51 protein-coding genes (1 of these 51 cut by a window edge) are annotated in these 57,671 nt (G+C 68.5%); 19 read left to right on the forward strand and 32 right to left on the reverse strand.

Features of this window, described 5'->3' with window-relative positions; genetic code table 11:
• Positions 1-380: 380 nt before the first annotated feature.
• From VG502_RS13620 to pseB, 5 genes are read right to left on the reverse strand one after another with little or no spacing between them, the layout of a single operon-like run.
• The gene (locus VG502_RS13620; RefSeq protein ID WP_325550606.1) at positions 381-1,439 is read right to left on the reverse strand and encodes a hypothetical protein; all 1,059 of its coding nucleotides are present in this window, start codon (positions 1,437-1,439) and stop codon (positions 381-383) included.
• Positions 1,436-3,196: a hypothetical protein gene (locus VG502_RS13625; RefSeq protein ID WP_325550607.1), complete on the reverse strand. Its 1,761-nt coding sequence runs from the start codon at positions 3,194-3,196 to the stop codon at positions 1,436-1,438. The genes VG502_RS13620 and VG502_RS13625 overlap by 4 nt, the downstream gene beginning before the upstream one ends.
• Entirely contained in the window at positions 3,126-4,139 is a 1,014-nt protein-coding gene (locus VG502_RS13630; RefSeq protein ID WP_325550608.1) for a hypothetical protein, read from the reverse strand. Before VG502_RS13630 ends, VG502_RS13625 begins: the two co-directional genes overlap by 71 nt.
• 6 nt (positions 4,140-4,145) lie before the next feature.
• Positions 4,146-5,276, reverse strand: a complete 1,131-nt coding sequence (locus tag VG502_RS13635) for a DegT/DnrJ/EryC1/StrS family aminotransferase (protein WP_325550609.1) — start codon at positions 5,274-5,276, stop codon at positions 4,146-4,148.
• A gap of 10 nt (positions 5,277-5,286) precedes the next feature.
• Positions 5,287-6,300 carry a UDP-N-acetylglucosamine 4,6-dehydratase (inverting) gene (gene pseB, locus VG502_RS13640; RefSeq protein WP_325550610.1) on the reverse strand — a complete coding sequence of 338 codons (1,014 nt, stop codon included), beginning with the start codon at positions 6,298-6,300 and terminating at the stop codon, positions 5,287-5,289.
• Positions 6,301-6,384: 84 nt separating this feature from the next.
• On the opposite strand from pseB, the gene VG502_RS13645 reads away from it, so the two are divergent.
• A complete protein-coding gene (locus tag VG502_RS13645) occupies positions 6,385-7,431 on the forward strand; it encodes a PseG/SpsG family protein (RefSeq protein WP_325550611.1) in 1,047 nt (348 codons plus the stop codon).
• On the opposite strand, the gene VG502_RS13650 is transcribed toward VG502_RS13645, so the two are convergent.
• Positions 7,367-8,677, reverse strand: coding sequence for a cytidylyltransferase domain-containing protein (locus VG502_RS13650; RefSeq protein WP_325550612.1), 1,311 nt, complete (start codon positions 8,675-8,677; stop codon positions 7,367-7,369). The genes VG502_RS13645 and VG502_RS13650 overlap by 65 nt on opposite strands.
• A gap of 45 nt (positions 8,678-8,722) precedes the next feature.
• Here VG502_RS13650 and VG502_RS13655 point away from each other — a divergent pair, with 45 nt between their 5' ends.
• Genes VG502_RS13655 through VG502_RS13665 form a run of 3 tightly spaced genes read left to right on the forward strand, consistent with a single transcriptional unit; the run spans position 8,723 to position 10,739 of the window.
• The gene (locus VG502_RS13655) at positions 8,723-9,316 is read left to right on the forward strand and encodes a TIGR03089 family protein (protein ID WP_325550613.1); all 594 of its coding nucleotides are present in this window, start codon (positions 8,723-8,725) and stop codon (positions 9,314-9,316) included.
• A gap of 23 nt (positions 9,317-9,339) precedes the next feature.
• Entirely contained in the window at positions 9,340-10,113 is a 774-nt protein-coding gene (locus tag VG502_RS13660) for a CoA transferase subunit A (RefSeq protein WP_325550614.1), read from the forward strand.
• Entirely contained in the window at positions 10,113-10,739 is a 627-nt protein-coding gene (locus tag VG502_RS13665; RefSeq protein WP_325550615.1) for a CoA transferase subunit B, read from the forward strand. Before VG502_RS13660 ends, VG502_RS13665 begins: the two co-directional genes overlap by 1 nt.
• A gap of 9 nt (positions 10,740-10,748) precedes the next feature.
• On the opposite strand, the gene VG502_RS13670 is transcribed toward VG502_RS13665, so the two are convergent.
• Complete coding sequence (locus VG502_RS13670) at positions 10,749-11,735, reverse strand: glycosyltransferase family 2 protein (protein WP_325550616.1); 987 nt, start codon at positions 11,733-11,735, stop codon at positions 10,749-10,751.
• A 49-nt stretch (positions 11,736-11,784) separates the two neighbouring features.
• Here VG502_RS13670 and VG502_RS13675 point away from each other — a divergent pair, with 49 nt between their 5' ends.
• Positions 11,785-13,131, forward strand: coding sequence for an LCP family protein (locus VG502_RS13675; protein WP_325550617.1), 1,347 nt, complete (start codon positions 11,785-11,787; stop codon positions 13,129-13,131).
• 113 nt (positions 13,132-13,244) lie between these two features.
• Here the strand turns inward: VG502_RS13675 and VG502_RS13680 are convergent, their stop codons facing one another.
• Positions 13,245-14,411, reverse strand: coding sequence for an acyl-CoA dehydrogenase family protein (locus tag VG502_RS13680; protein ID WP_325550618.1), 1,167 nt, complete (start codon positions 14,409-14,411; stop codon positions 13,245-13,247).
• A gap of 29 nt (positions 14,412-14,440) precedes the next feature.
• On the reverse strand, positions 14,441-15,451 hold the full coding sequence (locus VG502_RS13685; RefSeq protein ID WP_325550619.1) for an LLM class F420-dependent oxidoreductase: 1,011 nt from the start codon (positions 15,449-15,451) through the stop codon (positions 14,441-14,443).
• A 62-nt stretch (positions 15,452-15,513) separates the two neighbouring features.
• Here VG502_RS13685 and VG502_RS13690 point away from each other — a divergent pair, with 62 nt between their 5' ends.
• The gene (locus tag VG502_RS13690; protein ID WP_325550729.1) at positions 15,514-16,689 is read left to right on the forward strand and encodes a nucleotide sugar dehydrogenase; all 1,176 of its coding nucleotides are present in this window, start codon (positions 15,514-15,516) and stop codon (positions 16,687-16,689) included.
• Here VG502_RS13690 and purE read toward each other — a convergent pair.
• Entirely contained in the window at positions 16,686-17,228 is a 543-nt protein-coding gene (gene purE / locus VG502_RS13695) for a 5-(carboxyamino)imidazole ribonucleotide mutase (RefSeq protein ID WP_325550620.1), read from the reverse strand. The two genes, VG502_RS13690 and purE, sit on opposite strands and share 4 nt — an antisense overlap.
• Positions 17,225-18,406, reverse strand: coding sequence for a 5-(carboxyamino)imidazole ribonucleotide synthase (locus VG502_RS13700; RefSeq protein WP_325550621.1), 1,182 nt, complete (start codon positions 18,404-18,406; stop codon positions 17,225-17,227). The genes purE and VG502_RS13700 overlap by 4 nt, the downstream gene beginning before the upstream one ends.
• A 55-nt stretch (positions 18,407-18,461) precedes the next feature.
• Between VG502_RS13700 and VG502_RS13705 the strand changes: the two genes are divergently transcribed.
• On the forward strand, positions 18,462-18,974 hold the full coding sequence (locus VG502_RS13705) for a GtrA family protein (protein ID WP_325550622.1): 513 nt from the start codon (positions 18,462-18,464) through the stop codon (positions 18,972-18,974).
• Between the two features lie 8 nt (positions 18,975-18,982).
• Here VG502_RS13705 and VG502_RS13710 read toward each other — a convergent pair whose 3' ends face one another.
• The 3 genes from VG502_RS13710 to VG502_RS13720 are packed head-to-tail and all read right to left on the reverse strand — an operon-like array spanning position 18,983 to position 22,464.
• On the reverse strand, positions 18,983-19,969 hold the full coding sequence (locus VG502_RS13710) for a sensor histidine kinase (protein WP_325550623.1): 987 nt from the start codon (positions 19,967-19,969) through the stop codon (positions 18,983-18,985).
• Between the two features lie 6 nt (positions 19,970-19,975).
• Positions 19,976-20,653, reverse strand: coding sequence for a response regulator transcription factor (locus VG502_RS13715; protein WP_325550624.1), 678 nt, complete (start codon positions 20,651-20,653; stop codon positions 19,976-19,978).
• Positions 20,650-22,464, reverse strand: a complete 1,815-nt coding sequence (locus VG502_RS13720) for a biotin--[acetyl-CoA-carboxylase] ligase (protein WP_325550625.1) — start codon at positions 22,462-22,464, stop codon at positions 20,650-20,652. Before VG502_RS13720 ends, VG502_RS13715 begins: the two co-directional genes overlap by 4 nt.
• A 284-nt stretch (positions 22,465-22,748) precedes the next feature.
• On the opposite strand from VG502_RS13720, the gene VG502_RS13725 reads away from it, so the two are divergent.
• On the forward strand, positions 22,749-23,366 hold the full coding sequence (locus VG502_RS13725) for a TMEM165/GDT1 family protein (RefSeq protein WP_325550626.1): 618 nt from the start codon (positions 22,749-22,751) through the stop codon (positions 23,364-23,366).
• 7 nt (positions 23,367-23,373) lie between these two features.
• Here VG502_RS13725 and VG502_RS13730 read toward each other — a convergent pair whose 3' ends face one another.
• From VG502_RS13730 to VG502_RS13745, 4 genes are read right to left on the reverse strand one after another with little or no spacing between them, the layout of a single operon-like run.
• Positions 23,374-24,315, reverse strand: coding sequence for a glycosyl hydrolase (locus VG502_RS13730; RefSeq protein WP_325550627.1), 942 nt, complete (start codon positions 24,313-24,315; stop codon positions 23,374-23,376).
• Positions 24,299-25,357, reverse strand: coding sequence for a UDP-glucose 4-epimerase GalE (galE, locus tag VG502_RS13735; protein WP_325550628.1), 1,059 nt, complete (start codon positions 25,355-25,357; stop codon positions 24,299-24,301). Before galE ends, VG502_RS13730 begins: the two co-directional genes overlap by 17 nt.
• Positions 25,358-27,316 (reverse strand): glycosyltransferase family 2 protein, encoded by a 1,959-nt coding sequence (locus VG502_RS13740; RefSeq protein WP_325550629.1) that lies wholly within the window; start codon positions 27,314-27,316, stop codon positions 25,358-25,360.
• On the reverse strand, positions 27,300-28,262 hold the full coding sequence (locus VG502_RS13745; RefSeq protein ID WP_325550730.1) for an NAD-dependent epimerase/dehydratase family protein: 963 nt from the start codon (positions 28,260-28,262) through the stop codon (positions 27,300-27,302). Before VG502_RS13745 ends, VG502_RS13740 begins: the two co-directional genes overlap by 17 nt.
• A gap of 518 nt (positions 28,263-28,780) precedes the next feature.
• Between VG502_RS13745 and VG502_RS13750 the strand changes: the two genes are divergently transcribed.
• Positions 28,781-29,494, forward strand: a complete 714-nt coding sequence (locus VG502_RS13750) for a glycosyl hydrolase (RefSeq protein ID WP_325550630.1) — start codon at positions 28,781-28,783, stop codon at positions 29,492-29,494.
• Positions 29,495-29,508: 14 nt separating this feature from the next.
• Here the strand turns inward: VG502_RS13750 and VG502_RS13755 are convergent, their stop codons facing one another.
• From VG502_RS13755 to VG502_RS13780, 6 genes are all read right to left on the reverse strand, one after another.
• The gene (locus VG502_RS13755; protein WP_325550631.1) at positions 29,509-30,339 is read right to left on the reverse strand and encodes a phosphotransferase family protein; all 831 of its coding nucleotides are present in this window, start codon (positions 30,337-30,339) and stop codon (positions 29,509-29,511) included.
• Positions 30,340-30,748: 409 nt separating this feature from the next.
• Entirely contained in the window at positions 30,749-32,530 is a 1,782-nt protein-coding gene (locus VG502_RS13760; protein ID WP_325550632.1) for a hypothetical protein, read from the reverse strand.
• Positions 32,531-32,765: 235 nt separating this feature from the next.
• Positions 32,766-33,281 (reverse strand): DinB family protein, encoded by a 516-nt coding sequence (locus tag VG502_RS13765; protein ID WP_325550633.1) that lies wholly within the window; start codon positions 33,279-33,281, stop codon positions 32,766-32,768.
• A gap of 67 nt (positions 33,282-33,348) precedes the next feature.
• Positions 33,349-34,383, reverse strand: coding sequence for an MBL fold metallo-hydrolase (locus tag VG502_RS13770; protein ID WP_325550634.1), 1,035 nt, complete (start codon positions 34,381-34,383; stop codon positions 33,349-33,351).
• Positions 34,384-34,566: 183 nt separating this feature from the next.
• Entirely contained in the window at positions 34,567-35,259 is a 693-nt protein-coding gene (locus VG502_RS13775) for an HNH endonuclease family protein (RefSeq protein WP_325550635.1), read from the reverse strand.
• A 42-nt stretch (positions 35,260-35,301) separates the two neighbouring features.
• Positions 35,302-35,967, reverse strand: coding sequence for an MOSC domain-containing protein (locus VG502_RS13780; protein ID WP_325550636.1), 666 nt, complete (start codon positions 35,965-35,967; stop codon positions 35,302-35,304).
• A 68-nt stretch (positions 35,968-36,035) separates the two neighbouring features.
• Between VG502_RS13780 and VG502_RS13785 the strand changes: the two genes are divergently transcribed.
• Genes VG502_RS13785 through VG502_RS13795 form a run of 3 tightly spaced genes read left to right on the forward strand, consistent with a single transcriptional unit; the run spans position 36,036 to position 40,291 of the window.
• A complete protein-coding gene (locus VG502_RS13785; RefSeq protein ID WP_414655742.1) occupies positions 36,036-37,724 on the forward strand; it encodes a DUF885 domain-containing protein in 1,689 nt (562 codons plus the stop codon).
• Between the two features lie 27 nt (positions 37,725-37,751).
• The gene (locus tag VG502_RS13790; protein ID WP_325550638.1) at positions 37,752-39,638 is read left to right on the forward strand and encodes a Na+/H+ antiporter; all 1,887 of its coding nucleotides are present in this window, start codon (positions 37,752-37,754) and stop codon (positions 39,636-39,638) included.
• A 23-nt stretch (positions 39,639-39,661) separates the two neighbouring features.
• Positions 39,662-40,291, forward strand: coding sequence for a Maf family protein (locus VG502_RS13795; protein WP_325550639.1), 630 nt, complete (start codon positions 39,662-39,664; stop codon positions 40,289-40,291).
• Positions 40,292-40,310: 19 nt separating this feature from the next.
• On the opposite strand, the gene VG502_RS13800 is transcribed toward VG502_RS13795, so the two are convergent.
• Positions 40,311-41,585 (reverse strand): MFS transporter, encoded by a 1,275-nt coding sequence (locus VG502_RS13800; RefSeq protein ID WP_325550640.1) that lies wholly within the window; start codon positions 41,583-41,585, stop codon positions 40,311-40,313.
• Between the two features lie 160 nt (positions 41,586-41,745).
• Between VG502_RS13800 and VG502_RS13805 the strand changes: the two genes are divergently transcribed.
• A complete protein-coding gene (locus VG502_RS13805) occupies positions 41,746-43,020 on the forward strand; it encodes an MFS transporter (protein ID WP_325550641.1) in 1,275 nt (424 codons plus the stop codon).
• 33 nt (positions 43,021-43,053) lie between these two features.
• The gene (locus VG502_RS13810; protein WP_325550642.1) at positions 43,054-43,863 is read left to right on the forward strand and encodes an MBL fold metallo-hydrolase; all 810 of its coding nucleotides are present in this window, start codon (positions 43,054-43,056) and stop codon (positions 43,861-43,863) included.
• A gap of 6 nt (positions 43,864-43,869) precedes the next feature.
• Here VG502_RS13810 and VG502_RS13815 read toward each other — a convergent pair whose 3' ends face one another.
• The 3 genes from VG502_RS13815 to VG502_RS13825 form a co-directional block, all read right to left on the reverse strand.
• Entirely contained in the window at positions 43,870-45,174 is a 1,305-nt protein-coding gene (locus VG502_RS13815; RefSeq protein WP_325550643.1) for a YihY/virulence factor BrkB family protein, read from the reverse strand.
• A 102-nt stretch (positions 45,175-45,276) separates the two neighbouring features.
• Positions 45,277-46,881: an acyl-CoA carboxylase subunit beta gene (locus tag VG502_RS13820; protein ID WP_325550644.1), complete on the reverse strand. Its 1,605-nt coding sequence runs from the start codon at positions 46,879-46,881 to the stop codon at positions 45,277-45,279.
• Positions 46,878-48,059 (reverse strand): acyl-CoA dehydrogenase family protein, encoded by a 1,182-nt coding sequence (locus VG502_RS13825; RefSeq protein WP_325550731.1) that lies wholly within the window; start codon positions 48,057-48,059, stop codon positions 46,878-46,880. Before VG502_RS13825 ends, VG502_RS13820 begins: the two co-directional genes overlap by 4 nt.
• A 79-nt stretch (positions 48,060-48,138) precedes the next feature.
• On the opposite strand from VG502_RS13825, the gene VG502_RS13830 reads away from it, so the two are divergent.
• From VG502_RS13830 to VG502_RS13845, 4 genes are read left to right on the forward strand one after another with little or no spacing between them, the layout of a single operon-like run.
• The gene (locus VG502_RS13830; protein WP_325550645.1) at positions 48,139-48,537 is read left to right on the forward strand and encodes a MerR family transcriptional regulator; all 399 of its coding nucleotides are present in this window, start codon (positions 48,139-48,141) and stop codon (positions 48,535-48,537) included.
• Positions 48,538-48,567: 30 nt separating this feature from the next.
• Entirely contained in the window at positions 48,568-49,458 is an 891-nt protein-coding gene (locus VG502_RS13835) for an AAA family ATPase (RefSeq protein ID WP_325550646.1), read from the forward strand.
• Entirely contained in the window at positions 49,442-50,929 is a 1,488-nt protein-coding gene (locus tag VG502_RS13840) for a VWA domain-containing protein (protein WP_325550647.1), read from the forward strand. Before VG502_RS13835 ends, VG502_RS13840 begins: the two co-directional genes overlap by 17 nt.
• A 38-nt stretch (positions 50,930-50,967) precedes the next feature.
• Positions 50,968-52,221 carry a hypothetical protein gene (locus VG502_RS13845; protein WP_325550648.1) on the forward strand — a complete coding sequence of 418 codons (1,254 nt, stop codon included), beginning with the start codon at positions 50,968-50,970 and terminating at the stop codon, positions 52,219-52,221.
• Positions 52,222-52,531: 310 nt separating this feature from the next.
• Here the strand turns inward: VG502_RS13845 and VG502_RS13850 are convergent, their stop codons facing one another.
• From VG502_RS13850 to VG502_RS13860, 3 genes are all read right to left on the reverse strand, one after another.
• The gene (locus VG502_RS13850) at positions 52,532-53,143 is read right to left on the reverse strand and encodes a hypothetical protein (protein ID WP_325550649.1); all 612 of its coding nucleotides are present in this window, start codon (positions 53,141-53,143) and stop codon (positions 52,532-52,534) included.
• 175 nt (positions 53,144-53,318) lie between these two features.
• On the reverse strand, positions 53,319-54,485 hold the full coding sequence (locus VG502_RS13855) for a serine/threonine-protein kinase (RefSeq protein ID WP_325550650.1): 1,167 nt from the start codon (positions 54,483-54,485) through the stop codon (positions 53,319-53,321).
• A gap of 28 nt (positions 54,486-54,513) precedes the next feature.
• Entirely contained in the window at positions 54,514-55,362 is an 849-nt protein-coding gene (locus tag VG502_RS13860; RefSeq protein WP_325550651.1) for an aldo/keto reductase, read from the reverse strand.
• Between the two features lie 101 nt (positions 55,363-55,463).
• On the opposite strand from VG502_RS13860, the gene VG502_RS13865 reads away from it, so the two are divergent.
• Positions 55,464-57,239: an acetyl/propionyl/methylcrotonyl-CoA carboxylase subunit alpha gene (locus VG502_RS13865; RefSeq protein WP_325550652.1), complete on the forward strand. Its 1,776-nt coding sequence runs from the start codon at positions 55,464-55,466 to the stop codon at positions 57,237-57,239.
• A 7-nt stretch (positions 57,240-57,246) separates the two neighbouring features.
• Here VG502_RS13865 and VG502_RS13870 read toward each other — a convergent pair whose 3' ends face one another.
• Positions 57,247-57,671, reverse strand: partial view of a TetR/AcrR family transcriptional regulator gene (locus tag VG502_RS13870; protein ID WP_325550653.1) — the 3' portion only. Its footprint extends 217 nt past the window's final position; the window shows 425 of its 642 coding nt (coding positions 218-642); its start codon lies off the right edge, out of view; its stop codon occupies positions 57,247-57,249.

Raw genomic sequence — 57,671 nt, forward strand, 5'->3', positions numbered from 1 at the left:
CGTCGTCACTTGCGCCGAACGGCCGTGCAACCGCAACAAGGCCGCCACCAGCTCGTCCTCCTCGGCGGTGCCGAGCTGATGCAGTGCCCCTGGAATCTCGTCCAACAGCGCGGCCATCGTCTGAACCGCAGCGAGCAATTCGGGCCCGCGCCCCGGCTCGGCCATCGGGACACCGTCCACTACCGAGTGAATGATGCTCATGGCGCGAACCCCCTTCCCCTGTAAGCGTTTTCGCTTGCTTACAGGATACCTGGAGGTCCTGACGATGCCTAGCATTTTATCGAACACATTTCTGCATATCCGTATATGGACGAGCCATGAATCCTGGACCTGCAGGAGGCCGGCGACGCCCCCGGAACCGGGCACGCCCGGCCCGGCGATCAGTCGGCCGGGGTGTCCCAGATCAGCCGCATACGACCGAGCTCTGCCGGCACGTCGACGCCGGCGGCGTCGGTGACGACGCGGAGCAGCACCGGCTCGGCCGCCATACCCGGCTCGATGTGCAGGTCGGCGTGCGCGTGCGCGGCGTTGTCGGAGCCTGCCCGCAGCACCAGGCGGGCATGCACGGGGGCACCGCTCTCCAGCCCCACCCCGTCGAGGTGGATCAGGCCGTCGTCCAGCCAGCGCCGCAGTACGTCGTGCATGGCGACGGTCGGGCCGGTCGAGAGCAGCCGCCGGCGCGACTCCCGGATCGCCTTGTTGACGGCGCGCCGGCCGAGGGTGGCCGCTCGCGGGTACTGCCGCCGTACCCGCACGTGCACCGGCGCGATCGATCCGTCCAGTTGCGGCCAGGTCGTGATCAACTGCGCCGCGAATCCGTCGAGCTGCCGCCCGACGAACGGCGTCACCGCGGCTGCGGTGCCGTCCGGGACGAACAGCTCGATCTGGTCGATGCGCACACCGACCTGGCTGTAGGGCATGATCCGCGCCTCGGCCCACTCGGGCAGGCCGGTGGCGTCGACCGCCTCCAGGATCAGCAGCCCCTCCCTGGTGACCGAGCCTGGCAACAGGTCGAATTCGACCGTGCCGGTGGCCGGAGCACCATGCGTGTCCGTGGCCGGCGCCAGATAGCAGACCGCTCGTGTCTCCCCCTGACTGCGCAGCACCAGCAGCCGGCCGGTCGCGGTGTCCTCGCGGGTCACGTGCTCCGGCGGTCGCTTGTGCCACCAGTCCTCGGACGTCTTGTCGATCGACATCCGCACCCGGACCCGCAGCGGCCGGCTCGCATCGACATCGACCTTCGCGCCGATCAGCGACGGTGACAGGGCGAACCGTCCCACGATCGCCACACCCCGGGTGAACCGGTCGACGACCTGCAGCTCGGGTCGCTGTCCCGCCGTCAGCACGGTCGGCACCGGCAACAGCGGCACCGGCTGGTCGAAGATCGTGTCGAAGGACAGCGGCGACTCGGAGTGCGCGCGGATCACTTCCTGGGTCACTTGGTCCGCACCGCCCCGAGCTGCATCGCCAACCGCTCGGCGCCGTCGGTGAAATCGAACCTGGTCAAAATCGGTTCCTTCCGTGTCCACATCCGTTGTGCCGCTTGCAGGGCCGCCTCGCCGTCACTCTCCACGTGCCGCATCGCGACGGTCAGAGCGCGGATCAGGCTGTCGTTCTGGCCCATGTCCCAGTGCTGCACCAGCATCGAGGCGACGTCCCCGCCGCCGCGGTAGAACCACTGCCACAACCGCGCGCGCTCGACCTGCTCCTGGGTGATCGGTGACGAACCGGCCACCAACTTCTCGATGGAGTCGTCCAGCAGCCGCCAGTAGTCCTCACGGTCCCGCGCCACCATGCTGAAACCGCACTGGCTCCACTCCGACCAGCCGGCCTGCAGTGCGGGCACGCCATACACCGGCAGCTCGGCGCTCACGCTGCCGCGGACCGTCACGCCGAGGTCGACCAGGCTCCAGATGATGTTCTTGGACAGGTCGAAGCTGCGGCGGAACTGCAGGTGCGGGTGGTCCGTATGACGCTCCTTGACCGTGTCGAAGAAGCCCGTCACGTCATACAGGAACTGCGCCGGGTGGTCCTGGAAGAGCCAGTTGACGCGGGTGTCCTGCGCCGCGTGCTCGGCCATCTTCTCGAACCAGTCGGCGAGGTCGTCGAAGATCTCCCGGTTGGTGCCGAGGGCGTCGGAGACGGCGTGGTTGAAGACCACCACGACGGGTTTGCTCTCGTCGAATCCCAGACGCCGCATTGCGTGCTTTCGCAAGTCTTTTCGCTCGACCGGGTTGGTGAGCTCCAGGGAGCTGACCACACCTCCGCCGCGCCACCACGACGGTCGGCCCAGGTTGCTCTTCGCCCGCCACGCCGTCAGCTCGGCACTGCGGCGCAGCAACTCCCGGTTGGACCACAGGTTCTCCTCGAAGAACTGCCCGATCTCACGGGTCAGGTGCTCGCGGAACGTTCCCTCGGTCCGGCGTTCGGGACCGAGCATGTAGGCCTTCAGCCCACCGGTGGTCTGCACGTGGATGACGGGAACCTCGAAGCGCATCGCCGACTCCACCGCTAGGCCCCAGTGGTTGTAGTCGACGTGGCTGGTGACCACGGCCACCGTGTTCAGGTGCTGCAACAGCCCGTCGTAGACGTCGGAGAACTCGACGCTGCGGCGGCGCACCTCGTCGGCCTTCTCGGCCTCGTCCTCCGTCACACGAGGCACCCGCGCGACCCGCGCGGTTGTGGCTTCGACCACGGACTCGAGCGTCTCCGGGTCGATGCCGGACCGCACGTCGCCGGGTATGACGGTGCCGCCGACCTCGAAGTCGCGGCGCACGCCGCGGACCCGCTCGTCAACGATCTCGTGTATGTCGATGACGTCGTCGGCGCCATACGCGTGGGCGAGCCGGGTCAGCAATTCCTTGTCGTAGTAAGTCCATTGGAAGCTCAGCCAGTCCGAGTCCGCACCCAGCACGATCACCACCCGCGCGGGGGTGACCCGGCGGATCGCATTGGCGATGGTCAGGCTGCGGATGCCAACTCGAATGTCCTCGGTCATCAACTCGACCAGGATGGTCCCGTCTCCGGAGGGCAGCGTGTTGGTCAGCCAGAACTGCTGTGCCACCTCGCAGAAGCGGTCGAAGGACGCACCGAGCTTCTGCGGGTTGGGCGCCTGCCGCCGCTTGTCAAAGCGCGTGTCGGTCGGTTTGGCCGGCGCGGTCTTGCTCCTGACCGCTGCGTTGACCGCCGGCTTCACCGGCGCCGGAATCCTGTTCCGGACCTTCGTCGTCCGTCGGAATCCGATCGAGTTGCTCACTGTCGTCCTCACCACTTTCACTCATCGATGTCCCGTCGGTGACGGGCGCTGCCGCGTCGGTCGCCGGGTCGGCATCGCGCCAACCCAGCGCCTCGCGAAGTTCGTACCGGCTGAGCAGTTCCTGCTCGCCGAGCTGCTCCGATGCCAGTTGTCGCGCGTAGTCGTCCGGCACGAACGGCTGATGCAGCTCCGGGAACAGGCGCAGCTGCTTGGCCCGGCCGCCGAGCACGGCGCGCTCGTTCTCCAGGATCATCGGATCTCCGTAGACACCGATCTGAGCGCCGACGCTCGCGCCATACAGCAGGGCGCTGCCGAGCCGGTTGCTCACCACCCGCCGGTGCCGGCGCAACTCGGCCAGTTGCTTGTCGAGGAAGTGCACGTCGGTCCCGCGCCACATGTGTCCCCGGTAGCCGTGCGAGATGACCCGAAATCCGGCGCGTTCGTAGATGCGGCGAACTGCCTTGTCCTGGAACTCGTTCCAGTAGAGGCAGACGGTGATCGGCACATCGCCCTCGACCTCACGCAGCTGGCGCACGTACCGGTCGTGGCTGCCGACGATCAGTTGCTGCTCCCAACCGTGGAACGGGTAGACAATGGTCCCGGTCCGCTCGGTCGGAGCCGAATCACGTTCCAACCGAAGGAGATACGACCAGGGAGAGCCGACCACGACATACCGCCGCAGGCCGAGCGACCACCCACGGCGTGCCACGTCGTGCGACCAGACGAACCGTGGGAACCCGGGTGCGAACTGGGTGCCGACCGCGAACCCGTCGTGGGTGTTCCAGCCGTGCTGCAGGTAGCCCCAGATCCTGGGCACCTCGGCGAGCCCGGCATACCGCGCGAGCACGTGGGCATGCCCGTAGAAATGGTTGGCGTGATGCATCGGGTGTCAGGCCCCGACGAAGTCGCGCACGAGCTCGATCACCCGGTCGACGTCGGCGTCGGTCAGCGTCGGGAACATCGGCAGGCTGATCTCCTGCGCCGAGTAGGTCTCCGCGACGGGGAACTGTCCCTGCCGCCAGCCGAGGTCCGCGAAGAGCGGCTGACGGTGCACCGGGATGTAGTTGACCTGCACGCCGATGCCGTGCGAGCGCAGGTGCTCGAAGAGCTCGCGGCGCCGGCCGTCGACGATGCGCAACGGGTAGAGGTGCCACATCGGGTCCGCCCCCGCGCGGGTCGCGGGCAGCCGCAACGCGTCGATGCCCCGCAGGCCCGCGTTGTAGCGATGATGGATCGCCCGGCGCCGCGCCTTGAAGAGCGCCAGCCGCCGCAACTGGTTGGACCCCAGGGCGGCCAGCACGTCCGGCAGGCGGTAGTTGAGCCCGAGCGAGTGCACCTCGTAGTGCCACGGCCCGTCGTCCGCCGTCCGCAGCTTCGCGGGATCCCGGGTGTAGCCGATCCCCTTGAAATCCCTTGCCCTGTCGAGGATCTCGTCGCGCGTGGAGACGACCGCGCCGCCCTCGGCGGTGGTGAGGTTCTTGGTCGGGAAGAAACTGAACGTCGTGACGTCGGCGAGCGACCCGACCGGTTGCCCGTCGAGCGTGCCCGCTATCGAATGCGCCGCGTCCTCCAGGAGTATGGCGCCGCCGGCGTGCGCGACCTCGGCCAGCGCGGTGGCGTCGATCGGGTGCCCCGCGAAGTCGACACCGGCCACGACAGCCGTCTGCGCGGTCATGGCGTCCTTCACCGCGAGGGGGTCCAGGTTGCCGGTGTCCTCGCTGACGTCGGCGAAGACGATCCGGGCTCCCTGCCACATCGCCGTCGTCGCGGTGGCGAAGAACGTCAGCGGGGTGGTGATCACCTCGTCACCGGGCCCGATGCCGAGCCCGGCATACGCCGTGTGCAGCGCAGCGGTGCCCGACGTGACGCTGACCGCCGGCGTTTCGAGCCCGGCGATCGCGGCGATGTCGCGTTCGAAGGCCTGCACGGCGGGTCCGGTCGTCAGCCAGTCGCCACGCATGACATTGGCGACGGCCTCGATGTCGGACTCGTCGATCGACTGTCGGCCGTAGGGAAGCATCGGCCGGCGCCTAGCGCGCGACGGAGGTCAGGCCCAGGTGACCGAGCTCGAGCACCCGGGCGATGTCGGCGGCGTCATACCAGAGGTCGTTCTTGTCCGAGGAGCAGTGGAAGCCTGCGGGCACCGGCTTCGCGTCCTCGATCTTGCGGTAACCCCAGCTGGCGAGCTCGGGCTCGAGCACGAAGTACTTGCCGTCCTGCACGATGACCGCACGACGGCCCTCCTCGGGACTGATCATCTCCTCGTGCAGCTTCTCGCCCGGCCGCAGGCCGATGTCGTGCATCCGTGCCCCGGGAGCGATCGCCTGGGCGAGGTCGGTCACCTTGTGCGACGCGATGTGCGGCACGACCAGTTCACCGCCCTGCATCATCGCGAAGGTGTCCAGCACCATCTGGACGGCCTCGGGCAGGGTGATCAGGAACCGGGTGCAGCGCATGTCCGTGATCGGCAGCGACTCCCCCGCCTCGTGCAGCGCCCGGAACTTCGGCACGATCGAGCCGCGGGAGCCGGTGACATTGCCATAGCGAACCACCGAGAAGCGTGTCGGGTATGCCGCTGCGTAATGGTTGCCGAGGATGAAGAGTTTGTCTGCCGTTAACTTGGTGGACCCGTAAAGATTGATCGGGCTGGAGGCTTTGTCCGTCGACAGCGCGACGACTTTCTTGACCCCGGCATCGATGGCCGCCTCGACGACATTCTGCGAACCCAGCACATTCGTCTTCACGAACTCGAACGGGTTGTATTCGCCGGTGTCGACCTGCTTCAGCGCGGCCGCGTGCACCACGTGGTCGACGCCGTGCATCGCCCGCCGCAGGCGCTCCAGATCCCTGACGTCGCCGATGAACCAGCGCAACCGCGGGTCGTCGTTGAACATCTGGCGAACTTCCCATTGCTTCAGCTCATCGCGTGAGTAGACGATGACACGATGGGGATTCTGATCCTCCAGCAGTCGGGTGATGAAGGCCTTTCCGAAAGACCCTGTGCCACCCGTTACCAGGACCGAAGAACCCTGCAAATCAGTCACGTACTAACTCCCAATCAGCGAAATGATCGACACTTGCAGCCAGGGACGATACCGAGTGAAAACAATGCAGCTACCATCATTGCGATGACATTTGAGGAAACCTTTCACGAACGGATCGCGCTGCGGTGCGACGCCACCGCGGCGATCGGCGTCGGGCACGTGGTGCGCTGTGTCGCGCTCGGTCAGGAGCTGCGGGCGCGCGGCTTCGACGTGGTGCTCTGGGGACGCATCGACGGCATCGACTGGCTGTCCGAGCTGGTCGCCGATAGCGGCCTGGGCCGACTGCCCGCCGCCGACCGAGTGAGTGAGCAGGTGCACGAGGCCGACGCGGCGGGCTTCGCCGGCGTCGTCCTCGACGGCTATCACCTGCCCGTCCCGCTGGGTGACGCACTCCGCGACGCCGGGCACGTCGTGCTGGCGCTGGTCGACGGCGACTTCGGCGCCGCCCAGGCCGCCGACGTGTATGTCGACCAGAACCTCGGAGCCGAGCCGCACCGCGGCGGACCGGCCGGCTCGCAATGCCTCACCGGGCCGGAGTTCACACTGCTGCGCGACTCGGTCCGGATGCACCGCCGGACGCCCGGGCCCACGAGCGCCACCGGTGAGATCCGTTCTGTGCTGGCCGTATTCGGCGGGACCGACCCGGCCGGTGTCGCGCCGCGCGTCATACCTGCGCTGCTCGCAACGGGCGCCGAGCTCGACGTGTCGGTGGTCGCATCGAACCCCGTCGTCGCCGACCGGCTCGCCGCGCTCCACCTGTCCTCACGGCAGCGGCTGCGCGTCATACCGCCGCAGCGGGAGCTGGCGGCGCTGGCCGCGACGAGCGACCTGACGATCAGCGCGTCCGGCACGACCGTCTGGGAGCTGCTCGCGATCGGGGTGCCGACCGCGGTCGTGTGTGCCGTCGACAACCAGCGGCTCGGCTATCGCGCCCTACTGGCCGCCGATGTCGCCACCGGACTCGGCGAGCTGCCAGACCTGGATCCCATGCAGGTGACCTCCGTCCTGCGCGAACTCCTCGAAAACCCGCAGCGCGCAACCGATCTCGCCGCCCGTGGGCAGCTTCTCATTGATGGCGAGGGCCGCTGTCGGGTCGCTGATGCGCTCGCAGCGCTGCTGCCTGATCGGTGATCTGCTCCGGCGACTCCGCCGGGAGGACGACACTCCTGACGCCCGGCCGGCGCAGCGCCTCCTGCGCCGACGGCAGGTCAGCGCAGCGTATGGCGACCAGTCGATCCCCGACCTCCGGAGGGATCGACTCGCGCAACCCCCAGGGCAACTCCAGGTACCCGACGCTCCGATCGCTCATCGCCTCGTCGAGTTCGGATTCGTCCAGCACGCCACAGCCGAGCAGTCGGACCCGTCCGTCCTTCTGATGCCGCAGGAGCGTGTCGCGCGACTCGGCCAGGTCCACGGGTGAGTGGGCGACCACCACGTCGACCGCCGAACTTCCAAGTCTGGCAAGGGTTTCCCAGACCGCGGCATCCGCGCCGTCCGGGAGCCCGGCGGTCAGCTCCGCGACGACGCCCACGCGTTCACTCAAGCCGTGCCGCAGCGCCCGGCCGAGCCGGGTCGCGCTCTCCGGATCGGTCACCCGGATGTAGGTCGCGCCGGACAACGCCGCCTGCTCCAGCACCTGCGACGCTGACGCCGCATCCAGGACACCGACCCGCCCGGCGCTGATCCAGGGCAGCGGCTCCGGCACCGCCCCGCCGGCGGCCACCCAGGCATCGAGCAACTGACGCCAGGTGGCGGTCAGCACGTCCGGCACGGTCGCCAGCGCGCGGGCCGCGATCGTGAAGTCCAGCAGGGTGTCGACGGTGCACCGCACCCGTCCCGCGGCGCCCGAAACCGGTGGCACCCAGGTGAAGTCGTCGGTGTGCCGCCTGATCCAGGGCGTCACGTGCTCCCTGTCGTATGCCGTCTCGGCCGACCTATCGGCTTCCCGCAGCAGCCCCGCGGTGAACACCTCGGCACCCATGCCATAGATGGTCTCGGTCGTCACGCGCACGTAGTCCTGACCGGCTTCGCGCATGCGGGCGATGAGCTCCTCGACATACGTGCCGTCCGGCCCGACGTTGTCACCGGTCAGCCGGACGACCAGATCGTCGTCGGCCAGCCCGTCGGTCGCGCCGACGAAGCGCCCCAGTGTGTCGTGCAGGTCGCCGCGGAACACTGCGACGCCGGCGCTCTCGAGCGCGACTGCCAGCGCATCGTCGTCGCGCTCGACACTGGTCGCAACGACGACGTCCAGCCCGGTGTTCGCTGCACGTTGAGCCGCGAGGACCACCAGCGGCCGGCCGGCGAGGGTGAGGAGCGCCTTGCCCGGCAACCGGGACGACGACAGGCGCGACTGGAGCACGACACGGACTCTCATACGCGGAGGGTAAGCGCCGAAAGTGACGCGTCTAGGCTCCATCAGGTGAATTCTGATGATCTGCGCGCCGCACTGCTGGCCGGCGACCTCTCCCGCCCGCGGCTCACCTGGTATGACGAGGGCAGTGGCGAGCGGATCGACCTGTCCGGCAAGACCCTCGTGAATTGGGTTGCCAAGGCTGCGAATTGGCTCGAATCGGAGATGAGTCTCGAGCCCGGCGACATCGTGCGACTGGACCTGCCGGCCGATCACTGGCGCGCGATCTACTGGTCGCTCGCGGCATGGACCCGTGGGCTGACCGTCACGACCGGCGACGATGCCGACGCATCCGTCGGTATCGACTCCGAACCGGCGTCCGCCGGCGCCGACCTGGTCGAGCCGGCCGCCGCGCTCGCCGCCAGTCCGCTGCAGGCCATGTCGGACGCCATGCCGGCTCCGGTGGGCGACGTCCCGTGCGCCGTGCCGGCCGTTGATGACGTCACGGCCGGCAGCAGGGTGTTCGTCACGGACAACAGGGCGGCGCCCGCGCTGACTGCCGCGCTGATCGTCCGCGGTTGTTCGGTGCTGGTGGTGCGCGGCGGCGATGAGCGCAGCCGCGCCGCACGGAGCGCGTCGGAGGCCGTGGACACCACCCTGTAACACGGTCTTGTAATGTCCGTCACATGGACAAAGTGGTCTCCTCGGCAGCCGAAGCCGTGGCCGACATCCCCTCCGGGGCATCTCTTGCCGTGGGCGGTTTCGGCCTGTGTGGCATTCCCAGCGTGCTGATCCAAGCTCTGCATCAGACGACGACGACGGACTTGGAGGTCATCTCCAACAACTGTGGCGTCGACGACTGGGGCCTCGGAATTCTCTTGCGGGACAAGCGGATCCGCCGGATCATCGCGTCATACGTCGGCGAGAACAAGGAATTCGCGCGACAGTACCTCGAGGGTGAGCTGGAGGTCGAGCTGACCCCGCAGGGCACCCTCGCGGAGAAGCTGCGCGCCGGCGGCGCCGGCATCGCGGCGTTCTACACGGCCACCGGAGTCGGCACCCAGATCGCCGACGGAGGTATGCCGTGGCGGTATGCCGAGGACGGCTCCGTCGCACTCGCCTCCCCCACCAAGGAGACCCGGGAGTTCGACTTCGGCGGCACCACCAAGCCCTACGTGCTGGAGGAGGCCATCGTCGCCGACTACGGCCTGGTGCGAGCTGCCAAGGGCGACCGGCACGGCAACCTGGTCTTCAACCAGAGCGCCCGTAACTTCAACCCGCTGTGCGCTATGTCCGGCAGGATCACCATCGCCGAGGTCGAGGAGCTCGTCGAGCCCGGCGAGATCGACCCGGACGCGATCCACCTGCCCGGCATCTACGTGCACCGCGTCGTGCAACTCACCCCGGAGCAGGCGACCGACAAGCGCATCGAGAAGACCACCACGAAAGGCGGCAAGTGATGGCGCTGTCACGCAATGACATGGCGGCCCGCGCGGCCCGGGAGCTCTCCGACGGCGACTACGTCAACCTCGGCATCGGCCTGCCGACGCTGGTTCCCAACTACGTCCCCGACGACGTCGAGCTGGTGCTGCAGTCCGAGAACGGCCTGCTCGGCGTCGGTGCCTATCCCGACGCGGACAAGGTCGACCCGGATCTGATCAACGCCGGCAAGGAGACCGTCACGCTGCGCAGGGGCGCCTCGATCTTCGACTCGGCCACCAGCTTCGGCATGATCCGTGGCGGCAAGATCGATGCCGCGATCCTCGGCGCCATGCAGGTGTCGGTCGCCGGCGACATCGCCAACTGGACGATCCCGGGCAAGATGATCAAGGGCATGGGCGGCGCGATGGACCTGGTCCACGGCGCCCGCAAGGTCATCGTGCTGATGGAGCACGTCGCCAAGGACGGATCGCCGAAGATCGTGCCCGAGTGCACGTTGCCGTTGACCGGCCGGAAGGTCGTCCAGCGCATCATCACCGACCTGGCGGTCATCGACGTCACGCCGGCCGGCCTCAAGCTCGTCGAGACCGCACCGGACGTGACCGAGGACGAGGTCCGCGAGGCGACGGGCGCGCCGCTCGCCTGAGTCGGCGCGTCAGTCTTCCGACAGCCGAATGCGACTGGTCAGGAACCCGTAGCCCCACGCCAGGTGCATGGTCGCCAGCACCGGGGGCACCAGACGGCGGACCGGCTGCGGTGAACCGGCCGAGATCGCGATGCCTCCGAGAGTCACCGCACCGACATACCCCGCCGGAACGAGCCACAGCGGCCGCCAGAGGAATCCGCCGACGGCTCCGGCCGCGATCGCGGCGAGCGCGGTCGGCGGCGCGAGATAGCGGGCGTTGATCGAGCCCTTGTGGCGGTGCGCGACGACGCGGCGCCACTCGCCGTACTGCTTGTACTGCCGCGCCAGCGTGCGGAACGACCCGCGCGGACGATAGGTCACCTTCAGCTCCGGGGTGAACCACACGATGCCGCCGTCGGCGCGCAGCCGGAAGTTCATCTCCCAGTCCTGGGCGCGGGTGAACCGGGCGTCATACCCACCGACCCGCTGCAGCCAGGAACGCCGGAAGACGCCGAGGTAGACCGTCTCGGCCGGGCCGGGGCGTCCGCCGAGCTTGAACTTCACCCCGCCGACGCCGATCTTCGACTTCATCGCCACCGCGACGGCACGCTCGAAGTCCGTCGTGCCCTCGGCGTCCATGATCCCGCCGACGTTGGCCGCGCCGGTCTCCTCGAGCACACGCACCGCCGTCGCGAGGTAGCCGTCGGACAGGATGCCGTGACCGTCCACCCGCGCGATCACGTCGTATGACGCCGCGGCGATCGCCGCGTTCAGCGCGTCCGGGGTCCGGCCGGTGGGATTCGTGACAAGTTTCACACGGTCATCGGCGGTGTGCAGGCGGGCCGCGACCTCGTCGGTGCCGTCGGTGGAGGGGCCGAGCGCGAGGATCACCTCGACCGGTCCGGCGAGCTCCTGCCGCAGAATGGCGGTCACAGACTCGGCCAGGTGCCGTTCCTCGTTGAGGATCGGCATGATCACCGAAACGCCATCGGTCACTTGCGATTCGGGTGTTGGCACGCGTCGCAGATTACACGGGCGCCCCATGTTGCCGCGTTACCCTCGTGCGGTGCCAGACGACGAAGACCCGATAACCATCGACACCCGCAAGGGCGCCGGTGCGCCTCGTCGCCCGCGTCGCCGCCCCGCGCAGGAGCCCCAGGAGATCCCGCTCCGCCCGGACCGTGGGCGCCCCGCGCAGCAACCCGGCGGCCGCGGCACGGCGCCACGCAGCCCAGGACCGCGCAGCACGGCCCCGCGCAGTGCGCCGGCGGCTGCTCAGTCCGGCGGCGACTCGACCCGGATGATGCCGACCGGTCCCCGGAGCCATCCGCAGGACCACGGCGGCGCGCCGCGTGGGCCGCACCGCCCCGGCGGCCCCGGACCCGGCGGCCCGCGGGGTCCGGGGCCGCGACCGGCCGCTCCCGTCGGTGTGCCGCGCGGCCGCAAGCGCAAGTGGCCGCGGGTGCTGCTGGTCGTCGTGCTGATCATCGCCCTGTGGGTCGGCCTGCTCGTGTGGGCCGGACTGTCGGCGTGGGGCAAGGTCCACAAGGTGGACGCGTTCCCCAGTGGTAACCGTCCGGCGGGCGGCAAGGGCACCAACGTCCTGCTCGTCGGGTCCGACTCGCGCGCCGGCATGACCGCGGAGCAGGGCCGCGCGCTCGGCACCGGCGGCAGCAGCGTCGGCGGCGGCACCGCCCGCACCGACTCGATCATGGTGTTGCACATGCCCGACAGCGGGAAGCCGACGCTGGTCAGCTTCCAGCGCGACTCCTGGGTCGGCATCCCCGGCCACGGCGAGGGCAAGATCAACTCGGCCTTCACGATCGGCGGCCCGAAGCTGATGGTGCAGACGATCGAGCAGGCCTCGGGCCTGCACATCGACCGGTACATGGAGATCGGCTTCGGCGGTTTCGCCGGCGTCGTCGACTCGGTCGGCGGCGTCCGGATGTGCCTGAAGCAGGACGTCAACGACAAGGACGCCCACATCAACCTGAAGAAGGGTTGCCAGAACCTCAACGGCAAGAACGCTCTGGGTTACGTGCGCTCGCGGCACGCCTTCGCGACCGGCGACCTCGCCCGCGCGGAGCACCAGCGCGAGTTCCTGGCTGCGCTGATGAAGAAGATCGCCAGCCCGACCAACCTGCTGCTGCCCTGGAAGCTGAAGAGCGTGGGTTCCGCCGGCGCCAAGGGCGTCGCGGTCAACAAGGGCATGTCACCGATCCAGGCGCTGAAGATCATGTGGACGCTCAAGGGCATCAGCAACGGCGGCATTTCCGTGCAGGTGCCGGTTGCCAACCCCAACTACTTCGTCGCCGGGCAGTCGGCCGTCCTGTGGGACAAGGCACGCGCCACGAAGCTCTTCAACGACCTCAACAACGACCGTCCGGTGACCGCGCCGACCACCGGTTCCTGACCGGCCGTCATGCGCCGGCCTCTCAGCGATTGAGCGGCATACCAACGCATTGAGCGGCGTACGGAAACCAGTCGTTTCCGTACGCCGCTCAATGCTGATGTATGCCGGTCGATCTACTTCTTCAGCAGCTGGCGCGCGGCCACCATCCGCTGGATCTGGTTGGTGCCCTCGTAGATCTGGGTGATCTTGGCGTCGCGCATCATCCGCTCGACCGGGTGGTCCACGACGTAACCGGCACCGCCGAGCAGCTGCACGGCGTCGGTGGTGACCTCCATCGCGACGTCGGAGGCGAAGCACTTCGCCGCGGCGCCGAAGAACGGCAGGTCGTCGTCGCCACGCTCGGACTTGGCGGCCGCGACGTAGACCATCTGCCGGGCGGCCTCGAGCTTGATCGCCATGTCGGCGAGCATGAACTGCAGACCCTGGAACTCCGCGATGGCCTTGCCGAACTGCTTGCGTTCCTTGACGTAGCCCAGGGCGTAGTCGAGCGCGCCCTGCGCGATGCCGACCGCCTGCGCGCCGATGGTGACGCGCGTGTGGTCCAGGGTGCGCAGCGCGATCTTCAGGCCCTCGCCCCGGCCGCCGATCATCCGGTCGCCCGGGATGCGGCAGTTGTCGAAGTGCAGCTCACGGGTCGGCGAGCCCTTGATGCCGAGCTTGCGCTCCTTCTCACCGAAACCGAAGCCCTCGTCGGACTTCTCGACCACGAACGCGCTGATGTTGCGGCCGCGCTCGCCGTCGGGGTCGGTCACCGCGAGAACCGTGTAGAACTCGGACTCACCGGCGTTGGTGATCCACGACTTCTGCCCGTTGAGCACGTAGTCGTCGCCGTCCGGCGTCGCCTTGCACCGCATCGATGCAGTGTCGGAGCCGGCTTCACGCTCGGACAGGCCGTAGGAGAACATCGCCTCGCCACGGGCGACCGGCGGGAGGTACTTGCTCTTGATGTCGTCGTTCGCGGCGAGGATCACCGGCATCGAGCCCAGCTTGTTGACGGCCGGGATCAGCGACGAGGAGGCGCACACCCGGGCCACCTCCTCGATCACGATGCAGGTCGCCAGCGCGTCGGCGCCCACGCCGTCATACTGCTCGGCGATGTGCGGCGCATGGAAGTCCGACGCGACGAGCGCCTCCAGCGCCGCACGCGGGAACTCGCTCTTCGCATCCACCTCCGCAGCATGCGGGGCGATCTTGTCCTCGGCCACGGCACGCACGGCTTCGCGCAGGGCATCGTGGTCCTCGGACGTCTTGAACAGGTCGAAGTCGTTGTCTGCGGTCACGTCACAATCCTACTCGTCAGTAACCAGCTTCAGTCAGCCAGTTCGGGGATGATCTCACGCTCGAACCGCTCGACCGTCGCGAGATCGTATGCCGCCTCCGGGAAGTACGCGATCGCGTAGCCGAGGCCGGCATCGCGCATCGAGTGCAACCCCTCGGCCACCTGCTCGACCGTCCCGACCGTCGCCTGCTCGCGCAGCGAGCGATCGACGTGCGCGGTGGCGTCGTCCTGCGACATACCGCCCTGGACCATCCGCGCCGCCAGGGCCGCGAGCTTCTCGTCCAGCTCCGCCGCGTTGTCGGCGATGATGACGTTGGTGTTGCCGGTCAGCGTGATCTCGTCGAAGTCCCGCCCGACATCCTTGCAATGCCGCTTGAGGATCTCGGTCTTGGCGGCGAACTGCTCCGGGTCACCGAAGTAGTTCGTGTAGTCGGCATACTTTGCCGCGATCTTCAGCGTGACCTTCTCACCACCGCCGGCCACCCAGATCGGGATGCGGTTGGCCGGGCTCGTGGTCTGCAGCGGCTGCGGGAAGCACAGCGCGCCGTCCACCTGGTAGTACTTGCCGTCCAGCGTCGCGGAGCCCGTCGTCCAGAGCTGCCGGAAGATCTCGACGCCCTCGCGCAGCCGGCCGAGGCGCTCCCCCACGGCCGGGAAGCCGTAACCGTAGGCGCGCCACTCGTGCTCGTACCAACCGCCGCCGATGCCCATCTCGATCCGGCCACCGCTGATGTGGTCGATGGTGGCGGCGACCTTCGCGAGGTATGCCGGCTGCCGGTAACTCATGCAGGTGCACATCTGCCCGAGCCGCACTCGCGAGGTGATGCCCGCGAACCCGGCCATCAGCGACCACGCTTCGTGCGTCGCCTCGTGCGACGGCTGCGGGGTCGTGTGGAAGTGGTCGTAGACCCATACCGATTCCCAGGACGGTATGGCGTCCGCGCGCCGCACCAGGGAGCTCATGACGTCCCAGTGCTTCGCCGGGTCGATGCCGACCAGGTCGTAGCGCCAGCCCTGTGGGATGAACATTCCGAACTTCATCTGCCGTTTGCCCTCTCGCGTTGGGGATGGACCGGCGGCCCGGTACCGTGAGCGCCATGTCAATGCGCACGAGGATCACCGTAGTCGGCACCGGTTATGTGGGGCTCTCCATGGCGGTCCTGCTCGCCGGCGTCGCCGATGTCGTCGCATTCGACATCGACGCCGACCGCATCGCGATGCTGCAGGAGCGACGCAGCCCGATCAGCGATGCCGAGATCGAGCAGCAGCTCGCGAACGCCGACCTGTCCCTGCGCTTCACCCTCGACAAGCAGCAGGCGTATGACGAGGCGGACTTCGTCATCATCGCCACTCCGACCGACTACGACCCGGAGACCAACTACTTCAACACCTCCACCGTCGAAGGGGTCATCGCCGACGTCGCCGCGCTCAACCCCGCAGCGACGATGGTCATCAAGTCGACCATCCCGGTCGGCTTCACCAATGACGTCCGCAAGCGCCTCGGCACCGAGAACGTCGTGTTCTCACCGGAATTCCTGCGTGAGGGCAGGGCGCTCTTCGACAATCTGCACCCCTCCCGCATCGTCGTCGGCGAGGTCAGCGACCGGGCGCAGCGCTTCGCCGACCTGCTGGTCGCAGCCGCGGAGGACACCGACATACCGGTGCTGCTCACCGAGTCGACCGAGGCCGAGGCGATCAAGCTGTTCGCCAACACCTACCTCGCGATGCGCGTGGCCTACTTCAACGAGCTGGACACCTTCGCCTCGCGGCACGGGCTCAACACCAAGCAGATCATCGAGGGCGTCAGTCTCGACCCACGCATCGGAAAGCATTACAACAACCCGTCATTCGGGTACGGCGGCTACTGCCTGCCCAAGGACACCAAGCAACTGCTGGCCAACTACCAGGAAGTCCCGCAGACCCTGATCAGCGCGATCGTCTCGGCCAACACCACCCGCAAGGACTTCGTCGCGGACGACATCCTGGCGCGCGAACCGAAGGTCGTGGGCATCCACCGGCTGATCATGAAGTCCGGCTCGGACAACTTCCGGGCCAGCAGCGTGCAGGGCATCATGAAGCGCATCAAGGCCAAGGGTGTCGAGGTGCTGGTCTACGAGCCCGAGCTGGACGCCGAGGAATTCTTCGGCTCCCGGGTCACTCACGACCTCGACGAACTCAAGCGGGATGCCGACCTGATCGTCGCCAACCGGCGCACCGACGAGCTGGCAGACGTCGCCGAAAAGGTTTATACCCGAGACCTTTTCGGCTCCGACAGCTAGTTCCCCGCCACCTCCGCGCGCAGCGCCGCTCCCTTCGCGTGTGCCTCATCGCGCAGCTCGACCTGGAAGTCGGCCATCGCTGCGCGCAGGCGCTCGCCCTCCTCGTCCGGCGCGGATGCCAGGATGCGCGTCGCCAGCAGGCCGGCGTTGCGGGCGCCCCCGATTGAGACCGTCGCGACCGGGACACCGGCCGGCATCTGCACGATCGACATCAGCGAGTCCATGCCGTCGAGGTATTTCAGCGGCACCGGCACACCGATGACCGGCAGCGTCGTGACCGACGCGAGCATGCCCGGCAGGTGGGCCGCTCCCCCGGCACCGGCGATGATGACCCGGATGCCGCGGGTCGCGGCCTGTTCGCCATACGCGATCATCTCGGTGGGCATCCGGTGCGCGGAGACCACGTCGGCCTCGTAACCGATGCCGAACTCGTCGAGCGCCTCGGCGGCGGCACGCATCACCGGCCAGTCGGAGTTGCTGCCCATCACGATGCCGACAACCGGTGCGGCAGAAGCGGATTCGCTGATGTCGGAGGTCATTCTGTGACGGTCCCTTCGAGGTAGTCGGCAGCGTGCCTCGCGCGCTCGCGCAGCGCGTCGAGGTCGTCGCCGTAGACGTTGACGTGCCCGATCTTGCGACCGGGACGCACACCCTTGCCGTAGAGGTGCACCTTCAGGCCGGGGTCGCGCGCGAGCAGGTGCTTGTAGGTCGGGTAGAGCTCGTCGTAGTCGCCGCCGAGCACATTGCCCATCACCGTCCACGGCGCACGCGGGGCGACATCGCCGAGCGGCAGGTCGAGCACCGCGCGCAGGTGCTGCTCGAACTGCGAGGTGACCGAGCCGTCCATGGTCCAGTGGCCGCTGTTGTGCGGGCGCATGGCCAGCTCATTGACGACGTATGACGGGGAGCCGCCACCCGTACCCGGGATCTCGAAGATCTCCACGGCGAACACCCCGGTGATGTCCAGCTCACCGGCGAGCCGCAATGCGGCCTCGGACGCGCCCGCCGCGAGCGAGGCGTCGAGTTCGGGGGCCGGAGCCAGGACCTCGGTGCAGATGCCGTCGACCTGCACGGTCTGCACGATCGGCCACACCGCGGCCTGCCCCGAGGGACTGCGCGCCACCAGCACCGCGAGCTCACGGCTGAACGGCACGCACTCCTCGGCCAGCAGCGCCTCGCCGTGCGCGAACCAGTCGGCCGCCTCGGCCGCGGCTCCGATCACCCGCACGCCCTTGCCGTCATACCCACCACGGGGTGTCTTGAGCACGACGGGCCAGCCGTGCAGATCGCCGAACGCGGCCAGCTCCGCCTCGTCCTGCACCGGCGCCCACGCCGGGCACGGGACGCGCAACTCGGTCAGCCGCTCCCGCATCGCCAGCTTGTCCTGGGCGAAGACGAGCGCCTCCGGCTTGGGATGCACCGGCACTCCGGCATCGACCAGTGCCCGCAGCACGTGATCGGGGACGTGCTCGTGATCGAAGGTGACGACGTCGCATTCACGGGCGAACGCAAGAACCTCGTCGACGTCCAGGTGCGACCCGACCGGAGCAGACGGCACGACCAGTGCCGCAGCGGCATCGGGAGCTTCGGACAGGACACTGAGAGTGAGCGAGAGGTTGATCGCCGGCGGCTGGCACATGCGGGCGAGTTGGCCGCCGCCGATGATGCCGACGACGGGGAAGCCGCCCGGCGCACGCTGAGGGGAAGTCACCCGCATACCCTAGCGAGGCCTCTCAGCCGACCCTCAGGGCACAACCCGTAGGCTGAAAAGCGTGATCGGGGCCCGGATTGTCGACTTCGTACGCTCGCTGTGGCGTGAGCTGGCGAAGTTCGGCGTGATCGGGGTCATCAACATCATCATCGACCTCGGCCTCTACAACCTGCTGATCGACGGCCCGATGCCCACCAAGGTCACCGCCGCGAAGATCGTCAGCGGCAGCGTCGCGACGCTCTTCGCCTGGGTCGGCAACCGCTACTGGACCTTCCGGCACCGCCACAATCGTCCGGTCCACCACGAGGTCGTGCTCTTCTTCGGCGTCAACGGGCTGGCCCTGGCCGTCTCGGTGCTCTGGGTCGCCTTCGCGCACTACGTCCTGGGGCTGGAGGGCAAGTTCTGGCTGAACTTCAACGCGATGTTCGGCATCGGCCTGGGCACCATCATCCGCTTCTGGGCCTACAAGCAGTTGGTCTTCCGCAACGAGCCCATCGCCGACGAGTCTGCGGGGCAAGCACTGGCCGAGCCGCTGCAGGCCCAGGAACCGCACAACCGCGAGAGCGCACGCTGACCCACCACTCAGCCGTGATGCCGGTGCAGTGCCGAGGGCGCGGCCTCACCTTCGGACAGGAACAACGCGAAGACCGCCGGCTGCACGCTGCGCAACTCCAGCCGCCCACCGTTGGCGCCGGCGAGGTCACGGGCCAGCGCGAGCCCCAGCCCGGTGCCACCGGTGCTCACGCGGCGCTTGAAGATGTGCGGCGCGATCGCCGGGTCGACTCCCGGCCCCTGGTCGCTGACCTCGACGACGACCGACGGACCGTTGCGCCGCGCCATGACCTCCACGGTGCCGGTGCCGTGCTGCAGGGTGTTCTCCAGCAGGGTGGCCAGGATCTGGGAGAGGCCGCTGCGGCTGGCCACGACCTGTAGCCCACGCTCTCCGCTGACCTTGACGCTGCGCCGGGCGTCGGCGAACGCCGGCTGCCATTCGCGCTGCAGCTCGGCGATCACCGAATCCAGCGAGATCGTCGGCAGCGGCCCGGACGGCGACTCCCGGGCTCGCTGCAACAGCTTGTCGACCACAGTGGTGAGGCGCTCGACCTGTGCGATGCCGACGGTGGCCTCCTCGTGGATCTGCTCGATGTCGTCGCTGATCGAGATCTCGTCCAGCCGCATGAGCAGCGCGGTCAGCGGGGTGCGCAGCTGATGGCTCGCATCCGATGCGAACTCGCGCTCAGCGGCGAGGGTCGCTGTCAGCTCGGAGGCACGACCCTCGAAAACCTGTGAGATGCGGTCGATCTCGTCGATCCCGCTGCGCAGGGGCTCGAAGATGACCGGACCGTCCTCGGCACGCTCGGCGCGCCGGGTGAGCTCCTCGACCGGGCCCGCGATCTCCTCGGCCATGTGCCGGGTCCGCCACCAGACGAACGCCACACCGACGCCAGCAAGCACCAGGAGCAGCCCGCGATGCCACCACGCCGGCGTCAGCACCAGCGAAGGAATCAGGACCAGCGCCAACGGCGGCGCGGCGATCCGCGGACCAGCACGGAGCAGCCTGTTGCGCACGTGCGGCTAGCTTCCGCCGGCCGGCTCGAAGCGGAACCCGACACCGCGCACCGTGGTGATGAACCGGGGGCGGGTGGCGTCGTCGCCGAGCTTGCGGCGCAACACGGACACGTGCATGTCGAGGGTCTTGGTGGAGCCGAGCCAGGCGGTCTCCCAGATCTCGTGCATCAGCTGCTCACGGGAGACGACCTTGCCCTGCTCGCGCACCAGCACCCGCAGGAGCTCGAACTCCTTTGCGGTGAGCTGCAATTCGTTGTCGCCGACGAACGCTCGGCGGGCTTCGGCGTCCAGGCGCACCAACGGCGCCACCTCAGCCTCGTCGGGCGGGGTACGGCGCAGCAACGCCCGGGCACGGGCCAGTAGCTCGGCCAGCCGGAAGGGTTTGGTGACGTAGTCGTCGGCGCCGGCGTCGAGGCCGACGACCGTGTCGACCTCGTCGGCGCGTGCCGTCAGGATGAGCACCGGCACGGAGCTGCCGGAGTTGCGCAGCCGGCGGCACACCTCAAGGCCGTCGATGGAGGGAAGCCCGAGGTCGAGGATGACCAGGTCGGGACCGCTCTGGGCGCCGTCCAGGGCGGCGAGCCCGTCTTCCCGGACGTCAACGGTGTAGCCCTCGCGCCGCAACGCACGAGCTAGCGGCTCGGAAATCGCGGGATCGTCCTCGGCCAATAAGACACGGGTCATGGTGGCGATAGTAGTTCGCCATGACGCCTGGATAGGACCCACGACGTGATTTGTCCGATTCCCGGCAGGTGAATCGCCTCTCTCGCGACCGCCCGCACATCTGCGTGTCCGGTGAGCGCGGCCGCCACATCGGAGTCGGCGAGCACCGTACCCGGATCGGCCGCACTCGACAGCCGGCTCGCGCGGTTGACCGTGTTGCCGTAGACGTCCCCGAGCCGGGCCAGCACCCGGCCGGTCGCGACGCCGACCCGCATCCGCGGGATCAGGTCGTCGGCAGCCGCCTGATCGATCAGATCGAAGGCGATCGCGACGCCGCCTTCGACGGTCGTGTGCGAGAAGAGCACCTCGTCGCCGACGGTCTTGACCACTGCTCCACCGTGCGCGGCGACGATGTCGGAGGCCAGGGACTCGAAACGTTGCACCAGCGTGGCGAGTTCGCGCTCGCCCAGTTGCCGCGTCAGTTGGGTGAAGTTGACCAGGTCCGCGAAGCCGATCGTCCGTCGTACGCCGATGTGCGACTCCGGCTCGGAGTCGGCGATCATCCGCGAGATCGCGACGGCGAGATTGCGCCGCCATACATAGGTGATCAGCGGGGTGAGGTCCTCGGCCATATCCACTGCGCGCTGTGCTGCGAGGCGGGCGACCCTGCTGTCCACGCCGATGCCGTCGTCACCGGTGACCATGTCGGTGATGACCTGCAGCGACCACATCGCCAGCCGGTCGGTGGACCGCCCGATGGCCCGAGCCAGGCCGAGCACCGTCGCCTCATCCAGCTTCCCGTCGCGGACGGTCCGCGTGACGGCCTGCACCGCCTCACGGTCGGTCTCGGTGAAGACCACATCCTCGTCGCGTGCGCTGGCGAACCCGAGGGCACGCCACAGCTTGCTGGTGTCCTCCGCCGTGACGCCCGCACCCTTGGCGATGTCCGCCCGACGAAGCACCCGCGGCGCACCCAGCAGGCGCTCCTCGAGTGCGTCCACGAACGCCGCGCGGTCGTGCGGGTCGGGCTCCGGCAGCAGACTGCGCTCGCCCGGTCGGATGTGTATGACGTCACCCACTGCGTGCGGCACCGGACCGTCCGGCGTGTCGATGAGCAGGCGGCCCATCTCGTCGATGTCCAGGGCGGGTCCGGTGACCGACTCGTCGCCGGATAGTTCGACCCGCACCTGCCGGCCGATGGTGACGCAGGCGGCGCGGTAGGCGTCGTCCTCGCCGGCACCATCCCATTCGCGCTGGACCTGGGCCAGTGCTCTCAGCACGGCCACGATCAGGTCCTCGCAGCGGACGTCATACCCGGCCAGATGCAGGGAGGTGGCGGTGTCGACCGGCAGTTCGTCCCTGGTCTGGTGCACGTTGAGACCGATGCCGACCACCACACTCGGGTCGGCGCCGCCGCTCGCCTGGCAGAGTATGCCGGCGACCTTGGCCCATGGGGCCCGTGCATTCGGCCGGACCAGCACGTCGTTGGGCCATTTCAGCCCGATCGATGCTCCGGTGAGGTCGCGGACCGCCCGGCGTACGGCGAGACCGACGAGCAACGGCACCCATCCCCAGCGAGTGGCGTCCTGCGGCAGCGGCATCGTCGCCGAGAGCGCGATCGAGGTTCCGGCGGGTGCCTCCCACGAGCGGTCGAGGCGACCGCGCCCGGCGACCTGGTTGTCGGTGACCAGTGCGCGCCAAGGCTGCGGGTCGCGCAGCAGCTCGTCGTTGGTCGAGGCCACTTCGGGGCTCACGTCCACGTCGTGCCAGGGGTTCTCCGGCGTGTCTCGGAGCCGGTCATTGATCTCGGACCGATCCAGGAAGTGGCTCACGTCACCAAGGTTAGTGGTCGCGATCGGCCGGCTCGTGGCGCCATCCGGCTCGAGGCGTTCGCCGGATGTGCATCTCGGGAGCAGTCCCGTTAGCCTGTGTCGCGAACGGGAGTAGTCCCTCGACCGGATGTCGACATACTGGCGGTCCGCCGCCCGGTGTTCGGGGTCACCGCACAGGTGACTGGACGAGACGTTCGAACCATGACAGCAACCCGCTGCCGGTTCGACGTGCTCGTCTTTTTTGTTGCCCGGCACGGCGTTCCGGCCCGAAGCCAAGGACCCTCGTGCTCGACCTCGGAATCATCGTCACCGTCTTCGCGCTCGCCTTCGTGGCGGAGCTCCCGGACAAGAGCGCCGTCGCCGGCCTCGTGCTGGGCACCCGCTTCCCGTGGCCGTGGGTGTTCACGGGCGTCGCGGCGGCGTTCCTCACGCACGTCGTGATCGCGGTCAGTGCGGGTCAGTTGCTGTCGCTGCTGCCCGGGCGGCTCGTCGAGGGCGTGGTCGCACTGCTCTTCGTGTTCGGCGCCTGGCTCATCTGGCGGGAGGGCGCCCACCACGACGAGGTCGAGGCCGAGGGCGAGGCGGAGAGCGCCGACGCGGTGTCGGGGCGTTTCGACGGCGCCGGTTTCCTGAAGGTCGCGTCGCTCGGGTATGGCGTCATCTTCGTCGCCGAGTGGGGCGACCTCACCCAGATCCTCACGGCGAATCTCGCTGCGAAGTATCACGATCCGTTGTCGGTGGGCATCGGCGCGACGCTCGGCCTGTGGTTGGTCGCGCTGCTCGCCATACTCGGCGGCAAGACGTTGCTGAAGTTCATGCCGATCGTGTGGATCACGCGTGTCGCGGCCGTCGTGATGGTGGTGCTCGGTGTGCTGAGTGCAGTGTCGGCGGTCCGCGGCTGAGTCGCGGTCAGCTGATCCGACGGAACTGTCGCCCGACGCTGCGAGTGCGTCCGTCGTCGTCGTACAGCGCGACCGTCGGCGCGTAGGGCTTGGGCGTCAGCGAGAACCATGCCCAGCGGTGCACATACGGCAGCGTCGTCATCATGGCGGCGCTCGCGTCGAGGAACTCGGCTTGCAGACTCGAGCTCCTGGAGCGCGCGCCGGCGCCGTGCCAGGAGATGAGGCTGAACTCCGTGAGCCAGATCGGCAGGTTGTAGCGGTCGTACGAAGCCTTCAGGTAATCGTGCAGGTCATCGACGGCGCGGCTGATCGAGAAGTCGGTCTCCACCCGCGGGCGGATGTACCAGTGCAAGGGCAGGAAATCGACGCGATACTTCCGGCCCCGGACGCCGCTCATGAACCGGTCGAGCCACCCACCGGGCCGGTCGGCTCCGGCCGCAACCGCCGGTGCACCCAGGTGCAGGCCGGTCTCCTGCAGCCGCGGCCAGGCGGTCAGGGCCTCCTGAACCGACATGTGTGCCTGCGTCCGAACGAGGGGTTCGTTGAACGCGAGCAACGACGTCCCGAGCGAGGCGGCTTGTGCGAGGGCAGCGTCGGTCAGGTCCGGCCTTCCCCAGATCATCGGCACGAATTCGCAGCCGGGCGGACTCTCGATGCCGTGGTGATGTGGCGCGAAGGTGTAGTACCAACGGGCACCCGAGTCGGCGAGGTCCTGACTGACATGATCCACCCCGGTCCATGTCGCCACCCCGGGCAGCGGGCCCGGGGGCGGCGGACGCTCCGTCTGTCGGGCGCTGGGGGTGGGAGCCGCCGACGGTCCCTGCGTGGTCGCGGGTGGCCCGGCGGGCGTCGTCGAGGAGACCGCAAGTGGGTTGCCGCACCCTGCGACCGCCGCAGCCAGCCCACCGAGCCCGCCGCTGATCGCCAGTCGTCTAGGGACGGCCTGCATCGGCATATCCTCGTGGGTTGGCGACCTGGAAATTCCAGCTGTCACGGCACATGGCGGCCAGGTCGAGTTGCGGTTTCCAGCCCCACGCCTCGCGCACCGAGCCGGCGTCGGCGACCAGCCGCGGCACGTCTCCGGGGCGGCGGGGCAGGACCGTGTAGGGGATGTCGCGGCCGCACGCCTCGATGAAGGCGGCCCGCAGCTCGAGGACCGAGGTCCCCTCCCCCGTCCCGAGGTTGAACACCTGCATGCCGGGGTGATCATCGATGTGGTCGAGCGCGTCGACGTGACCGCGGGCGATGTCGACGACGTGGACGTAGTCGCGGACCGCCGACCCGTCTGCCGTCGGATAGTCCGCACCGAAGACGTTCAGGCGCTCGCGCTGACCGCCTGCGACTTGTGCCAGATACGGGATGACGTTGCGCGGCGTGCCCACCGGGACCTCGCCCAACAACCCACTGGGGTGCGCGCCGATGGGGTTGAAATACCGGAGGCTGATGGCGCGCATGTCGGAGTGATAGCGGCAGCCGTCGTCGATCATCCGCTCGGCCGCGTGCTTGGACCAGGCGTACGGGTTGGTGGGCGCGATCGGGGCAGTCTCGTCGAGCAACTGCGCGCGCGTCTCGCCGTAGACCGAGCACGACGAGGAGAAGACGATCCGCGTGACGCCCGCCTCCTTGGCGACTGCCAGAAGAGTGGCTGTCCCCGCCACGTTGGTGTGGAAGTAGCTGAGCGGGATCTCGGTCGACTCCCCGACTGCCTTGCGTGCGGCGAAATGGATGATCGCATCGACGGAGTGCCGCTCGAAGACAGTCGCGAGCGCATGCCTGTCGGTGACATCGACGCGCTCGAGGATCGGCAGCACACCCGTGATCGCGTGGACCCGGTCCAGGGCCTCAGCGCTTCCGGCCGACAGATCGTCGACGGCGATCACGTCGTACCCGGACTGGATGAGCTCGACGCAGGTATGGCTGCCGATGAAGCCGGCGCCACCGGTCACCAGCACACGTGGGCGTGCCCCTTGCGGGCGGGAGACCGCGGACATCTACAAGACCTCCATGAGTTCCGGAATGTATGCCGCCGTGACCAACCCGACGAATGCCGTCGTCGCCAGGGAGATGAGCAGCGGCCCCCAGACGGAGCGGACCGCCGCCAGGCGGGTATTCGCTGCGTGCCGAGCGACGTCACCGGCATGCAGCACACAGATGACGACCGCGAAGACGGACTGCGAGGCGGCCGCGAGCAGGGAGAGCCCGACGTAGCCGACCACCTCCCTGCTGCCGATACCGACGCGGGCACATGCCGCCATCGTGAAGCTCATCAGGCAGAAGGGCAGGATCAACTTCACCGGAAGGGGTTGCGGTCCGAGGCCGCCCTTGGCGGTGACCTTGAAATCGAGAGTGCGTGGCAGGAACCGGTCGATGGTGGCGGAGACAACACCCATCACGGTGAACGGCCAGCGGCTGCCGACATACAGCATCCGCTCCCAGCTGATGGTCGGGGCATCGAGTGGTCGGGTGACACCCGTTTGTCGTAACAACACCGTCACCGCCAGCAGCCAGCTCGTCATCGCACCCCAGAGCGCGAAGAACCACACGATGTCGACCGACACCCATCGGCTGCGAGTCACGTCGGCGATGGCGAAGCTGGCGGGACCGAGCACGGCCATGAAGGTCAGCAGCACGTAGACGCCGGACTGGAGCAGGAAGCGGGCCGCCAGGGTGAAGGGCAGCGCCCGGCAGGTGCGTGGCACCAGCGTGAAGAACACCGTCGTCAGGCTGCGCGCCCACTGGAACTCCTGGGTGACCATGGCGGCGAAGTCGGTCGGACCGTCCCCGTGCGCGCTGGCGTAGATCGCAAACGCACCACGCCACCCGGCGACATTGAGCAGGTACGACGTGGTGAAGTCTTCGGCCAGCTCCGGGCCCAGCCCGCCGATCTGGCGCAATGCCGCCGTGCGGACGGCGTAGTGCGATCCGATGCAGACAGGGGTGCCGTCCGCGTTGAGTCCGATCTGTTGGGCTCCGTGGAAGGCCGCCTCCTCGTGGGGTCTGCCGCGGACGGTCCAGGACTGCTCGGCATTCGCGTCGCAGATGCTGGGGGCGGCGACGTAGCCGACGGCCGGGTCGATGAAGGGCCGCACGATCTCCCGCAGGTAACTCCGTCCCGGGACATGGTCGGCGTCCAGCTGCGACACGATGTCGTACGACTGATAGCCGTAATGGTCGTAGAAGTAGGCCAGGTTCCCCTCTTTGCACCGGCGTCGCCGTGGCCAGGTCACCCGCTGGTAGCGGTCATCCCCACGTCGGCTGGAGACGTACACGCGGTGCTCCCGACACCACGTCAACGTCTCCACGGAGGGGTCCTCGTCGGCCAGCCACACATCGTAGGGAGCGGGGAAATTCTGGTCGAGCATCGCGCGCAGCGTCGTACGAACCAGTGGCCACGGTTCGGAGGGTGCCTTCGTGACGACCATCGCGATCCGCCCGCTCGGAAGAGGCAGGTCCGCGCCGACGAAACGCATGCGGTTGACGATGCGGAGGAAGTAGACGGACAGCAGCAGCACCGCGAGCAGGAGTCCGGAGTTGATCAGGAAGCCGAACCACGTCAGGCGGTGCGACGGCAGGACCCACCACGCCACGAACACGCAGAAGGTCAGGAGCCATCCCGCCGACAGGAACGCGAGGATTCGCCGGGCTCGTGGTGACAGCGCCGGGGCCAGCAGCGCCTGGTCGGCAGCGCGGCGGGACGGCAAGGACCCGAACACCGGCCCCGACGGACGCACATCGATCACGATCCCGCCGGACAGGGCGAACAGGTAGTCGCGCACGTCGTCGACCGCGGTCCCACCGCGTTGTGCGGGCGATGCAGCGAGCGCCCGCCCGCCGGTCGACGAGGTGACTCGCCGCGAACTCTTCGGGTGGACCCGGTGCCGACCCGCCGGGCGGGCTTGCGGTCGGATCCTGGCCCGGTGCCGGCCGGCCCGCTTAAATGGAGACAGCATCGACGAAGGATGGATTTTCTGCATACTTCATGCAGTTCCACGACACTGTCTTCTCGAGCCCTTCCGCTACGTCGACCAGCGGTGACCAGTCGAGTTCGGCGCGGGCCACACTGATGTCCGGTCGCCTGCGGGTCGGGTCGTCCTCGGGAAGCGGATGGTAGTCGATGACGGACGTCGACCCGGCGATATCGCGGATCCGCTCGGCAATCTCCCTGACCGTCAGTTCCTGCGGATTTCCAAGATTGACAGGCCCTTTCACGCGACTGTCGATCATCGCGAGGAAGCCTCGGACCATGTCGGAGACGTAACACAGGCTCCGCGTCTGGCTCCCGTCCCCGTAGACCGACAGCGGCTCACCCGCCAATGCCTGCGCGATGAAATTGGTCACCACGCGCCCGTCGTCACGCCGCATGCGTGGCCCGTACGTGTTGAAGATCCGCACGATCCCGGCGTTGATCCCGCTGCGCGTGTAGGCCGCCACGAGAGCCTCGGCATAGCGCTTCGCCTCGTCATACACGCTGCGTGGCCCGATCGGGTTCACGTTGCCCCAGTAGTCCTCGGTCTGCGGGTGTATGGCGGGATCGCCGTACACCTCGCTCGTCGACGCCTGCACGAACCGCGCGTCGTGGGCGGCTGCGAGATCCAGCGCCCGGTGGGTACCGATGGATCCTGTGGTCAGGGTGAATACGGGCCGATCCAGATACGCCGGCGGGGAGGCCAGGCTGGCGAGGTTCACCACTGCATCGACCGGTCCACTCACCTCGATCGCTTCGCGGATGTCGTGCACGTCGAGGTGGAATCTGGGTGACTCCAGCAGGTGGGCGACGTTGTCGACGAGACCCGAGGAGAGGTTGTCGATACAGATCACATCGTCGCCACGCGCGTGCAATGCTTCGCACAGGTGGGAGCCGATGAACCCTGCGCCGCCGGTGACGACCACACGCATCGGTGTCTGGTTCATCACCGCCATGGGTCCCACGTCCCGTGTGCCGCGCCGAGACTCCTCGTTCCGTCGACACCGAACCACATGTCACTTCCTCCTTGTGCAATGCCCGTCGAGGCGTCGTCGCTGAGGTGTCTAGTCCCTGATGGCGAGGAGCGTACATGGATCTGTTACCGGTCCGTAGGTTCGAAACTTCGGGTCTCGATAGGTGATACAGCGGCAAGAAGAGACGACCGCGAGCGCTCTCGACACCACATGGCGACGGCTTCAGGAAGTAGCCTTGTCCGCAGACATCAACCGCTGCCGACGGCCGATATCAGCCGATATCGACAGCTGATGCGACAGCCGATATCGAGCCGCGATCAACCGGATGGGAAGAGATGAGCATCAGTAGGCGGAGCGCACTCGCCGGGTCGCTCGGAACGACCGCAGCAGCGCTCAGTACAGCGTGGTCGACACCATCCGCAGACGCCTCCACGACACCCATTCCCGGTGTCGGCGCTTGGGCCGGGGTCGATCAAGTGAGCAATGATCTGGCGAATTCACAAGCGCACTGGTATTACACGTGGGCGCCCAATCATGAGTGGATCACCACCCCGACCGGCTGCGAATTCGTGCCCATGATCTGGGGTCAACGTGACCTGACCAGCAGTGCGCTCTCACAAGCGAAGTCGAACGGCCGAATACTGCTCGGGTTCAATGAGCCGGACGTGCCGACCCAGGCCAACATGTCGGTTCAAGTGGCGCTGGACGCCTGGCCGAAGCTGCAAGGGACCGGCATGACGCTGGGCGCGCCCGCCGTCTCCTCGAACGCCGCCACCCCGGGGGGATGGCTCGATAAATTCATGAGTGGTGTGAGGTCACGGGGTTACCGAGTCAACTTCATTCCGTTGCACTGGTACATGAGTGCCGATCTCTGGAGCAATTACTCCACTCAACGAGCCGTCAGCATCCTCCAGCAATATCTTCAGGCGACCTACAACAGGTACAAGCTTCCGATCTGGCTCACTGAATTCAGCCTCATCTGGTTCGACGGGTCGACTCCGCGAGCAGAAAGCTCCTCGGTGCAATCCGCATTCATGAGCGCAGCAAACAGCATGATGGCCACATTGCCCTACGTACAGCGCTGGGCGTGGTTCTCGCTGACACCGTTCAATAACGCGACCCCCGCCGCGCTTTACGACAATCATGGAAACATCACTGCCACCGGGACCAAATTCCAATCCATCGCCTGATGTACTTTCTTGACTTAGCCGAGTAGTTCGTCGATCCATGCGTCGAGGCGTTTCCGCAGGATGGCCGCGGTGATGTCCGCCCTGCCGATGCCGGCATAGTTGACGTCCCAGGACTCGACGTGCGGGTCGGCGTGCTCGGCAGCCAGGACGTCCCAGGCGCGTATGTCGGGGACGTGGTGCCCGGAGCGTTCCTCGTAGCTGCGCAGGAAGTGGTCCGCTGCCGCCACCGAACCGAGCAGTACCAGGTCCTGCCGGCACCACGCCACGTCGACGCCGCGCGGAGCCCAGCGGGCGCCGTTCCAGTCGACCACCCCCACCAGCCGGTCGTTATTCCAGAGGGCGTTGCCACACCAGAAGTCGAAGTGCGTGAGGACGCGACCGCTCAGGTCCAGCCGCTCCCATTGCGCGTGCGCACGCACGGACAGCCTGCTGGTCCTCGTCGGCGGTTCCTGCGGTTCGGGACGTAGTCCCGTGCCGTCGAGCTGGTGGATCCTCGCCAGTGCACTCGCCATCTGCTCGGCGATCACGTCCGGTGGCAGGTCAGGGTCCGGGTGGTTGCCGTCGAGAGCGGTGGTCACGATCACGGGGTGGCCCGACTCCTCGCCATACGCGATGAGCCGGGGCGCCATCGCGCCGAGCGGGTCCAGCCTCTCGAGCACGCCGATCTCGTGGCCCACCGCGGGTGACTCTTGCGAAAACGCCCGCACGACATACGATTCCGTGCCGTCCGTCGCCAGGATCGTGACCGCGTCCTGGCCGCCGCTGAGCTCGCGGACGAGCCGTAGCGGACGAGACAGGAGCCTTTCCCCCGTCGCGATCACCTCGGTCGTGCTCAGCGCTGTCATGCCATCACCCTGTCACCTGGTCTACTCGCGCATCGAGTAGCGGTGAGGAACGAGCCGCGTCCATTCGCCGGTCGAGTAGCGGTGAGGAACGAGCCGCGTATCGAGACCGAGACCCCGCGCCGGCGTTGCGTTTTCGTTCCACTGCGGTCGCCTGTTGGTCGGGCGACGACCCCGCCGGCGTGCCGACCCGCCTCCCTTCCGCCGTGTCGCTCCGTGCGGACCCGCCCGGCCGGCGTTGCGGATCGCTACACTCCCGCCGCCAGCCCGGACTCGCCGCAGGATTGCCCGCCAAGGCAGCTGCCGGGCGCGCCGGTCAGCGTGGTGCGTGAATAGTTCAATGCGGATGTCGCGACGCGGCCACCGAGTGAATCGGCAGTGTTCGCAACCGAGCACACCCACATCTCAATTCCTAGAACGGTGGTGCCTTCGGTAGCTCGATACGGATGTCGCGCCTTGGCCGGTAGAAGGTGATCTTGCATCGGAGCCTCCGCCGTGGCCCCCGGCCACGATCGTTGTGATCGTGATCGCCGCCGTCGTCGTCCTGGCCATCCAGGTCCGGGACGGCGTGTGATTCCGGGGCGCGGGCGTGCTCGTCGTCGTGGCCGGTGAGGAGGTGCAGGTCCTCCAGATCGGTGAACACGTTGGGTGTGACGTCGTGCTCGCGGCACAGCGCCAACCTGATCCCGAACTCCTGCTCGATGCGGCTGACGAACGGCGGGCACTGATCATCGGGCCGGTCATGGTCGTACGCGATCGTGCGGAGCCGACGCGTCAGCGTCTGCCAACTGATCGACGCGTCCTCGTGCTGCCGGCTCGCCCAGAACCTGCCGGTCTTCGGATTGTGATGCCCCCGGTGCAACGCGTGCAGGTTGTCCGGGTGCGTCGCCCCCTTCCCCGGTTCCGTTGCACCGGGCTGGTACTCGACGTCGTGATCCACATCCGCATCCGCCGCAGCCACACCACAATCGCCCGGCGCCCGGCAGGCGCGGTCCCTGCCCTTGACCAGCCGGGCCATCGCCGCCGGCACGCGATACGTGCGCGCCGCATCCATCACCTCGCCGCTGATCGGATCGGTCACCAGACGCGCCCACGTCGAGCCTGCCTGCAACGCGACCTCCCGCACCTGCTCCGCCGACAGGAACCCGAGCCCGGGCACCTCGCCGACGCCGAACGCCGCACCAGCACCGGTGCTCGAACCAGCCGCGCCGCCGTCGGCCCACCCGGCGAGGACGTCCTCGGGCAGGATGCTTGCCAGGTTGACGATCACGTGCAATCGGCCTGCCGGTGCGTTGCCGAGACAGTCATCCCCGGCGACCGTGCCACGCAGCAACAGGTCGATCGCGATATCCGCCCGTAACTGCGCCAGGGTGCGCGGGTCACCCGCAGCCCGTGCTGCCTTCGCCATTGTCGTGATGCGCTGCTGCGCCGCGAAGACCCGAGCCGCGTCCCCGGTCGCCTGAAACATCGCAGTGCCGTCCTTGCCGGGGAACGTGCACGCATCCCGCCCCTGCACGGCGTCCGCATGACGGCGTTTGCGGTCCGCCGCAGCCGAATCCACCAACGCCAACTGTCGGCGGATCCTCGCTCGGAACCCACTGTGCGACAACGGCACCGGACACGCACCATCGCCGTCGCCGTTGTTGTCGGCGCGTGTCCTGTCCGGTGGCGCCAGCAGCCGATCGATCACCTGACCGGCCAACACCGGATCCAGATGCGCCGTCTCCGTGTATGCGATCCGGGCCCGCTCCCAGGAACACCCACCCCCGGCCAGTAACTCGTGTGCGGCCCCGACCCGCTGGGTCATCGCGGTCGCGAACCGCACGCGGTCCCGTGCGGCGCTCAACGTCGACCCCGTCAACAACTGCACCTCGTGCACCACCGCCCGGCACGCATGCTTACGGTGCGCCGCAACCTTCGCGACATACCGCGGATCATCCACCGGCACACCGTGATCGACGGCCACGTCCTGGACCAACGCCGCCGTGGCGTCCAACGACGCCGCATCCGCGAAACCCTTCACCGCCTCCGCCGCCTGCACCACGTCCCCCAAGTGCTCCCGCGACACGCGCTCCGCACGCGTCACTGCCCCGTCCCCGCGGCCGGCCTCTGTGACCAACGCGACCAACGCATTCGCAACCGTCTCGGGCAGACCCGACAGATCCAGCACCCGGCCACTGTCCTGGGACATCACCACCGGCCACCTCCACCCGTCACCCCTGGTTGCTATCTGTGTTCGATTCTAAACGGGACCACTGACAACCCCATCGAACGAAACCTCAACAGCCACAACAGTTTCCGATCCGGCAAACGCGCAGTAGCGCACGGCACTCCCGCCAGATCAATGCGCCAGGTCTCGGCACCGTCCTGAACGCGCTGGACGCACGATCCATCCGCTCAGTCCTCGTATGCCGGCCATGGCCGGGCCCCTACCGCAAGCCCAGCCGGGTCTTGCCGTCGAGCAACTCGCGCGCGATCTCCAGGTGTCCGGAGTGGGCAGCCGTCTCCTCGATGAGGTGCAGCACGATCTCGCGTACGGTGAGCGGCTCCTCGTCGGGGTCCGTGCTGTGCCGACCCCGGGGCGCCGCATCGAGCGCAGTCGCCGCAAGCATCTCGTTCGTCTGCCTATTCTGATCCCGGTAATAGGTCAAGACCTTCGACGACGGCCAGTCGATGACGAACGGCGCGTTGGGGTCGTAGGGCTCGTCGTCGAAGTCCTCGTCGAACGGGTGGCCTGGGTCGTGATCGAGAACGACGTCGCACGTCCAGTGGCGTTCGGCACCGCCGAGGTGCGCCACCATTCCCGCGGGCGTCCAGCCGGACGGCACGACCGAGGTGTGCCAATCCTTCTCGGAAAGACCCTCCACGATCGAGCGCACCGAAGCGCGCTGGTATTCAAGCGCCGCGATCAGCGCCGGGCGGTCCGCCTCATCGAAACTCGACATCTTCCGATGATCGCACCGGTGACCGACACGGCGTGCGAATCCCACTGATACTCACGCCCACCGCCAGTCACGCACGCCGCCCACGCGATGGGACAGCGATTCGCATCAGCTCCTCGCCCACAGTCACCCGGCCGCTGTAGCCCTGCTGCGCCCACCGTGACCACTGGCGTGGATCGAGCGGATGGTGCGCGAGATCTCCGATGTGCGAGAGCACGAGGTGCCGGGCACCCGCCGCCTCGGCGATGGGGCCGACCTCCTGGACCTCCACGTGCGACTGCAGCATGTGGTTCATGACCGCGTCGGGCAGGTTCGCGCCGCGGACGTTGATGGCCTCGTGCACCAGCACATCGGCATCGCGGGCCAACCGAATCAGGTTGTCGCTCCTCCGGGTGTCACCGGAGAACACCACCGAGCCGTAGTCCGTGTCGAACCGGAACGCGAATGACGGGAAGGCCGGGCCGTGTGGGACGAGGACGGCGGTCACGCGCACCCGGTCGTCCTCGAAGACCACGAACGGCGCCATTCGCGGTGCCGTGTCGCCCAGCGGATCCGCGCCGACATCGGGGACCGCGATCTCGTGCACGTCGGCCAGCGTCCGGATGTCGCGAATGCCGGTGTCCCGCATGAAGATGTTGCTGCTGTAGGCGAACGCCCGGTGACAGCTCTCAGTCAGGTCCGCCAGGCCGGGTGTGGGGTTGTCAGGCGCGATCACCGGCGCCGAACCACCGCCGTACTTCGGCGGAAGCGCCCCGGCGGATCCGGGACCGAACACCTTGACCGGTCCCGCGAGGTTGTCGCCCTCCTCGTTCGGGATGTGCCCGCCCAGCATGAAGTAGTTGTAGTAGTCGGCCACGTGGTCGGCGTGCAGGTGGGTGATCAGGATGGATCGCAGGTCGCGCAGCCGGAGACCCGACTGGACGTACTGGGTCACCGAGGAGCGTCCGCAGTCGATGACGTAGTTGACGCCGGCGACCGTGAGCACGGTGGAGATGCCGACCCGCTTCTGTTGGACCGGAGGCCCGGCCTGGGTGCCGAGCAGCGTGAGCTCCAGCTCGCCACGGCGCACCGATCGAGCGGCGGGTTGCGCCGATGCTGCGGACATTCCCGAACCTGTCAGTCCCAGTCCGGCGCCGAGCGCTGACACACCGGCGGTCGCCAGCAGACTGCGACGGCCGATCCGGTGACAAGAGTCCTCGAGACACATGGCTTACCTCCTGAGAAAAACGGTCGGTGCATCGCCGTTTTTAACAGGAAACCTGATTATTGTCCAGGCCTGCGAACTCGCTCAGCAGGTGGCGAGCATGCTGTTCAGCGCGGTCTTCTCGGAGCTGGTCACCCACAGGCCGTACTTGTCCTTGATCAGCACCCAGCGCGTCGCGTACAGGCAGTATGACGCCGTGTTCGGCGGCTTCCATTCCGCCGGATCGTCATCACCCTTCGACTGGTTCAGCGAATCGTCGGCCGACACCAGCACCAGCGGATCGTTCGCGTACTGCGTGCGTTTCGTGGTGTCCCAGGCCGCGGCCCCGGTGGCATAGGCGTCACCCAGCGGCACGACGTGATCGATGTCGATGTCGGACGCCTCGTCATACTTCTTGGCGCCATACGGGTCGACCCACGTGCCCTGCAGGCTGGTGCACGTCGACGACATCGTGACGTTCTCACCGTCCCGGTAGAGCGCCGCATTCCGCGCGTTGCAGGCGTTGTTCGGCTCCACCGGCCAGCCCCAGGTCGACGCGTCTCGCCAGTGCGGGAAGAGGTCGCGGCTGTAGCCGTCCATCGACCCCTTCGCCTTGACGGTCAGCGTCGATAGGTCTGCCTTCGCGTCCGCCGAGGTCCCCGTCAGCCCCAGCTTCAGCTGCGCGGCTGCCACCGTGCCCGACACCTGGCCGACCTCCGTCGCCTGTGCCGGCGCCGTCGCCGCCATCCCGAATGCGACCGAACCGGCTGAAACTGCAACGAGGAAGCGACATTTCATGAGTCTTGACGCTACGCCGGGCACGTCATGCGCGAGTGATGTTCAGGTCAGTCCCGGGTCAAGAATGCGTGTTCTTTTCGCCATACGCTCGCGGTCCCGCTCGTCCAGCACGCCCGCTTCCAGGACCGCTCGCATCGCGTCCACGTCGTCGTAGAACGCACGGAACGCCGTCGGCACATCCACGCCGTGCGACGGCGCCTCCAGCACCCGCACCCCATCACCCGGTCGTATGGCGCCAGGAGTGACCACGCGCAGGTACGCCCCGGAAAGCCCATGTGCGACATACCTTTTCAGCCAACCGCGCTCGGCCATGTGCATCCGGAACGTGCCACACGGGATCCGCGGGCCACTGACCTCCAACACTGCCTCGCCGACCTCCCACCGTGTGCCGATGACAGCGCGATCCACGTCGAGACCGACGGTCGTGAGGTTCTCACCGAACATGCCGTCGTCGAGCTGCCGACCGAGCTCCGCGCCCCACCAGTCCAGCTCCTCACGCGCCACGGCATACACCGCCTGGTCGTCCCCGCCGTGGTGCTCGCGGTCACCGATGAAGTCGTCGAGCACACCGCTGCCGAGACCACCGTGCTTCGGACCCGGCGCCCGCACACTGATCTCGGGCACCGACCGCTTGTGTATGCCGGTCGGCGTCGTCTTGGCCGAATTCCGTTCCGCCCGGCCAACATTCGTGGAGATGACACGCGGCATGGGCGCACCGGCAGGGTGCGAATCATTCAACACGGACACCCGACGATTGTGCGGGCCGTGCAAACCTGATGCAACGCCGTTTCAGCCCGGCTAGCGTGCAGGCTGTGACTGACGACCTCGCACGCACCCCGACCGCTGTCGACTCGATCGCCGAGCGCTTCCACGAGAAGTCGATCGAACTCTCCCCGATGTGGGGCACCTACATCGGCTCGACCGAACGCCAGGACGAGCTCGACGACTTCTCCCCCGCCGGCCTCGCCGAACGCAACGCCCTGCTGCGCGAGACGCTCGCCGCGCTCGATGGGGTGACCGCCGAGGACGACGTCGACAAGGTCACCATCGACGCGATGCGCGAGCGCCTCGGCCTGGACGTCGAGCGGTATGACGCCCACCTCGACCACTCCGCGCTCAACGTCATCGCCTCGCCCCTGCAGGACGTTCGCGACACGTTCGACCTGATGCCCACCGACACACCCGAGCAGATCGCGACGGTCGGCAGGCGGATGCGCGCCATACCCGAGGCGCTGGATCAGTGGTTCGAGTCCCTGCACGTGGCCGCCGATCAGGGCGTCGTCAGCCCGGTCCGGCAGGTGAAGGCCTGCATCGAGCAGACCAAGGACCACACCGCGGCCGACGGTTACTTCGCCGAGCTGAAGCGCCAGCGCCCCGAGATCGCCGGCGACATCGATGTCGCCGCGCAGGCCTACGCAAGGGCCGGCGACCGGCTCCGCGAGGAGCTGCTGCCGCTGGCGCCCGAGTCCGACGCCTGTGGCCGCGAGGCGTACGGCTTGCACTCGCGTTACTTCCTGGGCGCCACGGTCGACCTCGAGGAGACCTATGCCTGGGGTCAGGAGGAGCTGGCGCGCATCACGGCACAGATGCAGGAGGTCGCGGGGCAGATCGTGCCGGGCGCCTCGGTCGAGGAGGCTATGGCCGCGCTCGACACCGACGCCGACTACACGCTCAGCGGCACCGAGGCCCTGCAGCGCTGGATGCAGGGCAAGGCCGACGAGGCGATCGACAAGCTCGGCGGCACCCACTTCGACATCCCCGAGCCCGCGCGCACCATCGAATGTTGCATCGCCCCAACGCAATCCGGCGGCATCTACTACACCTCACCGAGCGAGGACTTCTCCCGGCCCGGCCGGATGTGGTGGTCGGTGCCCAAGGGCGTCGAGTCGTTCAGCACCTGGCGTGAACTGACCACCGTCTACCACGAGGGCGTACCCGGGCATCACCTGCAGAACGGCCAGACGATCTTCCGTTCCGGCCTGCTCAACACCTGGCGCCGGCTCGGCGTCTGGTGCTCCGGACACGGCGAGGGCTGGGCCCTGTATGCCGAACGGCTGATGGACGAACTCGGATTCCTGGAGGACCCCGGCAACAAGCTCGGCATGCTCGACGGGCAGTCCCTGCGCGCCGCACGCGTCGTCCTCGACATCGGCGTGCACTGCGGCTTCGAGGCACCGGCCGAGGTCGGCGGCGGCGACTGGACCTACGACAAGTGCTGGCAGTTCCTCAACGCACACTGCGACATGCCCGAGGGCTTCCTGCGGTTCGAGCTGGACCGCTACCTCGGCTGGCCGGGCCAGGCTCCGTCATACAAGATCGGCGAGCGGATCTGGATGCAGCTGCGCGACGAGGCGCGCGCTCAGGAGGGCGACGCCTTCGACCTCAAGGCGTTCCACCGTCGCGCGCTCGACATCGGCTCGGTCGGTCTCGACACGCTGCGCGGAGCGGTGCTGCGCACGCTGTAGCCACCGGCCACCTGGGAAGATGACCGCGTGCATATTGCATTACCGATCTTCCTGCTGACGGCCTCGGTGGTCGTGCTCGCCACCATCGCCCGCCGGATCGGCCTGTCCGCCCCGCTGCTGTTGGTCGCGGTCGGCGCCGCAGTGTCGTTCCTACCGGTCATGGCCTACCCGTTCGAGGTGGACCCGGAGATCGTGCTGCTCGGGTTCCTTCCGCCCCTGCTGTTCGCCGCGGCGTCCAACACGTCGCTGATCGACCTGAGCCGGGAACGACGGCAGATCCTGCAGATGTCGGTACTGCTGGTGCTCTTCACGGCGTTCGGGGTCGCGCTCGTCGCGTGGGCCCTGCTGGACGTGCCGTTCGCCGCGGCGGTGGCGCTCGGAGCCGTGGTCGCCCCGCCCGATGCGGTCGCCGCGACAGCGGTCGCCCGCCGGATCGGCCTGCCCCGTCGGGTCGTCTCGGTGCTGGAGGGCGAGTCGCTCTTCAACGACGCGACGGCCCTGGTCACGGTCAACACCGCCAAGGGGCTGATCGCCGGTGGCGCCGGCGCGACGACGGTCTTCACCGCCGGGCGGGACTTCCTGTGGGCGTCGCTCGGCGGCGCCGCGATCGGCTTCGTCGCCTACCTCCTCGTGTCGTGGGTATGGCGGCACGTGACCGACACCGTCACGATCGTCTCGCTGAGCTTCCTCAGCCCGTGGATCGCGTACCTGCCCGCCGAGAAGGTGCACGCCTCAGGCGTGATCGCGGCCGTGGTCTGCGGGGTTGCGACCAGTCACGCCGCGCCCAAGATCCAGACCGCGCAGTCACGGGTCTCCGAACAGCTCAACTGGGCGTCGATGACGTTCCTGCTGGAGAACATGGTCTTCCTGCTGATCGGGCTGCAGACCCGCACGATCGTCGACGGGGTGCGCCACTCGGGCAGCGGCCTGGGCCGTACCTTCGGGATCGCGGTCCTGATCCTGCTGACCGTCATGGTGCTGCGCCCCGTCTGGTTGCTCAGCTCCGAGATCCTCAGCCGGCGCTGGGGCTGGTCCAGCACCGCGATGAGCGGCCGGGAGACGGCCATCGCGTCCTGGGCCGGTATGCGGGGCGTGGTCACGCTGGCTGCGGCGTTCCTCTTGCCGACGGAGACCCCGGAACGGGCCGCAATGGTCTTCATCGCCCTTGTTGTGACAGTGGGCACCCTTGTGCTGCAAGGATTCTCGCTCGGTTTCCTGTCCCGCAGGCTCGACCTGCACGGCCCCGACCCCCGCGAGGACGCACTACAAACCGCGCAGCTGACGCAGGCCGCGGTCAACGCGGGCAACCGCCGCCTCGAGGAGGAGCTGGACGACAGCGAGTTCGACGTCCCCGACCAGGTCGTCTCGGTCCTGCGGCACCAGGGCACCCGCCGCGCCAACCTCGCGTGGGAACGTCTCGGCCACAGCGACGGCACCAGCGAGACCCCCTCCGATGCCTACCGGCGGCTGCGATCGGCCATGCTCGACGCCGAGCGCAGCAAGGTCCTGAAGCTGCGCGACAAGGGCGTCATGGACCACGAGGTCCTGCAGGCCGTCATGGGCTCGCTCGATCTGGAGGAGTCGATGATCGCGCGGGTGCAGGACTACGACCGCAGCCTGACCGAGCGGATGTTGCTCACCCCCGAGGAGCGGCAGTTCGGCTGCTGCCATCTCGCGGACGCGCCGTTCGCGGTCGATCCGACCACCCCGGAGGGATGCGAGGAGTGCCTGCAGGACGGCACCGTCTGGGTGCACCTGCGACTCTGCCTCAGCTGTGGGCACGTCGGGTGTTGCGACTCCTCGGTCGGCAAGCACGCCAGCAAACACTTCACCGAGACCGGCCACCCGGTCATGCGCTCGTTCGAGCCGGGTGAGGGCTGGCGCTGGTGCTTCGAGGACAACGTCCTTGGGTGAGCGACAGCCCGTAGGCTGCCGTCGTGACCGTCGAACTCATCCTCGCCTCCGCCTCCCCCGCCAGACTCGCGACCCTGCGGTCGGCCGGTGTCGAGCCCGAGGTGATCGTCTCGGACGTGGACGAGCCCGCCGCCCTCGCGCGCGCCGAGGCCGGTCTCGGTGAGCCGCTGGGCACGGACGACGTCGCGCTCCTGCTCGCGCGTGCCAAGTGCGAGGCCGTGGCCGCGGGGACCGACGCCGACGCGCTGGTGCTCGGCTGTGACTCGGTGCTGGAGTTCGACGGCGACACCCTCGGCAAGCCGGCCGACGCCGCAGAGGCGACCGCCCGCTGGCAGCGGATGCGCGGTCGTTCCGGCACGTTGCACACCGGGCACTGGCTCGTCGATGCTCGGGACACGTCCACCGGCGCGACCTTCGGTGTGGTGGCCTCGACCGTGGTGCACTTCGCCGACCTGACCGACGCCGAAATCGAGTCGTATGTCGCCACGGGCGAACCACTCCACGTCGCGGGCGCGTTCACCATCGACGGACTCGGCGGACCGTTCGTGCGCCGCATCGAGGGCGACCATCACAACGTGGTCGGGCTGAGCCTGCCGGTGTTGCGGGACATGCTCGGCGAGGTCGGCGTGACGTTCGACCAACTGCGCGACTGACCGGCCGCGCGACCGGCCCTCAGGCCGTCTGCCCGGCGGAGTCGACGACCGCCGGCATACTCATCAACCGGGGGAACGCGAGCACCAGCACCCCGGACAGCAGGAGCAGTACGGCGAAGGTCATCATCGCCTCCTCGCCGCCGGCGGCTCCGATCAGGAAGCCCATGGTCGCCGGCGCCAGGGCGGTCAGCACGAGCGACAGGACGTTGTCGGCGCTCATCACCCGGCCGAGCCGGTCGGCAGGGGTTCGCGCGGTCAGCACCGCGACGACCGCGGCGTTGCACGGTGCGAGCAGGAACGTCGCACACGCCATCAGCACCATCAGCGCGACCGGCGCGTGCACGAACGCCATACCGGCGAAGGCGACCGCGCCGACGACCGGCGTCAGAAACATCAGCAGGCCGACACTCAGGTGCTGCAGGATCCGTCCGGCCAGCAGCGAGGCGACCAGCATCGAGACCGCCATCGCACTGGACACCGCGCCGATCCAGCCCGGCGCGGTCCCCCGCTGCTGCATGGTGATGGTGACCGAGACGACCAGGCCGGTGCCGGCGAAGTTGAGCACCGTCGACAGCAGCGTGATCGTGCGCAACAGCTGGTGCCCGAAGAGGAACCGCAGTCCGGTGCGGATCGACGGGAGCAACGCCTCGCGATCCTCGATCGCGGTGCCCGGCAACGGAGTCCGCACGCGGGAGGCGCACACGATCGCCACGAGGTAGGTGAGTGCGTCGGCCACCATCGGCAGGCCACGCGTGATGCCGAAGAGCAGACCACCGATCGGTGGACCGGCCAGGCCGGCCGTCGCCGAGCGCACCTGGTTGTTGACGGCAGCCCGAGGTATGTCGCTCTTGCGCACCACGTGCCGGACCGCGACCTGCTCGGCGGGGGCGTAGAAACCGTTCGCGACACCGCCACAGGCCGCCGCGAGCATCAGGTGCGGCACGGTGATGTGGTCGGCGAAGGCGGCGATCGCCACCGAGAGGTATGCCGTGCCGCCCAACGCGGCCGCGAAGATCATCGTCCGGCGCCGGTCCCAGCGATCGACGAGCGCACCGGCGGGCAGGCCGACGAGGACCAGCGCCATCGTCGTCGCACCGGCGACCAGACCGACGGCGAACGGACTCCCTGTCGCGGCGAGCGTGATGAGGGGGAACGCCAGGCTGCTCATGCGGCTGCCGAGACTCGAGATGGCACCACCGGCGATGAGATAGGTGTAGTCGCGGTTCTGGCGCAGAGGGGGTTGCTCCGCGTCGTCGGTCCCCAACGTCGCGCGCCCCCTCTCGTCGACTGTCACGCCTCAACACTTTGCCATCCCTGAACAGGTGGTTGGGCCAGCGGAAGGTAAGGGTTTGGTCAGGACCGAAATCGGTGAGTTCGCAACGCCCGACGGGCCGTTCGGCGGGTCTACCGTCGTTCTTCGCAACGCTATGGATTTCGTGTGATGAAGGAGCCGTATGTCGACCATCTCCCCACCGGCCAAGCTGACCGCGGATCAACGCAACTCCTTCGCCGCGGCCTATCTCGGCTGGGCCATGGACGCCTTCGACTACTTCCTGGTCGTGCTCATCTACGCCCAGATCGCCAAGGACTTCGGCAAGTCGCTCACCGAGATGTCGCTCATCACCACGATGACGCTGATCATGCGCCCGGTCGGAGCCTTCATCTTCGGCCTGTGGGCGGACCGGGCCGGCCGGCGCATCCCGTTGATGGTCGACGTGTCGTTCTACTCGGTGGTCGGTTTCCTGTGCGCGTTCGCCCCGAATTTCTGGGTGCTGATGGTCCTGCGCATGCTCTATGGCATCGGCATGGGCGGCGAGTGGGGCCTGGGGGCGGCGCTGGCGATGGAGAAGATCCCGACCCATCGCCGCGGGTTCTTCTCCGGGATCCTGCAGGGCGGCTACTCGATGGGCTACCTGATGGCGTCGCTGGCCTTCCTCGTCGTCAACACCTGGTGGGGCCTGAACTGGAGGTGGATGTTCGCGCTCTCGATCGTGCCCGCGCTCATCTCGCTGATCATCCGCGCGAGGGTCGAGGAGTCGGAGGTATGGCGGGAGAGTCGCGAGCGCTTCAAGTCGACGACCACCAGCGTGGGCGACATCGTCAAGAACCCGACCATCTGGAAGCGGTTCATCTTCCTGGTGCTGCTGATGACGGCGTTCAACTGGATGAGCCACGGCACCCAGGACGTCTATCCGACCTTCCTGAAGGAGACGGTCGACGGTGGGCTCGGATTCGCGAAGTCGACGGCCACCTGGATCGCGGTCGTCTACAACCTCGGCGCCATCGTCGGCGGTGCGATCGCCGGAGCGCTCTCCGAGCGTTACGGTCGCAAGACGCTGATCGTGCTGTGCGCGGTGCTCGGACTGCCGATCGTGCCGCTCTTCGCCTACTCCACCTCACTGGGGATGATCATCCTCGGATCGTTCCTGATGCAGGTGATGGTGCAGGGTGCGTGGGGCGTCATACCGGCGCACCTGACGGAGCTGTCGCCGGACGAGATCCGGGGCTTCTACCCCGGCGTGACCTACCAGCTCGGCAACTGCCTGGCGGCGTTCAACCTGCCCATCCAGGAGGCCCTCGCGTCGTCGCACGGCTATCCGTTCGCACTGTCGGTGACGATCGTGCCCGTCTTCATCGCCGTCATCCTCTTCACGCTGATCGGCAAGGAGCAGAAGGGGATTCACTTCGGCACCCGCGAAACCAGCGTCGTGGCGGAACAAACCGGTTGACCTGAAGTGCGCTTGAGGTCCCAGGATGGACACATGATCACTTGTGCCACCTGCGCGGTGGAGTATGACGACACTGCGGCCGGCCGCGACTGCCCCATCTGTGCCGACGAGCGGCAGTACCTGCCGAAGGACGGGCAGGCCTGGACCAGCGTGAAGCAACTCGCGGCGGCCGGCCACCACGTCGAGGTCCTCGACCTGCGGCCGAACCTCACCGGGCTGCGCACCGACGTCGGCATCGGGCAGACCGCCCTGTTGGTCCAGACGCCGGAGGGCAACCTGCTGTGGGACCCGCCCGGCTACATCGACGACGACGCGATCGCGGCCGTCGCCGAACGCGGCGGCATCCGCTGGATCGCCGCCAGCCACCCGCACATGTTCGGCGTCCAGCTCGAGTGGTCAGCGGCCTTCGACGACGCACCGGTCTACGTGAACGCCGCGGACATCGATTGGCTCGGCCGCCGCGGAGCGGCGATCACCGAGTGGGACGACGAGTTGCGGCTGACCGGTGGCCTCACCCTGCACCGGATCGGCGGCCACTTCCCCGGCAGCGCGGTCGCGCACTGGGAGCACGGCGCCGACGGTCGCGGCACCCTGCTCAGCGGGGACACGATCATGTCCAACCCGGACCGCCGGTCGGTGAGCTTCATGCGCTCCTACCCCAATCGGATCCCGCTGTCCGGCAACGTCGTGCTGCGCATCGCGGACCGGGTGAAACCCCTTGCCTTCGAAGAGATCTGGAACAACTTCGGACTCGCGGTGCCGACCGACGCGGCTGCCGCGGTCCAACAGTCCGCACAACGACACGCCGCCTGGGTCCGCGGGGACTTCGACCACCTGACCTGACGGCCGCTAACGCTCGGCCGACCAGGGTCCGCGGATCACCGGCGCGGTGTCCTCCTGGTCGTCCTCGTCCTCCTCGTCCTTATCGTCGGCCTCCGAGTGGTGCCGGACGAGGGGGATGGTGCGCTCGTCATGTTTCGGGCCGGTGCCCGCGCGTGAGCTGGGCAGCCGGTGCGCGTCCTGCGCGTCCGCCGATGTCTTGGTGGGCATCGGCTCGGTCGCCGGCGCCGTGGCAGCGGGCGAGGGCGGCTCATCGCGGTCCTCGCCCGGCTTCGTGCCGTCGCCGAAGTCGAGCGGCAGCGGCACCTCCTCGTGGCCGGAGCCGTCGTCCGGTCCGAGCTGGGGCTCCGGCTCGGGTGGCTTGTCGAAGCCGACGTCGATCTGCTGGAACCCCTTGAGCCGGGTGGCGCGTGCCAGGCCGCTGTAGGCGCGCACGTCCGCGTCGGTGAGCTGGACGTTGTCGGTGAACGGCGTCAGCAGCGCCCGCGGCCACAGGCGCAGCGTCCAGACCGCGTTGATCTCCATGCTGAGCACGATGATGATGCCGGCCACGAAGAGGAAGAGCATCAGGCCGAGCACGACCGCCAGCGTGCCGTCCATCGACTTGTTGCGCTGCACCACGTGCTCGACGTAGATGCCGCCGAAGCGCTGCAGCACCTGCCACATGATCGAGGCGAAGACCGCGCCGGGCCAGATGTCGCGCCAGCGCAGCGACCGGCTGGTCGCGACGTGGTAGGCGACCATGAACGCGAGCACATCGATGGCGAGCGTGCCGAGCTTGACCCCCAGCGATGCCAGGCCCTCCAGGTGCACCAGCCGCGGCACGACCGAGGTGAGACCGATCGTGCCGAGCAGCGCGGTGCCGAGCAGCCCGATCAGCCCGATCGACTTGCCGCGGGCGGCGAACGGGTTCGGGCGCGAGTTGCGCGGCACCTGCCAGACGCTGTTCGCGATGTACTGGAACGCCTGCGCGCTGCCCAGCGCACCGTAGAGCGCGACGAGCGTGCTCACCGTGATCGAAACCCAGCTGCCGGACAGCGCGTTCGGGGAGGCGATCTGGTCACTGACGATCGGCAACTCGTTGAGCGCCGACTTGATCAGCTCCTGCTGCAACCCCGGATCGCCGTCCAGGACGACACCGAGGATCGTCGATCCGAGGATCAGCAGCGGGAAGAGCGAGACGAACGCATAGAACGCCAGCAGGGCCCCGAGGTAGTTGCCCATGTCGTCGAGGAACTTGTAGAAGACCGCAATGGGATAACCCAGCGGCGGGAACTTCCGCTGCGCCCGATCCACCGCCGCGTGTGCTGACACCCCCTAACGGTATCTGGCCCTGCCGAAAAAAGCGGACCAGGCAGTCGGGGCCCCCGCGAAGTATCGGAGGAGCGCAGCGGGGGAGAACTTCGTGGGGTGACGTTAAACCGGCGGTATGGCGCGGCGGCGCTCGGTGAAGTTGCGGTCGCGGCGGGCGGCATACGCCAGCCGGTGCAGCAGGTCGGCGCGCAGGTCCGACGCCTCGACGACGGTGTCGATGACCAGGTCGGACGCGAGCCGCTCCAGGTCGACGTCCTCGAGGTATTCGTCGCGCCGCGCCTGCACGAACTCGGCCCGCTCGACGTCGTCCTCGATGGCTTCGATCTTGCCGGCATACACCGCATTGACCGCGGCCTCGGGGCCCATCACGGCGATGCGCGCGGTCGGCAGCGCGATGGTCGCGTCCGGGCCGAAGCCGGGACCGCACATGGCGTAGAGGCCGGCGCCGTACGCCTTGCGGACCACGACGCAGAACTGCGGCACGGTCGCCTCGGACACGGCCGACACCATCTTGGCGCCGTGCCGGATGATGCCGCCGCGCTCGACCTCGGAGCCGATCATGAAGCCCGGCACGTCGGCCAGGTAGATCAGCGGGATCGAGTAGGCGTCGCACATCCAGATGAAGCGGGTGGCCTTGTCCGCGCTGTCGGTGAAGAGGACGCCACCCTTGGCTGCGGAGTTGTTGGCGACGAATCCGACTGTCCTGCCGTCCATTCGGCCGAAGCCGACGACGAGCTCGGGTGCGAAGAGCGGCTTGATCTCGAAGAACGAGTCGTCGTCGACCAGGCCGTCGATCACCTCGTGTATGTCGAAGGGCTGGCTCTCGATCTCCGGCACCGTCGTGTCGGTGAGCGCGACCTCCGGCTCCTCCGCGATGTATGTCGGGGGCTCGTCCCGCCACGTGGAGGGCAGGTAGGAGAAGAACAGCTTGGCCAGCTCGATGGCCTCGGTGTCGTCCTCGGCGAGCAGGTCGCCCACACCGGAGACGGTGCAGTGCATCCGCGCACCGCCCATCTCCTCGAGCGAAACCTTCTCTCCGACAACCATTTCCGCCATACGCGGGCTGCCGAGGTACATGGAGGCGTTGCCCTCGACCATGATGATCACGTCGGTGAAGCTCGGGATGTAGGCGCCACCGGCTGCGGACGGCCCGAAGAGGCAGCAGATCTGCGGCACCCGGCCGGACAGCGCGACCTGGTTGTGGAAGATGCGGCCCGCGCCCCGGCGGCCCGGGAACAGCTGCACCTGATCGGTGATGCGCGCACCGGCGGAGTCCACGAACCAGAAGATCGGCAGCTCCTCGCGCAACGCGGATTCGGTTGCGCGGACGATCTTTTCGACGGTGCGAGCGCCCCAGGAGCCCGCCTTCACCGTCGGGTCGTTGGCCACCACGATCGCCGGGCGACCGTCGACCGTGCCGCGGCCGGTGACGACGCCGTCGGCCGGCAGGTTGCCCGCCGACGCGTTGGCGTAGCGACCGTCCTCGATGAACGACCCCTCGTCGAAGAGCAGCGCGATGCGGTCGCGCACATACAGCTTGTTCTGTGAGTCCAGCTTCGCGCGGGCCTTGTCCGAGAGGGTCTGGGTCGCCTCGTGTGCCGCGACCAGTCGCTCCCGGACGTCGGCGACGCGCGGGTCGCCACCCTCGCGGGTCGAGTAGGGCGAGCCGCTGGGCGAGCCCGTATCGAGACCCTGATCGTTCGTCATGCCGGCAAGCCTAGGCCGCGGGCGATGAGCATCCGCTGAACCTCGGAAGTCCCTTCGCCGATCTCCAGGATCTTCGCGTCCCGGTAGAACCGCGCCACGGGGTACTCCTCCATGAAGCCGTTGCCACCGAAGATCTGCGTGGCGATGCGGGTCGCGGTGACCGCCGACTCGGTCGAGTACAGCTTGGCGATCGACGCGGCCTGCTTGACCTCGGCGACCGACCGGCGCCCGGCCTCCAGCTCGTCCTTCAGCCAGGCGGCCTTGTAGGTCAGCAGCCGCGACGCCTCGACCATCACGGCCAGGTCGGACAGCTGGAACGACACACCCTGGTTGACGGCGATCGGCTTGCCGAAAGCCGTTCGGGTCTTTGCGTATTCGGTCGCAGCCTCCAGGCACGCCTGCGACAGGCCGACGGCCAGTGCGGAGATCGCGATGCGCCCGTCGTCGAGGGTCTTGAGGAACTGCCGGTAGCCCTGGCCGCGCTCCCCCAGCAGGTTGCCCTCGGGCACCACGCAACTGGTGAACGTGAGCCCGTGGGTGTCGGAGATGTTCCAGCCGAGCTTGTTGTATGCCGGCTCGGCCGTGAAGCCCTGCGTGCCGGCCGGCACCATGATCGCGCTGATCTCGGGCCGGCCCTTGTCATCGGTGCCGGTGCGTGCGGTCACGGTCACGACCGAGGTGATGTCGGTGCCGGAGTTGGTGATGAACGCCTTGGCCCCGTTGATGGTCCACTGACCGTCGGCGAGCGTCGCCTTGGTGCGGGTGGCGCCCGCGTCCGAGCCGGCGTCCGGCTCGGTCAGCCCGAAACCGGCCAGCGCGCGCCCGGCGACCAGGTCCGGCAGGAAGCGCTGCTTCTGCTCGTCGGAGCCATAGGTGAGGATCGGGTTGATGCCGAGGCCCATACCGGCCGACAGGGTGATGCCGATCGACTGGTCGACCCGGCCGAGTTCCTCGATCGCCAGGCACAGGTAGGTGAAGCCGCCCTCGTCGAGACTGGCGCCGCCATACTCCTCGGGCACGACGAGTCCGAAGAGTCCGAGCTCGCCCATCTTCGGCACGAGCTCGGTCGGGAAGTGGTGGTCCACGTCCCACTGCGCGACGTGCGGAGCGACCTCCTTCTCGGCGAAGTCACGCACCAGCTGCCGGAACTCCTCGTGCTCCTGGCTCAACTCGAACATCCGCTGCCAGTCCTTCTCGTCGGGTTCGCCAAGGCCACAATGCTTGACGTTAACGTCAACGTAAAGCATGCTGCCGGGTATGACAACCCCGGAAGACGGCCCGACGTGGACGATCGCCGACCTCGCCGACGAGTTCGCCGTGACGCATCGGACCATCCGTCATTACGAGGAGCTCGGGCTCATCTCCCCCGAGCGGCGCGGGACCGTCCGGATCTTCCACCGCCGCGATCGAACGCGTCTCGCGCTCATCCTGCGCGGTAAACGAATCGGCTTCCCGTTGGACGAGATTCGCACGATCATCGACATGTATGACGAGACGCCGGGCGAGGCCGGCCAGCTCGCCTACCTGTTGGAGCAGATCGCCGCCCGCCGGGCCGACCTCGAGCAGCGGCGTGCCGACATCGAGCAGACGCTGCGCGACCTGCGCCAGGTCGAGGCACGTTGCCGGTCCGACCTGCGCGCGCTGCGCCGCGCGTGACCCGGTCAGTGCTCGACTACCGTGTTACCTGTGAGTAACAGCTCGGTCCCCGCCCCCTTCGGCGACGTCGACGAGGTGTCCCGCGCCCTGCAGGGTGCGGGTTACCTTGCGTCCGAAGAGATCTCGACCACCGTCTACCTGGCCGCAGCGCTCGGCCGCCCGATCCTGGTGGAGGGCCCGGCGGGCGTCGGCAAGACGGCCCTGGCGGCCGCCATGTCGCAGGCGCTCGACCGGCGGCTGGTCCGGCTGCAGTGCTACGAGGGCGTCGACGAGGCACGCGCGCTCTACGAGTGGAACCACGCCAAGCAACTGCTGCGCATCACTGCCGAGCAAGGAGCCGACTGGGACGAGCTACGCACCGACATCTTCGGCGAGGAGTTCCTGCTCCCCCGCCCGCTGCTGACCGCCGTACGCAGCGAGCAGCCCGTCGTGCTGTTGATCGATGAGGTCGACAAGGCCGACGAGGAGATGGAAGGCCTGCTGCTGGAGCTTCTTTCGGAGTTCCAGGTGACCATCCCCGAGCTCGGCACGCTGCGCGCCCAGCACCATCCGCTGGTGGTGCTCACGTCCAACGCGACCCGCGAGCTGTCGGAGGCACTGCGCCGCCGTTGCCTCTTCCTGCACATCGACTACCCCTCGGCCGAGCTCGAGCAGCGCATCGTCCAGTCGCACGTGCCCGAGCTGCCCGACGCACTCGCCGCCTCCGTGGTGCGGGTCGTCGGTGCGCTGCGAGCGCTGGAGCTGCGCAAGGCGCCATCCGTCGCCGAGACGGTCGACTGGGCGGGCACCCTGCTCAGCCTTGGCGCGACCGAGCTGGACCCGGCCACCGTGCGCCGCAGTCTCGGCGTGATCCTGAAGCACAACAGCGACATCGAGCTCGCCCATCGGAAGCTCGAACTCGATCGTGATCTCGCCGGCTGACGCTCAATCCGCCCCGGTCGCAAGCAGATTCATCCGGCTGGGCGCCGCGATGCGCGGGCACGGCATACGCGTCGGCCCGAGTGAGGTGACCGACGCCGCGCGGGTCGCCACGGCGCTCGGCTTCGACGACCGCGCGCGGCTGCGCGCCGGAATGGCTGCGGCGATGGTCCGCCGACACGAGGACCGCGCGACCTTCGACCAGCTCTTCGACATCTACTTCCCGGCCGCGACCGGATCCCGGACCACCGCCGGCACTCCCGCCGACGAGACCGAGCTGCGCGAGCAACTCGCCCGCGCGCTGGCCGCCGGCGACGACGCGGAGCTGGACCGGCTGGCCGCTGCCGCCGTCGAACTGCTGGGCGCCGTCGATGAGACCGAACCCGATCGCGGCTGGAGCTCTGCCCGCACCCTGGAGTCCGTCGCGCCGCAGCGCGCGATCTCCGCCGCGCACCAGCAACTGCGCGCGACCCAGGAGGGATCCGGCGGCGAGGGCAACGCCCAAGGACCCGGCTCCGGTATGGCGCCCGCGGCCTCCGCCGCCACCGACACCTCCTGGGCGGTCAACCCATGGGACCGCCCGCCGATCCGACCGGAGCAGCTGACCGACCGGATCGACCGCGACGAGCTGCGCCGCCGGGTCGAGGACTTCCGCGGCCGGGTCGGCACCGAGACCCGCAGGCGCAACGCCGAGCTGCGCGACCGCGACCGGCTGGCTCAACTGGCCGTGCCGGCCACACTCCGGCAGCGCGACTTCGTCAGCTCCGGCGAGCGACAGCTCGCGGAGCTGCGCCGCGAGATCGATCCATTGGCGCGCAAGCTCGCAGCCCGGATGACGGCCCGCGAGCGCGCCGGCCGCGGCAGCATCGACGTACGGCGCACGCTGCGCGCGTCCATGTCCACCGGCGGTGTGCCGATCAAACCGGCATACCGGCATCGCGCACCGCACCGCCCCGACCTGGTGCTGCTGGCCGACCTGTCCGGCTCCGTCGGCGGGTTCTCGACCTTCACCATGTTGCTGATGCAGGCGCTGCACCAGCACTTCCGACGGGTCAGGGTCTTCGGCTTCGTCAGTAGCACCGCCGAGATCACCGACGTCGTGCACGAGCTGCCGCCCGGCACGTCGCTGACCAGTTGGGCCCTGAGCACTCCGGAGCTGATCGGCCGGGGCACCAACTCCAGCTACGGCTGGGCGCTGCGCACGTTCGCGCGCGGCCATCTCGACGCCATCACGAAACGTTCCACGGTGCTGGTCCTCGGCGACGCCCGCAACAACTTCGGCGATCCCAATGTCGCGGACCTCGAGCGGATCCGGGACCGTGCGCGGCACATCGCCTGGCTCAACCCGGAGCCGAGATCGCTGTGGGGACAAGGAGATTCGGCCGTCCACAGCTACAGCGCCGCAGTGCCGATGCACGAATGCCGCAACCTGGACCAGCTGCGCGCCTTCGTCGCCGACGCGATGCCTACCTGAAAGCCGGCCGGACCCGCTTCGGCATACTGACTGGCACCATGCGCTTTCGAGTGACCGCTGCCGCCCTGGGCGCCGCCATACTCCTGGGCGCAAGTGCGCCCGCGTATGCCGCCACCGACCCGGCCGGCGCACCGTCCGAGGTGCGGTTCAGCACCGCACGCGGTGACGCACCGAAGCTGCATCCGGGCGTTTACGGGACGACCGCACCGACCGGCGACACGGAGCGCTACGCAGCCATCACGCGACCGCGGGGCGGCGCGGTGACGGTGGCGATCTTCGGCTCGGTGGACGCGAAGATCACCACCTCCGACGGCAACACCACCTGCTCCAGCAGCAGCGTCAGCCTGAGCAACAGCGAGACCGGCTACACCTTCGTGTATGTCGACGGGGCGCAGGACGAACGGCAGTCCTACCAGTCGGACGACTGCAAGTCCGCCACCGACCTGATCCTCCAGATCAAGGCCGACGACTCCTCGTCGTCCTCGTCCTCATCCTCCACCACGTCCGGCGGACCGTTGCAGCTCGCCGTCACCGTCGAACCGAGGATCGAGCACCTCGGATCACCGTCGCCGAAGAGCGAGCAGGACGAGATCAAGGCTCCCAGCAAGTCCAACGGCGCGTCCCGTGCACTCAGCGACCAACTCTTCGCGCCGACCAGCCTGACACCCGGCAGCTACCGGGTCGACCTTGTTCCCGGCCAGCTCGCCGTCGCCCGGGTCCGGGTCGGCTGGGGCCAGCGTCTCGCCGCCTCGGTCGACGCGCCGCGCAACGGCAGCAATTTCGCACCGGCCGAATCGCTCGAGCTGAACATCACAGCCTTCAGCCCGCAGTGGGCGCCGGTCGGTGGCGGCAGCGGGTCACAGCTGCTCTCCAAGGACTCGGCGACGGAGGAGACGGCGGGCACCTACACGGCTCCGGTCAACGCCGCGAACCGAACGCTCGGCTACGGCGACACGGGCGACGTCGGGACCAACAGCGCCCAGTGGACAACGGTCGCGGGCTGGTACTACCTCGTGGTGCAGCTGGGCGCGTCCGACGCCGGGGCGAAGGTCTCGACCACCAAGCTGCCCGCCCGGCTCAACCTCGCGGTGACCGGCTCCCCCACGCCGGGCCCGAGCTACGTCGGCACCGACGGAAAGGCGGTCGCCGCTCCACCGGCGACCGAGCTGAGCCGGGGCGGCCACAACGACTCCGGGTCCGGATCCGCCACGGTCCTGCGCGTCGCGGGTTCGGCGCTCGTCATCGCACTCGCCGCCGGGGTCGTCGCGCTGTTGCTCCGCCGCCGCGCCTGACGCGGCAGCGGCCGTGCGGTCGCGCGCTCGGTGCACGGCGCGCCGAGTGGTCACCTACCGCAGAGTTGACGCGAAATACCCTGCAGTAGATGACCACTCGGCACCAACCCGGACGCCGGCTGTGGACAACGCTCGTCACGTCGGTCCGCCTTGGTGGCACGCTCTGCCGATGGCAGCGGATCCAGGTTTCCCGATCAGTCGCGCCAGCGCGCTGGCCGCCGGACTCACCGACAGCGACCTGCGCCGCTCCTACCGGCGGCTACTGCGCGGGCAATGGCTCCACGCGAGACGCCCGGCGACGCGTGACGACCTACGCCGCGCAGCCTTGGCGCTGGCCGGGCCCGGTTCGTTCCTCAGCCATGACAGCAGCGGGGAACTGTATGGCGGAATCCTCCCGACGACGGACGCTCTGCACGTCGGGATTCGGGACGATCGACGGATCCGCGTGCCGGGCCTGGTCGTCCATCGTTACGGCGACGAGGTGGAGACGGTCTTCCGGCACGGGTTCCCGGTGACACCCCTCGGGCAGACGTTCGTCGACCTCGCCGTGCGGTGGCCGCTGGTGGACCTGGTGGTCTTCAGCGATTCGGTGGCGCAGCGGTCGCCGGCGGCGATCGAGGAACTGCGCGCCTTCGCCACCACGGCGCACGGGCGAAACGTCCGCAAAGCACGCCGTGCCGCGGCGCTGACCGTGCGCGGTGCCGAGTCGCCATACGAAACCAGAACTCGACTGCTCATGAAACTCGCCGGCCTGCCCGACCCGGTCGTGCAGCACCCGATCACCGACCGCACGGGACGGGTGATCTACCGCCTCGATCTCGCCTATCCGGCATACCGGCTCGCCGTGGAGTATGACGGCGAGCACCACAACACCGCGTCCCAGCGCTCCAAGGATCTGGCCCGTCGGGAGGAGATCGAACAACTCGGCTGGAAGTTCGTGGTGGGGGTCAAGACGAACGTCCTGCAGCAACCCCGGACAGTTCCTGCACCGGATCATGAACGGCATGGCCACCGTGGGGATGCCGCGGCCACGCCTTTCCGAGGAGTGGCTCCTGCATTTCGGCGGCTGACGCCCTGGCTGCAGTCAACCGCGCCGGCTACGGCTTCTGCCACGTGTAGGTGTCGCCGTCCGAAACGCACTGCAGGGTCTCGGAGCCGCTCGCGTTGTTCTCGAAGGTTCCGGCGTCCTGCCACTGGCACGTTCCGCCGACGGCGGCCTCCCCCGGCGTCAGATTGCCCTTGTCCGACGTGCTCGGCAGCCAGATGCCGAGCAGCGCCGCAGTGGCGACGACCGGCACCAGCACCAGGCCGACCTTCCGGCCGGTCGACGAGCGTGGCTGTGGAGCCGGCCGGTGCGGGGCCGCCTCCGGCGCGCGCTGGGTGCGGGTGACGTCGTGCGCGTGCCGGTGCGGTCGATGCGTCACGGCGTCGGGCACCGGCGTCGACGCAATGCGTGCCGGGACCACGATCTCGCGCTGCTCGACCCAGGCCAGGTCGGGCGTCTCCATGGCATCCGCGGCGGCCCCCGCGGACGGCGGACGGCCGTGTGGATCCGGATCCGCCAGGTCGGTGACCACCCGCCACAGCAGGTCGGGTATGCCGTCCGGTCGCGGCGGCACCTGGTCGCGGCTGCGCCGGATCTCGTCGGGCCGATGAGCGGTGAGGAGCTGGAAGGCGACGATGCCCGCGGCATACAGGTCGAAACCGGGAGCGGGGTCGGCTCCGGCCAGTTGCTCGGGCGCGAGGTAGCCGCGCGTGCCGAGCACCACGGAGGTGGTCGTCATACGCGGTGAATCGGTGGGGACCGCGATGCCGAAGTCGGTGAGCATCAGGTGTGGTCGGCCCGCGCCCGTTGCGGCGAGCAACAGGTTGGCCGGCTTCACGTCCCGATGTATGACGCCCGCGTCGTGCACGGCGTCCAGGGCACGCAGCAGCTGGCGCAGGAGCTCGGCGACATACCGGGGCGGCAGGGTGCGATGGTCGCGCACCAGGTCGCTGACCGCCCCGCCGTCGACCAGCGGCATGGTGAACAGCACCCGGTCGTCCTCGCCGGCCCACCCGATCGGGGTGACGACATTGGGGTGGTGGATGCGGGTGCTCTGCTCGCGCATGAAGCGCAGCAGGGCACCCGCATCCGACTGCCGCAGCACCTTCGCGGCGAGCGTGCGGTCCTGCTTGCGGTCATGGACCTGCCAGACCGACCCCATCCCGCCCTCGCCGATGATGTCGATCAGCTCGTAGCGCCCCGCGAACACCTCTCCCACGAGTCAGCAGGATGCCAGATGGATCCCCTCAGCCGAACTTCTTCGGGTCCGGGCCGGTGCGGTGGTTGCGGTCCAGCGGCACGATCGCGGCGAGGTCGTCCTCGGTCAGCTCGAAACCGAAGAGGTCGAAGTTCTCGGCGATGCGCGACGGCGTGACCGACTTCGGAATGACCACATTGCCGATCTGCAGGTGCCAGCGCAGGATCACCTGGGCCGGCGTCTTCCCGAGCCGCTGCGCGATATGCCCGATCACCGGGTCGGTGAGGACGTCGCCGCCCGACGCCAGCGGGCTCCATGCCTCGGTGACGATGCCGTTCGCGGCATGGAACGTGCGCAGCTTCTCCTGCTGCAGGTAGGGGTGCAGCTCGATCTGGTTGATCGCCGGGAACTCGCCGAGCTCGTCCTTGACCCGCTGCAGATGCTCGATCTCGAAGTTGCAGACACCTGCGGCGCGGATCCGGCCGTCGTCGCGCAGCTTGAGCAGGGCGCGGAACGTGTCGACGTACGTATCCTGGGCCGGCACCGGCCAGTGCACGAGATAGAGGTCGACGGGCCGACCCAGCCGCTTCTCCGAGTCGTCGAACGCGCGCAGGGTCTCGTCATACCCCTGGTCCTTGTTCCAGACCTTGGTGGTCAGGAAGACGTCGTCGGCGGCGAGTTCCGACTGCCCGAGGGCCGCGCCGACGCCGGCCTCGTTGCCGTAGATCTTCGCCGTGTCGATGTGCCGGTAGCCGGTGTCCAGCGCCGCGGTCACGGCGGGCCCGACCTCGTCATCGGGCACCTGCCACACGCCGTAGCCGAGCTGCGGGATGGGCACGTCACCGCCATGTCCGCGGAGGGCGACGGTCGGCACGGGGGTCTTGTCCTGATCGCTCATGGCGGCGACAACACCGCGGGCGCTCGTCGTATGCCGAGCACCGGCCGGCGTCTCAGCACCCGAACACGTGACGCGCGTCACCCGCCGCTAGGGTCGGCCGCATGCCGGAACTGCACAAGGTCCTGATCGCCAATCGTGGTGAGATCGCCGTCCGAGTCGCCCGCGCGTGCGCCGACGCGGGACTCACGTCGGTGGCCGTGTATGCCGAGCCGGACCGGGATGCCCTGCACGTGCGCGTCGCGGACGAGGCCTATTCGCTGGACGGTTCGACGCCCGGCGACTCCTACCTCATGGGTGACAAGCTGCTCGACATCGCGCGACGCTGCGGTGCGGACGCCGTGCACCCCGGCTACGGATTCCTTTCCGAGAACGCCGAATTCGCGCAGGCGGTGCTCGATGCCGGGCTGACCTGGATCGGCCCGCCGCCGGCCGCGATCGACAGCCTCGGCGACAAGGTCAAGGCCCGGCACATCGCGACCGACGCCGGCGCACCGTTGGTGCCCGGCACCACCGACCCGGTCGGCGGCGCCGACGAGGTCGTGGCGTTCGCGCGCGAGCACGGCCTCCCGGTGGCGATCAAGGCTGCGTATGGCGGAGGCGGGCGCGGTCTGAAGGTCGCGCGCACCATCGAGGAGATCCCCGAGCTGTTCGACTCCGCCGTCCGCGAGGCCGTCACCGCGTTCGGTCGCGGCGAGTGCTTCGTCGAGCGCTTCCTGGACAAGCCGCGACACGTCGAAACCCAGTGTCTCGCAGACAGTTTCGGCAATGTCGTGGTTGTCTCCACCCGCGACTGCTCGTTGCAGCGCCGCAACCAGAAGCTGGTCGAGGAAGCGCCAGCGCCATACCTGTCGGAGGAGCAGCACGCGGAACTCGTCCGAGCCTCCAAGGCGATCCTGTCGGCTGCCGGTTATGTCGGCGCCGGCACCTGCGAGTTCCTGGTGGGCCAGGACGGTGTGATCAGCTTCCTGGAGGTCAACACACGCCTGCAGGTCGAGCACCCGGTCTCCGAGGAGGTCACCGGCATCGACCTGGTGCGCGAGCAGTTCCGCATCGCGGCCGGCGAGGAGCTCGGGTATGCCGACCCGACCCCGCACGCTCACTCCATCGAGTTCCGGATCAACGGCGAGGACGCCGGCCGCGGCTTCCTGCCTGCGCCGGGCACCGTCGAGGTGTTCAAGGCGCCCAGTGGTCCGGGCGTGCGCGTCGACTCCGGCGTCGTGTCCGGCGACGTCATCGGCGGCGCCTTCGACTCGATGCTCGCCAAGCTCATCGTCACCGGCCGCACCCGCAAGGAGGCGCTGGAGCGCTCGCGGCGGGCCCTGGCCGAGATGGTCGTCGAGGGTATGCCGACTGTGCTCCCCTTCCACCGAGCGGTCGTCGCGGACCCGGCCTTCGCGACCGACGACGAGACGCCTTTCGCCATACACACCCGGTGGATCGAGACGGAGTTCGACAACACCATCGAGCCGTATGACGGCACCACGGGCACCGGCGACGACGCGCCGGCCCGGCAGAGCTTCGTGGTCGAGATCGATGGTCGCCGGCACCAGCTCACGCTGCCGGGCGACCTGCAGCTCGGCGGTGGTGGCGGCGCCGCACCGGCGTCCCGGCGACGTGCGCCGAAACGGTCTCGCGCGCACTCCGGCGCGGCAGCCGCCTCCGGCGATGCCGTGGCCGCACCGATGCAGGGCACGATCGTCAAAATCGTTGTCTCCGAAGGAGATCGGGTCGAGGCGGGCGACACGGTCGTCGTGCTCGAGGCGATGAAGATGGAGCAGCCGATCACCGCGCACCGCGCGGGCACGGTGTCCGCGATCAGCTCCGCCGTCGGCGAGATGGTCCCGGCCGGTGCGGTGCTGGTGCAGCTCGCCGACTGACCGGCGCTCAAGCCTCGATCGGGGCGTCGACAAGCGCCCGCAGCACCAGACTCACCATCGAGCGCAGGTATGCCGGCCGGTCGGCGCGTGACGTGGCCAGGAGGCCACCGAGCACGACGCCGTCCAGGCTCGCCACGATGGCTTCCGCGCGCAGGTGGGGTTCGGGGTGCTCGGCGCGGCACACGATGTCCTCGACGACCTCGGTGAGATTGAGCCGCCAGGCGATGATTGGCTCACTGAGCGACGGTGTGCGCGCTGCCTCCAGTGCGAGCTCGGAGATGGTGATGACCAGCTCGGGGTGCTCCGACCAGCGCAGCAGCATCTCGGTGGTCGCGTCGATCGCCCGCTCGACGCCGTCATCTCCCGTGACCTCCGGCAACGACTCACCGAGCGCCCGCACGTCGGCGTGCAGCTCGGCAGCAACGAAACTCG

It is taken from the genome of Flexivirga sp., from assembly GCF_035551235.1.
In the GTDB taxonomy this organism is placed as follows: domain Bacteria; phylum Actinomycetota; class Actinomycetes; order Actinomycetales; family Dermatophilaceae; genus Flexivirga.

Bases quoted from the DNA above. Each gene is read 5' to 3' on its own strand.
- galE (WP_325550628.1), bottom strand. From the start codon at position 25,357: ATGTCCGCGGTCTCCCGCCCGCAAGGGGCACGCCCACGTGTGCTGGTG.
- VG502_RS13810 (WP_325550642.1), top strand. From the start codon at position 43,054: ATGATCACTTGTGCCACCTGCGCGGTGGAGTATGACGACACTGCGGCC.
- VG502_RS13685 (WP_325550619.1), bottom strand. From the start codon at position 15,451: ATGAAGTTCGGAATGTTCATCCCACAGGGCTGGCGCTACGACCTGGTC.
- VG502_RS13730 (WP_325550627.1), bottom strand. From the start codon at position 24,315: ATGCAGGCCGTCCCTAGACGACTGGCGATCAGCGGCGGGCTCGGTGGG.
- VG502_RS13830 (WP_325550645.1), top strand. From the start codon at position 48,139: ATGACAACCCCGGAAGACGGCCCGACGTGGACGATCGCCGACCTCGCC.
- VG502_RS13630 (WP_325550608.1), bottom strand. From the start codon at position 4,139: ATGCATCACGCCAACCATTTCTACGGGCATGCCCACGTGCTCGCGCGG.
- VG502_RS13765 (WP_325550633.1), bottom strand. From the start codon at position 33,281: ATGTCGAGTTTCGATGAGGCGGACCGCCCGGCGCTGATCGCGGCGCTT.
- VG502_RS13700 (WP_325550621.1), bottom strand. From the start codon at position 18,406: ATGCGGGTGACTTCCCCTCAGCGTGCGCCGGGCGGCTTCCCCGTCGTC.
- VG502_RS13860 (WP_325550651.1), bottom strand. From the start codon at position 55,362: ATGAGCGATCAGGACAAGACCCCCGTGCCGACCGTCGCCCTCCGCGGA.
- VG502_RS13780 (WP_325550636.1), bottom strand. From the start codon at position 35,967: ATGCCGCGTGTCATCTCCACGAATGTTGGCCGGGCGGAACGGAATTCG.
- VG502_RS13635 (WP_325550609.1), bottom strand. From the start codon at position 5,276: ATGCTTCCCTACGGCCGACAGTCGATCGACGAGTCCGACATCGAGGCC.
- VG502_RS13745 (WP_325550730.1), bottom strand. From the start codon at position 28,262: ATGCGTGTGGTCGTCACCGGCGGCGCAGGGTTCATCGGCTCCCACCTG.
- VG502_RS13770 (WP_325550634.1), bottom strand. From the start codon at position 34,383: ATGTCCGCAGCATCGGCGCAACCCGCCGCTCGATCGGTGCGCCGTGGC.
- VG502_RS13665 (WP_325550615.1), top strand. From the start codon at position 10,113: ATGGCGCTGTCACGCAATGACATGGCGGCCCGCGCGGCCCGGGAGCTC.
- VG502_RS13715 (WP_325550624.1), bottom strand. From the start codon at position 20,653: ATGACCCGTGTCTTATTGGCCGAGGACGATCCCGCGATTTCCGAGCCG.
- VG502_RS13755 (WP_325550631.1), bottom strand. From the start codon at position 30,339: ATGACAGCGCTGAGCACGACCGAGGTGATCGCGACGGGGGAAAGGCTC.
- VG502_RS13865 (WP_325550652.1), top strand. From the start codon at position 55,464: ATGCCGGAACTGCACAAGGTCCTGATCGCCAATCGTGGTGAGATCGCC.
- VG502_RS13820 (WP_325550644.1), bottom strand. From the start codon at position 46,881: ATGACGAACGATCAGGGTCTCGATACGGGCTCGCCCAGCGGCTCGCCC.
- VG502_RS13825 (WP_325550731.1), bottom strand. From the start codon at position 48,059: ATGTTCGAGTTGAGCCAGGAGCACGAGGAGTTCCGGCAGCTGGTGCGT.
- VG502_RS13660 (WP_325550614.1), top strand. From the start codon at position 9,340: ATGGACAAAGTGGTCTCCTCGGCAGCCGAAGCCGTGGCCGACATCCCC.
- VG502_RS13785 (WP_414655742.1), top strand. From the start codon at position 36,036: ATGCAACGCCGTTTCAGCCCGGCTAGCGTGCAGGCTGTGACTGACGAC.
- purE (WP_325550620.1), bottom strand. From the start codon at position 17,228: ATGACCTCCGACATCAGCGAATCCGCTTCTGCCGCACCGGTTGTCGGC.
- VG502_RS13775 (WP_325550635.1), bottom strand. From the start codon at position 35,259: ATGAAATGTCGCTTCCTCGTTGCAGTTTCAGCCGGTTCGGTCGCATTC.
- VG502_RS13740 (WP_325550629.1), bottom strand. From the start codon at position 27,316: ATGCTGTCTCCATTTAAGCGGGCCGGCCGGCACCGGGCCAGGATCCGA.
- VG502_RS13645 (WP_325550611.1), top strand. From the start codon at position 6,385: ATGACATTTGAGGAAACCTTTCACGAACGGATCGCGCTGCGGTGCGAC.
- VG502_RS13650 (WP_325550612.1), bottom strand. From the start codon at position 8,677: ATGAGAGTCCGTGTCGTGCTCCAGTCGCGCCTGTCGTCGTCCCGGTTG.
- VG502_RS13805 (WP_325550641.1), top strand. From the start codon at position 41,746: ATGTCGACCATCTCCCCACCGGCCAAGCTGACCGCGGATCAACGCAAC.
- VG502_RS13845 (WP_325550648.1), top strand. From the start codon at position 50,968: ATGCGCTTTCGAGTGACCGCTGCCGCCCTGGGCGCCGCCATACTCCTG.
- VG502_RS13690 (WP_325550729.1), top strand. From the start codon at position 15,514: ATGCGCACGAGGATCACCGTAGTCGGCACCGGTTATGTGGGGCTCTCC.